This is a genomic window from Limnohabitans sp. (genome assembly GCF_044373035.1).
Lineage (GTDB): Bacteria > Pseudomonadota > Gammaproteobacteria > Burkholderiales > Burkholderiaceae_C > Limnohabitans_A.
Genome location: NZ_JBILQU010000004.1, coordinates 1 through 54911, shown reverse-complemented (window position 1 = coordinate 54911; position 54911 = coordinate 1). Strand labels below are relative to the sequence as shown.

61 protein-coding genes and 1 tRNA gene (1 of these 62 running past the window's edge) are annotated in these 54911 nt (G+C 58.5%); 25 read left to right on the top strand and 37 right to left on the bottom strand.

Annotated features, from left to right (window positions below; genetic code table 11):
• On the bottom strand, nt 1-502 hold the 5' portion of the coding sequence (locus ACIQ47_RS01445; protein WP_396436494.1) for an SCO family protein. The gene continues 212 nt to the left of window position 1, outside the view; only the first 502 of its 714 coding nucleotides appear in the window; the start codon lies at nt 500-502; the stop codon falls past the left edge of the window.
• Nucleotides 453-1196, bottom strand: coding sequence for an SURF1 family protein (locus ACIQ47_RS01440; protein WP_396436493.1), 744 nt, complete (start codon nt 1194-1196; stop codon nt 453-455). The genes ACIQ47_RS01445 and ACIQ47_RS01440 overlap by 50 nt, the downstream gene beginning before the upstream one ends.
• Nucleotides 1197-1210: 14 nt before the next feature.
• On the opposite strand from ACIQ47_RS01440, the gene ACIQ47_RS01435 reads away from it, so the two are divergent.
• Nucleotides 1211-1444, top strand: a complete 234-nt coding sequence (locus tag ACIQ47_RS01435; RefSeq protein WP_396436492.1) for a twin transmembrane helix small protein — start codon at nt 1211-1213, stop codon at nt 1442-1444.
• A 115-nt stretch (nt 1445-1559) separates the two neighbouring features.
• Here ACIQ47_RS01435 and ACIQ47_RS01430 read toward each other — a convergent pair whose 3' ends face one another.
• The 8 genes from ACIQ47_RS01430 to ACIQ47_RS01395 form a co-directional block, all read right to left on the bottom strand.
• Entirely contained in the window at nt 1560-2441 is an 882-nt protein-coding gene (locus ACIQ47_RS01430) for a cytochrome c oxidase subunit 3 (RefSeq protein ID WP_396436491.1), read from the bottom strand.
• Between the two features lie 42 nt (nt 2442-2483).
• On the bottom strand, nt 2484-2699 hold the full coding sequence (locus tag ACIQ47_RS01425) for a DUF2970 domain-containing protein (protein WP_396436490.1): 216 nt from the start codon (nt 2697-2699) through the stop codon (nt 2484-2486).
• Nucleotides 2696-3325, bottom strand: coding sequence for a cytochrome c oxidase assembly protein (locus tag ACIQ47_RS01420; RefSeq protein ID WP_396436489.1), 630 nt, complete (start codon nt 3323-3325; stop codon nt 2696-2698). Before ACIQ47_RS01420 ends, ACIQ47_RS01425 begins: the two co-directional genes overlap by 4 nt.
• A 10-nt stretch (nt 3326-3335) precedes the next feature.
• Nucleotides 3336-3446, bottom strand: a complete 111-nt coding sequence (locus ACIQ47_RS01415; protein ID WP_396436488.1) for a cytochrome oxidase small assembly protein — start codon at nt 3444-3446, stop codon at nt 3336-3338.
• Between the two features lie 11 nt (nt 3447-3457).
• Nucleotides 3458-5074 (bottom strand): cytochrome c oxidase subunit I, encoded by a 1617-nt coding sequence (gene ctaD, locus ACIQ47_RS01410; protein ID WP_396436487.1) that lies wholly within the window; start codon nt 5072-5074, stop codon nt 3458-3460.
• A gap of 32 nt (nt 5075-5106) precedes the next feature.
• Complete coding sequence (gene coxB / locus ACIQ47_RS01405; protein ID WP_396436486.1) at nt 5107-6279, bottom strand: cytochrome c oxidase subunit II; 1173 nt, start codon at nt 6277-6279, stop codon at nt 5107-5109.
• Between the two features lie 75 nt (nt 6280-6354).
• The gene (locus tag ACIQ47_RS01400; RefSeq protein ID WP_396436485.1) at nt 6355-6831 is read right to left on the bottom strand and encodes a DUF2244 domain-containing protein; all 477 of its coding nucleotides are present in this window, start codon (nt 6829-6831) and stop codon (nt 6355-6357) included.
• Between the two features lie 95 nt (nt 6832-6926).
• Entirely contained in the window at nt 6927-7844 is a 918-nt protein-coding gene (locus ACIQ47_RS01395; RefSeq protein WP_396436484.1) for a biotin synthase, read from the bottom strand.
• A gap of 89 nt (nt 7845-7933) precedes the next feature.
• Here ACIQ47_RS01395 and ACIQ47_RS01390 point away from each other — a divergent pair, with 89 nt between their 5' ends.
• Nucleotides 7934-8680 (top strand): ComF family protein, encoded by a 747-nt coding sequence (locus ACIQ47_RS01390; protein WP_396436483.1) that lies wholly within the window; start codon nt 7934-7936, stop codon nt 8678-8680.
• Nucleotides 8681-8702: 22 nt separating this feature from the next.
• On the top strand, nt 8703-9200 hold the full coding sequence (gene trmL, locus ACIQ47_RS01385; RefSeq protein WP_396436482.1) for a tRNA (uridine(34)/cytosine(34)/5-carboxymethylaminomethyluridine(34)-2'-O)-methyltransferase TrmL: 498 nt from the start codon (nt 8703-8705) through the stop codon (nt 9198-9200).
• On the opposite strand, the gene ACIQ47_RS01380 is transcribed toward trmL, so the two are convergent.
• The gene (locus tag ACIQ47_RS01380; RefSeq protein WP_396436481.1) at nt 9191-9646 is read right to left on the bottom strand and encodes a MaoC family dehydratase; all 456 of its coding nucleotides are present in this window, start codon (nt 9644-9646) and stop codon (nt 9191-9193) included. The two genes, trmL and ACIQ47_RS01380, sit on opposite strands and share 10 nt — an antisense overlap.
• Before the next feature lie 70 nt (nt 9647-9716).
• Nucleotides 9717-10328: a hypothetical protein gene (locus ACIQ47_RS01375; protein WP_396436480.1), complete on the bottom strand. Its 612-nt coding sequence runs from the start codon at nt 10326-10328 to the stop codon at nt 9717-9719.
• Between the two features lie 113 nt (nt 10329-10441).
• On the opposite strand from ACIQ47_RS01375, the gene uppS reads away from it, so the two are divergent.
• On the top strand, nt 10442-11161 hold the full coding sequence (uppS, locus tag ACIQ47_RS01370) for a polyprenyl diphosphate synthase (protein WP_396436478.1): 720 nt from the start codon (nt 10442-10444) through the stop codon (nt 11159-11161).
• A gap of 19 nt (nt 11162-11180) precedes the next feature.
• On the opposite strand, the gene ACIQ47_RS01365 is transcribed toward uppS, so the two are convergent.
• On the bottom strand, nt 11181-11729 hold the full coding sequence (locus ACIQ47_RS01365; RefSeq protein ID WP_396436477.1) for a transcription termination/antitermination protein NusG: 549 nt from the start codon (nt 11727-11729) through the stop codon (nt 11181-11183).
• A 174-nt stretch (nt 11730-11903) separates the two neighbouring features.
• Nucleotides 11904-12203 carry an H-NS histone family protein gene (locus ACIQ47_RS01360; protein ID WP_396436475.1) on the bottom strand — a complete coding sequence of 100 codons (300 nt, stop codon included), beginning with the start codon at nt 12201-12203 and terminating at the stop codon, nt 11904-11906.
• A gap of 262 nt (nt 12204-12465) precedes the next feature.
• On the opposite strand from ACIQ47_RS01360, the gene ACIQ47_RS01355 reads away from it, so the two are divergent.
• Entirely contained in the window at nt 12466-13293 is an 828-nt protein-coding gene (locus ACIQ47_RS01355) for a symmetrical bis(5'-nucleosyl)-tetraphosphatase (RefSeq protein ID WP_396436474.1), read from the top strand.
• Nucleotides 13294-13302: 9 nt separating this feature from the next.
• Here the strand turns inward: ACIQ47_RS01355 and ACIQ47_RS01350 are convergent, their stop codons facing one another.
• The 4 genes from ACIQ47_RS01350 to ACIQ47_RS01335 form a co-directional block, all read right to left on the bottom strand.
• Nucleotides 13303-13941 carry a Smr/MutS family protein gene (locus ACIQ47_RS01350; RefSeq protein WP_396436472.1) on the bottom strand — a complete coding sequence of 213 codons (639 nt, stop codon included), beginning with the start codon at nt 13939-13941 and terminating at the stop codon, nt 13303-13305.
• A gap of 59 nt (nt 13942-14000) precedes the next feature.
• On the bottom strand, nt 14001-14405 hold the full coding sequence (locus tag ACIQ47_RS01345; RefSeq protein WP_396436471.1) for a group II truncated hemoglobin: 405 nt from the start codon (nt 14403-14405) through the stop codon (nt 14001-14003).
• 43 nt (nt 14406-14448) lie between these two features.
• On the bottom strand, nt 14449-17001 hold the full coding sequence (locus ACIQ47_RS01340; protein WP_396436470.1) for an ABC transporter permease: 2553 nt from the start codon (nt 16999-17001) through the stop codon (nt 14449-14451).
• 106 nt (nt 17002-17107) lie between these two features.
• Complete coding sequence (locus ACIQ47_RS01335; protein WP_396436469.1) at nt 17108-18034, bottom strand: LysR substrate-binding domain-containing protein; 927 nt, start codon at nt 18032-18034, stop codon at nt 17108-17110.
• A 187-nt stretch (nt 18035-18221) separates the two neighbouring features.
• On the opposite strand from ACIQ47_RS01335, the gene ACIQ47_RS01330 reads away from it, so the two are divergent.
• The 4 genes from ACIQ47_RS01330 to ACIQ47_RS01315 are packed head-to-tail and all read left to right on the top strand — an operon-like array spanning nt 18222 to nt 24274.
• Nucleotides 18222-19469, top strand: a complete 1248-nt coding sequence (locus ACIQ47_RS01330; protein WP_396436468.1) for an aminotransferase class V-fold PLP-dependent enzyme — start codon at nt 18222-18224, stop codon at nt 19467-19469.
• A gap of 49 nt (nt 19470-19518) precedes the next feature.
• Nucleotides 19519-21636: a hydantoinase/oxoprolinase family protein gene (locus ACIQ47_RS01325; protein ID WP_396436467.1), complete on the top strand. Its 2118-nt coding sequence runs from the start codon at nt 19519-19521 to the stop codon at nt 21634-21636.
• Nucleotides 21633-23306, top strand: coding sequence for a hydantoinase B/oxoprolinase family protein (locus ACIQ47_RS01320; RefSeq protein WP_396436466.1), 1674 nt, complete (start codon nt 21633-21635; stop codon nt 23304-23306). The genes ACIQ47_RS01325 and ACIQ47_RS01320 overlap by 4 nt, the downstream gene beginning before the upstream one ends.
• A complete protein-coding gene (locus tag ACIQ47_RS01315; protein ID WP_396436465.1) occupies nt 23303-24274 on the top strand; it encodes a Bug family tripartite tricarboxylate transporter substrate binding protein in 972 nt (323 codons plus the stop codon). Before ACIQ47_RS01320 ends, ACIQ47_RS01315 begins: the two co-directional genes overlap by 4 nt.
• 88 nt (nt 24275-24362) lie before the next feature.
• Here the strand turns inward: ACIQ47_RS01315 and ACIQ47_RS01310 are convergent.
• Nucleotides 24363-24439 (bottom strand) — tRNA-Met (locus ACIQ47_RS01310).
• A gap of 84 nt (nt 24440-24523) precedes the next feature.
• On the opposite strand from ACIQ47_RS01310, the gene ACIQ47_RS01305 reads away from it, so the two are divergent.
• Together ACIQ47_RS01305 and ACIQ47_RS01300 are read left to right on the top strand one after the other, a co-directional pair.
• Nucleotides 24524-25351, top strand: a complete 828-nt coding sequence (locus ACIQ47_RS01305; protein ID WP_396436464.1) for a 2-keto-4-pentenoate hydratase — start codon at nt 24524-24526, stop codon at nt 25349-25351.
• 3 nt (nt 25352-25354) lie between these two features.
• Nucleotides 25355-26350, top strand: a complete 996-nt coding sequence (locus ACIQ47_RS01300; protein WP_396436463.1) for an asparaginase — start codon at nt 25355-25357, stop codon at nt 26348-26350.
• A 10-nt stretch (nt 26351-26360) separates the two neighbouring features.
• Here ACIQ47_RS01300 and ACIQ47_RS01295 read toward each other — a convergent pair whose 3' ends face one another.
• Genes ACIQ47_RS01295 through ACIQ47_RS01285 form a run of 3 tightly spaced genes read right to left on the bottom strand, consistent with a single transcriptional unit; the run spans nt 26361 to nt 29205 of the window.
• The gene (locus tag ACIQ47_RS01295) at nt 26361-27539 is read right to left on the bottom strand and encodes an MFS transporter (protein WP_396436462.1); all 1179 of its coding nucleotides are present in this window, start codon (nt 27537-27539) and stop codon (nt 26361-26363) included.
• A 59-nt stretch (nt 27540-27598) separates the two neighbouring features.
• Entirely contained in the window at nt 27599-28576 is a 978-nt protein-coding gene (locus tag ACIQ47_RS01290; RefSeq protein WP_396436461.1) for a tripartite tricarboxylate transporter substrate-binding protein, read from the bottom strand.
• Nucleotides 28577-28614: 38 nt separating this feature from the next.
• Entirely contained in the window at nt 28615-29205 is a 591-nt protein-coding gene (locus tag ACIQ47_RS01285) for a carboxymuconolactone decarboxylase family protein (RefSeq protein WP_396436460.1), read from the bottom strand.
• A 280-nt stretch (nt 29206-29485) separates the two neighbouring features.
• Between ACIQ47_RS01285 and ACIQ47_RS01280 the strand changes: the two genes are divergently transcribed.
• Nucleotides 29486-30184: a glutathione S-transferase family protein gene (locus tag ACIQ47_RS01280; RefSeq protein ID WP_396436459.1), complete on the top strand. Its 699-nt coding sequence runs from the start codon at nt 29486-29488 to the stop codon at nt 30182-30184.
• An 8-nt stretch (nt 30185-30192) separates the two neighbouring features.
• Nucleotides 30193-30897 carry a hypothetical protein gene (locus ACIQ47_RS01275; RefSeq protein WP_396436458.1) on the top strand — a complete coding sequence of 235 codons (705 nt, stop codon included), beginning with the start codon at nt 30193-30195 and terminating at the stop codon, nt 30895-30897.
• Here ACIQ47_RS01275 and ACIQ47_RS01270 read toward each other — a convergent pair.
• The 14 genes from ACIQ47_RS01270 to ACIQ47_RS01205 all read right to left on the bottom strand — a co-directional run bounded on the left by ACIQ47_RS01270 (nt 30894) and on the right by ACIQ47_RS01205 (nt 43409).
• Nucleotides 30894-31391 carry a GNAT family N-acetyltransferase gene (locus ACIQ47_RS01270; RefSeq protein ID WP_396436457.1) on the bottom strand — a complete coding sequence of 166 codons (498 nt, stop codon included), beginning with the start codon at nt 31389-31391 and terminating at the stop codon, nt 30894-30896. The two genes, ACIQ47_RS01275 and ACIQ47_RS01270, sit on opposite strands and share 4 nt — an antisense overlap.
• Nucleotides 31388-32284, bottom strand: a complete 897-nt coding sequence (locus ACIQ47_RS01265; protein ID WP_396436456.1) for an oxaloacetate decarboxylase — start codon at nt 32282-32284, stop codon at nt 31388-31390. The genes ACIQ47_RS01270 and ACIQ47_RS01265 overlap by 4 nt, the downstream gene beginning before the upstream one ends.
• Nucleotides 32281-33672 carry an FAD-dependent oxidoreductase gene (locus ACIQ47_RS01260; protein ID WP_396436455.1) on the bottom strand — a complete coding sequence of 464 codons (1392 nt, stop codon included), beginning with the start codon at nt 33670-33672 and terminating at the stop codon, nt 32281-32283. Before ACIQ47_RS01260 ends, ACIQ47_RS01265 begins: the two co-directional genes overlap by 4 nt.
• Before the next feature lie 53 nt (nt 33673-33725).
• Nucleotides 33726-34217: a 3-isopropylmalate dehydratase gene (locus tag ACIQ47_RS01255; RefSeq protein ID WP_396436454.1), complete on the bottom strand. Its 492-nt coding sequence runs from the start codon at nt 34215-34217 to the stop codon at nt 33726-33728.
• Nucleotides 34214-35497 carry a 3-isopropylmalate dehydratase large subunit gene (locus ACIQ47_RS01250; RefSeq protein WP_396436453.1) on the bottom strand — a complete coding sequence of 428 codons (1284 nt, stop codon included), beginning with the start codon at nt 35495-35497 and terminating at the stop codon, nt 34214-34216. Before ACIQ47_RS01250 ends, ACIQ47_RS01255 begins: the two co-directional genes overlap by 4 nt.
• A 35-nt stretch (nt 35498-35532) precedes the next feature.
• Nucleotides 35533-36312, bottom strand: a complete 780-nt coding sequence (locus ACIQ47_RS01245) for a GntR family transcriptional regulator (RefSeq protein ID WP_396436452.1) — start codon at nt 36310-36312, stop codon at nt 35533-35535.
• 18 nt (nt 36313-36330) lie between these two features.
• Nucleotides 36331-37578 (bottom strand): hypothetical protein, encoded by a 1248-nt coding sequence (locus tag ACIQ47_RS01240; RefSeq protein ID WP_396436451.1) that lies wholly within the window; start codon nt 37576-37578, stop codon nt 36331-36333.
• A 149-nt stretch (nt 37579-37727) separates the two neighbouring features.
• On the bottom strand, nt 37728-38039 hold the full coding sequence (locus tag ACIQ47_RS01235) for a DUF4387 domain-containing protein (RefSeq protein WP_396436450.1): 312 nt from the start codon (nt 38037-38039) through the stop codon (nt 37728-37730).
• A gap of 7 nt (nt 38040-38046) precedes the next feature.
• Nucleotides 38047-38817 (bottom strand): SDR family NAD(P)-dependent oxidoreductase, encoded by a 771-nt coding sequence (locus ACIQ47_RS01230; protein WP_396436449.1) that lies wholly within the window; start codon nt 38815-38817, stop codon nt 38047-38049.
• Nucleotides 38818-38821: 4 nt separating this feature from the next.
• On the bottom strand, nt 38822-39523 hold the full coding sequence (locus tag ACIQ47_RS01225) for an ABC transporter ATP-binding protein (RefSeq protein ID WP_396436448.1): 702 nt from the start codon (nt 39521-39523) through the stop codon (nt 38822-38824).
• The gene (locus ACIQ47_RS01220) at nt 39516-40259 is read right to left on the bottom strand and encodes an ABC transporter ATP-binding protein (protein WP_396436447.1); all 744 of its coding nucleotides are present in this window, start codon (nt 40257-40259) and stop codon (nt 39516-39518) included. The genes ACIQ47_RS01225 and ACIQ47_RS01220 overlap by 8 nt, the downstream gene beginning before the upstream one ends.
• On the bottom strand, nt 40259-41233 hold the full coding sequence (locus ACIQ47_RS01215; RefSeq protein ID WP_396436446.1) for a branched-chain amino acid ABC transporter permease: 975 nt from the start codon (nt 41231-41233) through the stop codon (nt 40259-40261). Before ACIQ47_RS01215 ends, ACIQ47_RS01220 begins: the two co-directional genes overlap by 1 nt.
• Nucleotides 41230-42099, bottom strand: a complete 870-nt coding sequence (locus tag ACIQ47_RS01210; protein WP_396436445.1) for a branched-chain amino acid ABC transporter permease — start codon at nt 42097-42099, stop codon at nt 41230-41232. The genes ACIQ47_RS01215 and ACIQ47_RS01210 overlap by 4 nt, the downstream gene beginning before the upstream one ends.
• 92 nt (nt 42100-42191) lie before the next feature.
• Nucleotides 42192-43409 carry an ABC transporter substrate-binding protein gene (locus ACIQ47_RS01205; protein WP_396436444.1) on the bottom strand — a complete coding sequence of 406 codons (1218 nt, stop codon included), beginning with the start codon at nt 43407-43409 and terminating at the stop codon, nt 42192-42194.
• A gap of 104 nt (nt 43410-43513) precedes the next feature.
• On the opposite strand from ACIQ47_RS01205, the gene ACIQ47_RS01200 reads away from it, so the two are divergent.
• The 11 genes from ACIQ47_RS01200 to ACIQ47_RS01150 all read left to right on the top strand — a co-directional run bounded on the left by ACIQ47_RS01200 (nt 43514) and on the right by ACIQ47_RS01150 (nt 52688).
• Nucleotides 43514-44398, top strand: coding sequence for a hypothetical protein (locus ACIQ47_RS01200; protein WP_396436443.1), 885 nt, complete (start codon nt 43514-43516; stop codon nt 44396-44398).
• Nucleotide 44399: 1 nt separating this feature from the next.
• Nucleotides 44400-45755 (top strand): MmgE/PrpD family protein, encoded by a 1356-nt coding sequence (locus ACIQ47_RS01195; protein ID WP_396436442.1) that lies wholly within the window; start codon nt 44400-44402, stop codon nt 45753-45755.
• A gap of 80 nt (nt 45756-45835) precedes the next feature.
• Complete coding sequence (locus ACIQ47_RS01190) at nt 45836-46579, top strand: isochorismatase family protein (protein ID WP_396436441.1); 744 nt, start codon at nt 45836-45838, stop codon at nt 46577-46579.
• Nucleotides 46576-47490: a polysaccharide deacetylase family protein gene (locus tag ACIQ47_RS01185; RefSeq protein WP_396436440.1), complete on the top strand. Its 915-nt coding sequence runs from the start codon at nt 46576-46578 to the stop codon at nt 47488-47490. Before ACIQ47_RS01190 ends, ACIQ47_RS01185 begins: the two co-directional genes overlap by 4 nt.
• On the top strand, nt 47487-48431 hold the full coding sequence (locus tag ACIQ47_RS01180) for a polysaccharide deacetylase family protein (RefSeq protein WP_396436439.1): 945 nt from the start codon (nt 47487-47489) through the stop codon (nt 48429-48431). Before ACIQ47_RS01185 ends, ACIQ47_RS01180 begins: the two co-directional genes overlap by 4 nt.
• 25 nt (nt 48432-48456) lie before the next feature.
• On the top strand, nt 48457-49020 hold the full coding sequence (locus ACIQ47_RS01175) for a hypothetical protein (protein ID WP_396436438.1): 564 nt from the start codon (nt 48457-48459) through the stop codon (nt 49018-49020).
• A gap of 10 nt (nt 49021-49030) precedes the next feature.
• Nucleotides 49031-49996 carry a polysaccharide deacetylase family protein gene (locus ACIQ47_RS01170; RefSeq protein WP_396436437.1) on the top strand — a complete coding sequence of 322 codons (966 nt, stop codon included), beginning with the start codon at nt 49031-49033 and terminating at the stop codon, nt 49994-49996.
• Nucleotides 49993-50673: a cysteine hydrolase family protein gene (locus ACIQ47_RS01165; protein ID WP_396436436.1), complete on the top strand. Its 681-nt coding sequence runs from the start codon at nt 49993-49995 to the stop codon at nt 50671-50673. The genes ACIQ47_RS01170 and ACIQ47_RS01165 overlap by 4 nt, the downstream gene beginning before the upstream one ends.
• Nucleotides 50663-51466 (top strand): aspartate/glutamate racemase family protein, encoded by an 804-nt coding sequence (locus ACIQ47_RS01160; RefSeq protein WP_396436435.1) that lies wholly within the window; start codon nt 50663-50665, stop codon nt 51464-51466. Before ACIQ47_RS01165 ends, ACIQ47_RS01160 begins: the two co-directional genes overlap by 11 nt.
• Nucleotides 51463-52302: a phytanoyl-CoA dioxygenase family protein gene (locus ACIQ47_RS01155; RefSeq protein ID WP_396436434.1), complete on the top strand. Its 840-nt coding sequence runs from the start codon at nt 51463-51465 to the stop codon at nt 52300-52302. Before ACIQ47_RS01160 ends, ACIQ47_RS01155 begins: the two co-directional genes overlap by 4 nt.
• Nucleotides 52299-52688, top strand: coding sequence for a nuclear transport factor 2 family protein (locus tag ACIQ47_RS01150; protein WP_396436433.1), 390 nt, complete (start codon nt 52299-52301; stop codon nt 52686-52688). Before ACIQ47_RS01155 ends, ACIQ47_RS01150 begins: the two co-directional genes overlap by 4 nt.
• Before the next feature lie 30 nt (nt 52689-52718).
• On the opposite strand, the gene ACIQ47_RS01145 is transcribed toward ACIQ47_RS01150, so the two are convergent.
• A complete protein-coding gene (locus ACIQ47_RS01145) occupies nt 52719-54290 on the bottom strand; it encodes an acyl-CoA synthetase (protein ID WP_396436432.1) in 1572 nt (523 codons plus the stop codon).
• Between the two features lie 21 nt (nt 54291-54311).
• On the opposite strand from ACIQ47_RS01145, the gene ACIQ47_RS01140 reads away from it, so the two are divergent.
• On the top strand, nt 54312-54911 hold a 600-nt coding region (locus tag ACIQ47_RS01140), incomplete at its 3' end, for a DUF2889 domain-containing protein (RefSeq protein ID WP_396436431.1).

Here is a 54911-nt window from a genome sequence, read left to right as displayed (position 1 = left end):
GCGCCGTGTTCAAGGCAGGCAAGAGACCGGGGGCCACTGGCGCATCGTCAGTGACCAACCAGACGCGGTCGACCCGGTCCTTTTCGCGGGCCAGAATTTCGCGCAACTGGCGCTGAAAATACAGGTTTTGTTGGCAACGTTCCTCGCAAGCGCCCGGCGCGACCGTCACCAGCAACCACTGGCCTTTGAGGCTGCTCAGCGTGATCGATTCGCCTTGCAGGTTTTTGGCGCTGAGCTGAGGCATGTCTTTTTGCGGCTGGATCAGCTCGCCATACACACGACGGCCTTCGGGGCGGATCACGTAGTAGGTGAAGTACGAGGCGATGACCGGCGAGGCGCAGACCAACATCATGAGGATCATTTTCCAGCGGCCCATGCGGGTGCGCTGGGCATCGGCCAGCACCACAGCACCGGGGCTGGGCAAGTCGTGCACCGTCATGGCCAGGGGGCTGTCAGACAGGTCGTTTTTGGCGGCGGGGTTGGACAATTTGGAACCAGACATAAAGTAAAGAGATCAGGCCACTCAGGCCAAACCATTGAAAAGCGTATCCGTGGTGCTTTGCGACACCACTGGCCACCACGGGCCATTCGCGCAGCAGGCCTTCCGAGGGCCCACCCGATTGCAGCAAAGTGACTTCGAGCACCTTCAGGCCAGACTCTTGGCGGTAAGCTGTCAGGTCAAGATTTTGCCGTATTGGCCCCGTCTCGGCCCCGCCGAAGTCATAGAGCCTTGAAGGCCATGGGGCCAAATGGCCTTCTATTTGCACCCGATCTTCAGACGTCTGCACAGGCGGCAATGCGTTACGGTCGGTGAAAGAGCGCTGCGCCCAGCCACGCTGCACCACCAAGACCTCGCCCGAGCCTTCGATCTGCAACGGGGTCAGCACAAAAAATCCAGGTTTGGCATTCATCTGCCGGTTGTCCAGATGCACCGTGTGTTTGGGCAGCCAACGTCCCGTCACCACCAAGCGGCGGTGAATCAACTCGCTGCGCTGCGCCACACCTTCAGGCCCACCACTCAGGGTGCGGCCGTCCAGCGCCTCTTTGCTCGCCTGTTGTGTTCGCGCGTCTTGCAAGGCGGTTTTCTCCTCGGCGCGGCCAAGCTGCCACAGCCCCAGGTAAAAGGTGATGGCCACGCCTGCGGCAGCCACTGCCAGCACCAGCCATCTTTTCCAGTGAAGGGATTTGTCAGTCATCGGATAATGCACCCATGAAAATTCTTGTCGCCATCGCGTTTCTTGCCATTTTGGTCAGTCTGGGCTCGGCCCTGATGTACATGATGCGGGGCAATGCCCCACCCGTTGAGGGCCAAGCACCCAAAAAAGGCAACATGGCCACCGCGCTGGCCTTCCGTGTCGGCTTTTCCATTGTCCTCTTCATCTGCGTTCTGGCGGCCTGGAAATTGGGCTGGATCCAGCCTACTGGCATCCCCCCAGGGGCTTGATCGATTTGCGATTTTTTGGCCAACGCAATGTCGATTTGATCTGGCATTTTCGCGCCATCCATCACCAACAAAAAAGCGCCCAAGGGCGCTTTTTTTGTTGGGGCCAAGGGCAGGCTCACATCCAATACACGAGGATGTACAAACCCAGCCACACCACGTCCACAAAGTGCCAGTACCAAGCCGCACCCTCAAAGCCGAAGTGACGGTCTTTGGTGAAGTGGCCTTTTTGCAAACGCAGGGTAATGAACAAGAGCATCAACATGCCCACGAACACGTGAAAGCCGTGAAAACCCGTCAGCATGTAAAAAGTGGAACCATAAATGCCGGATGACAATTTGAGGTTCAGATCACCCCAAGCGTGGGCATATTCATAACCCTGCACCAAGAGGAACGTGACGCCCAGCAACACAGTCATCCACATGAATTTGATGGTCTTGCTGCGGTCACCCACCTGCAGGGCATGGTGAGCGATGGTCAAGGTCACGCCCGATGTCAACAGCAAAGCGGTGTTGATGGTGGGCAACCAGAAAGGACCCATGGTTTGGAAGGGCTCAACAAAGCCGGCTGGCGATGTGGTTGCACCTGCCACCACGCTGGGCCATGCCGCTTTGAAGTCAGGCCAAAGCAGTGCGTTTTCCAAGCTGCCGAGCTCAGGAATCGAATGTGACCGGGCCCACCACAGCGCTGTGAAGAAGGCACCGAAAAACATGACCTCGGAGAAAATGAACCAGGTCATGCTCCAACGGTAAGACAAGTCGATTTTGCGACCGTACATGCCGGTTTCGCTCTCTTGCACGGCCTCAGAGAACCACTGGTACAAAACGATCAACCACCAAGCCATGCCGAAGAACAGGCAATACATGCCCCAGTCGGCACCGTTGACCCACTGACCAGCACCCAGAATCAGGAAAAATAGGCCGATGGCGGCCATCACCGGATGACGCGATGGGTGCGGGACGTAGTAATAAGGCGTGGTGCCGTGTGCTGCTGAACTCATGGGGACTCCTGCTCTCTCTTATTCGAAATCAAACGGTGCGGGTTAAAGGCCAGTCGGCTGTGCCACCACCCAATTGACCAGGGCGATCAGCCCCAGAACAAACAACAATGCCATCCCGATGGCCACACCGATGATGTGGAAGGGGTTGAGCTTTTCAATGTCTTGCTGCGATTCGGAATTCTTGCGAAGCCCGACAAAGGACCACAACACCACTTGAATGGTGCGCAGCCAAGAAGTTTGACGGACAGGCGAGGTCATGAGCCCCAACCTGTCTTGACCGCCACGGGCTGTACGGCAGCGGCCAATGGCGCAGTCGGTGCCGCCGGTGTCTTGCCACCCACCTCAAAGAAGGTGTAGGACAGCGTGATGGTGGTCACGTCTTTGGACAACTTGGGGTCGATCACGAAGGCCACGGGCCAGGACTTCTTTTCACCCGGCTCCAGTGAGTACTGGTTGAAACAAAAACACTCGAGTTTGTTGAAATGGCTGGCAGCATTGCGTGGTGCATAGCTGGGAATGGCTTGAGCCGCCATGCGGCGATTTTGCACATTCTGAAACTCGTACATCACGGTGCTCAGCTCACCAGGATGAACCTGCATGGAGCGTTTTTCCGGCTTGAAATCCCAAGGTCCGCGCACATTCGCATCAAACTCCACCGTGATGGTCCGGCTGGTGTCCACTTGGCTGTTGCGCAACACTTCGGCTGCTTTGCCCGCCTTGGCGTTGCCCGGGACCTGCGTCTCGGAAATCGACAGGATATTGATGCCGGTGATCTCGCAAATGGCCTTGTAAATGGGCACCAGCGCATAGCCGAACCCAAACATGCCAGCGGTGACGATCGCCAGTTTGCCCACCATCTTCAAATTTTCACCGCGCAGGTTCATCTTGGTTCTCTCAGGAAGACAAGATCAATATCTTGGCCACAAAACCAGCCAACACAACGCAGGCCACCGAAGCCAAGATCAGGCCCAGGCAAACGTTGCTTTTTCTTTTTTCAGGTGTCATAGCCGTGTCCATCAACCGATCACGCGGGTGGCTGTAGCGTCCAGCTTGGGCGGATTTTCGAAGGTATGGAAGGGTGCTGGCGAAGGCACTTCCCACTCCAAGCCTTCAGCGCCTTCCCATGGCTTTTGCGGGGCTTTTTCGCCCTTGCCGAGCATACAAGGCAAGACCACGAACAAGAAGAAATACACCTGAGCGAAACCGAAGAAGAAGGCACCCACAGAAGCGATCATGTTGAAGTCGGTGAACTGCATGGGGTAGTCGGCGTAGCGACGGGGCATACCCGCCAGACCCAGGAAGTGCATCGGGAAGAAGGTGATGTTGAAGGAAATCAGCGACCACCAAAAGTGGATCTTGCCGCGTGATTCGTTATACATCACACCGGTCCACTTGGGAATCCAGTAGTAAACACCGGCGAACAAGGCAAACAAGGAACCCGCCACCAGCACGTAATGGAAGTGGGCCACCACGTAGTAAGTGTCTTGCAGTTGGATGTCGATCGGGGCCATGGCCAAAATCAATCCGGTGAAACCACCCATGGTGAACACGAAGATGAAGCCCACCGCAAACAGCATCGGGGTTTCAAACGTCATGGAGCCGCGCCACATGGTGGCAATCCAGTTGAAGATCTTCACAGCGGTCGGCACGGCGATCAGCATCGTCGCGTACATGAAGAACAACTGTCCCGTGACGGGCATACCGGTGGTGAACATGTGGTGCGCCCACACGATGAACGACAGGATGGCGATGGACGATGTGGCGTACACCATGGAGGCGTAACCGAAAAGCTTCTTGCGTGCGAAAGCAGGCACGATGTGGCTGATGATGCCGAAAGCCGGCAAGATCATGATGTACACCTCGGGGTGACCGAAGAACCAGAAAATGTGCTGGTACATGACCGGGTCGCCGCCACCAGCAGGATTGAAAAAGCTGGTACCGAAGTGACGGTCAGTCAAAGTCATGGTGATCGCGCCGGCCAACACAGGCATCACGGCAATCAGCAGGTATGCGGTGATGAGCCATGTCCAGGCGAACATGGGCATCTTCATCAAAGTCATACCAGGGGCGCGCATGTTCAGGATGGTCACGATGATGTTGATCGAGCCCATGATGGACGAAGCGCCAAGGATGTGCATCGCGAAAATCGCTGCATCCATCGAGGGGCCCATTTGCAGGGTCAAGGGGGCGTAAAGCGTCCAGCCAGCTGCGGGTGCGCCGCCAGGCATGAAGAAAGAACCCATCAGCATCAAGGACGCAGGAATCATCAGCCAAAAGCTAAAGTTGTTCATGCGGGCAAATGCCATGTCAGCAGCGCCAATTTGCAATGGGATCATCCAGTTCGCAAAGCCCACAAAGGCCGGCATGATCGCACCAAACACCATGATGATGCCGTGCATGGTGGTGAACTGGTTGAACAACTCGGGGTTGACGATTTGCAAGCCTGGCTGGAACAACTCGGCTCGGATGCCCAGGGCCAGCACACCACCCACCATCAGCATGGCAAAGCTGAACAACAGGTACAAGGTACCAATGTCTTTGTGGTTGGTGGCATACACCCAACGACGCCAGCCCGCAGGCGCGTGACCGTGGTCGTCATGGGCGTGATCGTGATGGTCGAGAACGGCACTCATCTTGATTTCCTTTGATTTGAATACGGTACGGTTTATTTGCGAGAGGCCAGCACTTCAGCCGGCTGCACAATTTGCCCGGTCTTGTTGGACCAGTTGTTTTTGGTGTAGGTGATGACTGCAGCAATTTCGGTGTCAGACAACTGCTTCCATGCAGGCATGGCACCGTTGTTTTGGCCATTCAGCAACACAGCGATTTGCTTGGATTTGTCCGCGTCGAGGACGAGTGCGGAACCGTCAAGGGCTTTGATGGCACCCGCCGCTTTGCCGGTGGCTTGGTGGCAAGCCGCGCAGTTGGCTGCATAAACTTTTTCACCACGCTTGGACAAATCGTCCATGGCCCAGACTTTGGCCGGATCATCGGCTTTGGCGGCTTGCTTTTTCTTTTCTTCCACCACCCATGCAGCATAGTCCTGTGCAGACAACACTTTCACGTGGATGGGCATGTAAGCGTGTTCTTTGCCGCACAACTCTTGGCACTGGCCATAAAAGTCACCGGTCTTTTCGGCACGGAACCAGGTGTCGCGCACGAAGCCCGGGATCGCATCTTGTTTGATGCCGAAAGCAGGCACCGCAAATGCGTGGATCACGTCGTTGGCCGTGGTGATCACCCGCACTTTTTGGCCCACCGGAACCACCAACGGGTAGTCCACCTTGAGCAAATAGTTGTCGCCTTCGGGCTTGCCCGCATCGGACATGGCGCGATGGCCGGAATCCAAGGTGGAGATGTAGCTCAAGCCCTCGCCCTCACCCTTGATGTAGTCGTAGCCCCACTTCCACTGGTAACCGGTGGCTTTGATGGTCAGATCGGCATTGGTGGTGTCTTTTTGCGCGACCAGAACTTTGGTGGCGGGCAAAGCCATCAAAATCACAATCACGAAGGGCACTGCCGTCCAGATCACTTCCACCGTGATGGATTCCGTGAATTTGGCTGGCTTGTGGCCGACCGATTTGCGGTGCTTCCAGATGGAATAGAACATGACCGCGAACACAGCAATGAAAATCACCGTGCAAAGGATCAGCATGAACCAGTGCAGCCATTGCTGCTCTTCGGCGATTTTGGTGGCAGCAGGGTGCAAATTAAGCTGATTGACCGCAGGACCACCCGGCAAATCATTGACCGCATAAGCTGCTGTGGTTGCCCACGCGCCTGCAAAGATGCCCGCGCGTGACAGCAATGAAACCAATTGGTTGGAAATATTCTTCATGGTTCTCACTAACTTCCAAGACTCTGTTGAACTCACACCTTTGGCCAAGTCGGTCGTCCCGTTTGGCCAGTGGCATCACGCTGAGCGCAATGCCCTCCTGATTTCTCGCGCCAGCACTTGCCGGAGCTCGGGCCTGACAAATCGGCCCACTTCAATGGATTGACCCTGACCCGACAACTCGATCAGGCTTTGGTCTCCGGACTTGGGCTCAACCCGCACCCACTGGCGCTCAAATTCAGCCCGTTCCAGTCGGCCCGCCGTTTCCAGCTCGACCACCAGGTTGCTGCCTTGCAGGGAAATCATCTCTCCATCCGCGGCATGTCGGGCATAGGCCAAAAAAGCCAAACCCACCACCGCCACCTCGACGCCTGCAAAGGCCAACACCAAAGTGGCCCCTTGCATCCAGAAGAACACCCCGATGCCCAAGGACAGCGTGCACAACGACAGGTACATCCAGCCCAACTGGGCCGGCGTGACCGAGCAATTGCGTTTAAGCCGCCATTGAACGGCAGGACCTGACACTTGCGCGAATTGGTAAGCCTGATTTGACATCCGTCAACTTTCAATATCCCTACACCCTGTCAAGCCAGTTCTGTGGTCAAAAACCTGCGGATTTTACCTGAGATCAAATCATCTTTTGACAGATCTCAAACTTTGTCCTCTATACCCCCACCCGACTGCAGCATAAGCCGCATCTGATCCAGGCCGATTTCGGTTTTTGCGGCCACTTTCAGGCGCGGTTGAGGCTTCAGGGCGTGACCGTAAACAATCTCGAAGCCCAAGGACAAACGACCGCCCTCTTCGGGGCGTGCCAGCGTCAGCAAGGCCTCTGACAAACGTGCACGCCATTGGCGCGAACGCAAGCCCTGAAATCGCTGAACATGCAAATTGCGCCCCAGCCCCCGCAACTCGGCCAACAAAGTGTCAGGGCTGGCATAGGTCAAGGTGATCCGTTCCATGTCCATGACCGGCTCGGCAAAACCGGCTTCCACCAGCATGTCGCCCCAGTCGTGCATGTCGGTGAACTCGTGCGCGGGCTCGGACCAGCCCGCCTGGGCATACACCTGGCGCAGATCACGCAGCGTATCGGGGCCCAGACAAGAAAACATCAAAAAACCATCGACTGCCAAGGCCCGGTGCCATGTTTGCAGCAAAGTCTGGGGCTCGGCACTGGCATGCAGTTGCATGTTGGCCCACAGCATTTGCACCGTGTGCTCGGGAGGCAAACCTTCATGCCGCTTGGGTCCACGCCAGTGCTGCACCTGCCACCACGGCGTTTGAAGTGCATGGCGGCTGGCCTGTGCATGCGTTGGAGGCTCCCCGGCCAGCCACACCTGCGCCTTGGGGTAACGCTGCTCCAGGGCGCGTTGCGCCGCCAGGCCGCCGCGCAGTGGCCCCCAATGCACCCACTGATCCGGTTGCAGTTTGATAAAGTCCAGACGCTCCTGCATGCGCGTGGCCACCTCTTCATGCAGCCAGGGCGACTGCGCATCCTGCACGGGCAGGCCCTGCCAGCGGGCAGCGGCCACAGGGTCCAAAGAAGGGGGGTGAAGGGCTTGGGGCATGGGGCAGGGGTCTTTATTGGGCTGTACCCACTCAAGCTCCAACATCTTGTGTGCTTGTTCTGTCAGCCGGGGTTGAGTATATTGACTGCATGAGACCCGCTTGGCTTCAGGGCTTGCTTGACACATCGACTGCAACGCGCCCCGGTGGGTTTTGGCGCTGGCTGCCCAGCCGCTGCGCCATTTGCCAAAGCTGGCCCCATTCGCCGCTGTGCGAGACCTGCATCAGCCGCTTTGCTCAACCCCAGCAACGCTGCCCCAGTTGCGCCCTGCCCTTGCCCTACCCTGCCATGCGCTGCGGCGCTTGCCTGAAATCACCGCCCCCGCTGGACCTGTGCTTGACGGCCACCGCCTACGCCTGGCCCTGGGTGGACCTGATCGCCCGCTACAAGTTTGACCAGCAACCCGGTTGGGCCGGGGCTTTGGCCACCCTGATGCTGAGCACCCCTTTGGCGGAAGACGTACTGGACGAGGCCGACTGGGTGCTGCCGATTCCGCTGTCGGCCCAGCGTCTGGCCGAGCGCGGCTACAACCAGTCATGGTTGCTGGCACGCCAACTCAGCCCACACAAAGCCGACGCCCGTTTGCTGCTGCGCACCCGCGACACGCCCTCGCAGCGCACGTTGCCACGGGCCGAACGGCTGGCCAATTTGGTTGGGGCTTTTGCGGTAGAGCCTTTGCGGGCCGCGCAGTTGCGCGGCAAAAAGGTGGTGCTGATCGATGACGTGATGACCAGTGGTGCCTCCCTGCACACGGCGGCGCGGGTGTTGCGCGAGGCGGGGGCGGCGCAGGTCAGCGCCTTGGTGCTGGCACGCACCGAAGCGGGCAGCGACGCCTGAAGGCCAATGCACAATACGGGCCATGTTCCATATCGTCCTGGTTGAGCCTGAAATCCCGCCGAACACCGGCAACGTCATCCGCCTGGCGGCCAACACCGGCTGCACGCTGCACCTGATCGAGCCCTTGGGGTTTTCAATGGACGACAAACACATGCGCCGGGCAGGTCTGGACTACCACGAGTACGCCGACCTGCGGCGCCACGCCGACTGGCAGGCATTTTTGGCCCAGGAACAACCCGACCCCGAGCGCATGTTTGCCCTGACCACGCGCGGCAGCCGAGCCGCCCACGGCGTGGTTTTTGCGCCAGGCGATTGGTTGGTGTTTGGCTCAGAAACGCGGGGCATGTCGCCCGAGTTGCGCGAACAGTTCGCCCCAGCCCAGCGCATCAAGCTGCCCATGCGTGAGGGCCAACGCAGCTTGAACCTGTCGAACGCGGTGGCCGTCACCGTGTTTGAGGCCTGGCGACAAAACGGCTTTGCCGGGGCCAGTCCAGCGCCAGACCTGCCGCCTCAAGCGTAAATGCGCACCAGCGATTCGGCGGCACACACCGGTTTGTCACTGCCCTCGCGCTCGACCGTCACGTTCCACTGAAGCTGCAAGCCGTTCACCTCCATAGGCGTGGCCGAATGCAAATGCAGATGCGCACGTAAACGGCTGCCCACCGGCACCGGCGCCATGAAACGCACCTTGTTCAGGCCGTAATTGACGCCCATGCGGGCCGATGTGACCACGATGGTTTTGTCAAAGAACTGCGACAGCAAGGACAAGGTCAAAAAACCATGCGCAATCGGTGCACCAAAGGGACCTTGTTTGGCCCGCTCGACGTCGACGTGAATCCACTGGTGATCACCCGTGGCCTCGGCGAACTGGTTGACCTGTTGTTGGGTGATGGTCACCCATTCGGTCGCGGCCACATCCTGACCGACACAAGCGGCCAACTCGGCCAAGTTTGCAAATGTTTTCATAGGCTTGACTTTATTCACCTGCGCGTCTTCAGGCTGTCGGTGACGGGACACCACCCAATGGACCTTGGGCTCAGGCAGTTGGAGCGGCCTCATTGGCCCTGATCTGCCGAAGCTCTTCACGCAAACGGGCCAATTCGGCGCGGTAATTTTCAGCATCGCCGTAATCGGCAAAGCCGTGGTAGTGCGCATGCGCCTGCATCCTGCGTCGGGCGTGCTTAATGGGGCACCAGTATTTTTCGGTCAGGGCCACCACCTCGCGGCCATAAGCCATCAGGCCGTTGCCATACGAACAATAAGCGCAGTTGATTTTTTCCAGCCAATTCAAATAAGCCAGGTGCGTTCGGTCGTACGCAAAATACGACGCGCGCTTGACTCGGGGAATGCCACACAAGGGGAAACACACCCATTGGTAGAGCGTCACGAAGGCATCGAGCAGCAGCATGGGCACCAGCACCGGGTAAATGAAGGGCACGCACAGCACATGGCGCCAATCGGCCGTGAGCACATAACCGAGCAAGCCCTCCTTGAAGCGCTTTTGCTGGGCCAGCACCTCTTTTTCAAAGCGCACCTTGTGCTCTTCGAAGTCGGCCCGCCACTGTTGTCGGTGGCTTTTGGCCTCTTGCTCAATGGCCGCTTCCAGCTGCTGGATGCGGTCCAGAAATTCCTGAATTTGAGATTTCATGGGGGTCTCCTTGGAAGCGACTGATCACCATAACACCGCCCAAGGTATGACAACAGGCTAGGCCGGCCGCGGAGCTACTAAAATCACGAACTATCTTCAAGTGAGCCCCCCTGTTGCACCTGTCACCCGCCGCCCCATTACCACAGCACATTGCCATCATCATGGACGGCAACCGCCGTTGGGCCAAAAAACGCTTCATCCCTGCGGCTTTGGGACATGCAGCGGGCGCGCAGCGGGTACGCGACATCGTCAAAGCCTGCGGAGAAATCGGCATCTCCCAGCTGAGCCTGTTTGCCTTCAGCACCGAGAACTGGAAACGCCCCGAAGAGGAAATCAGCAGCCTCATGGGCTTGTTCACGACTTACCTGAAAAAGGAAATTCGAAACATGAACACCAACGGGGTTCGGCTCAAGGTGCTGGGTGACACGGGCCGGTTTTCTCCCGCCTTGCAAGCCCTGATCGCCGACGCCCAAGCCCAAACCGCGAACAATCAGGTCATCACCTTGAACATTTGCGCCAATTATGGCGGCCGATGGGACATGCTCCAGGCCACAAAAGCTTGGCAAAGGGCGCATCCGGACATGCTTTTGGACACCCTCACCGAAGAAGCACTGGCCCCGTACCTGAGCACGGCCGATGCACCAGAAGTGGATTTGCTGATCCGCACGGGCGGAGAGTCAAGGGTGAGCAACTTTCTGCTTTGGCAAGCGGCTTATGCGGAACTGTTTTTCTGCGACGAACTTTGGCCGGACTTTTCGCCCGAAACCCTGCATCAGGCACTGACCTGGTTTGCCACGCGCGACCGTCGCTTTGGCTCCTCTGCCCCACTGTGAAGCTCGGGCAGGGCCGGCCTCAGAGGCTGGCTTCGACCTGGTGGTGATCTACCTGCACCACCGTGGGCCGCCCCAAAATCTCCAGCAACACCGCCACCCTTTTGCTCGACACGTTGTGCACCAAACCTTCGATGGCACCCAATGCGGTGTGCTTCAGACGCACTTTTTGACCCACCTTGAGCTGGTTGAGCTCCTCGATCGTGGCCTGTTGGCGCAGTTGCTCCATCTGGCGAATCCGCTGCACCACATCGTCTTGCAACAAGGCGGGCTCAAAACCAAATCGAACGATGGTGGTCACGCCTTTGGTGCTGCGCACGGCTGAAATGCTTTGCCCTGGACAGCCTGGTCGAAACAGGATGTAGCGCGGAAACATGGGCTCAAAGAGCGCCACCGGACCTTGTTCGGTTTTTTTGAATAGTTTAAACAATGGCAAGTAGGCTTCAAAACCCTGCTGTACCAGATTGGCATGCGCCACGGTCTCTTGCCTGGGTTTGGTATAGGCCAAATACCAACGGCCAACGGCCTGATTCTCAGCGTCACCGTGTTGCAAATCGTTAAGTCCACTCATTAAAAATCGGGATATTTTTTATAAATATGAATTGTATCCCCGGGTTGAGGGGGTGCCTCAGACGACCGAAAAGTAAAAACCCCGCCAAGGCGGGGCTTCGTGAACATTTTCTTGGAATGAGAACCTCTGCTGTTGGGCTCTCGTTTTCTTGAGCCATTCAAATGGCCGTCCATTTCAGGCAATGACAAATGGCGTGCGGTCTTTGCCTTCGATCCACTTGGGGGCTTTGCCGCGACCGGTCCAGGTCTGACCCGTCGCCGCGTCACGGTACTTGGCAGCCACTTTGCTGGCGGCCTTGACTGCGCCCGTTTTACCGCCGCGACCCGGGAAAATATCCTGGGCCGTCAAGCCATACTCGGCCACCAATTCGCGAACTTTGGCAACGGCGCTTGAAATTTCATTTTGCCGGGCTTGGACAATGGCCAACTCCAAAGCTTCGCGCTGCTGCAATAAATCTTTATAAGTTTGTGACATGTGAGCACTCCAATTAAAAACACAAGCTGCCAAATATACAACAAGCTGGGTTTTGATTTTAAAAAACTGTGATTTTTTTATAACCCCACAAGAATGGATTATTTAGGCAGAAACTTTGACTGAGATTAACGACGCCGAAATCCGATCCCAGCCACTTACCCCATCTTTGGCACCGACCATGGTTGGCATTTTAGCGCATCGGGCTGACAATCCCAAAAGGTCTGCGCTGTGGATAGACCGTGTTTTTATATTGAAGGACAAAATGGCTGTTTACTGGGTCGGTGATATTCAAGGCTGCGATGCCCCGCTGGGCCGCTTGCTGGACACCGTGGCGTTTTCACCCAGCCGTGACCACTTGATCGTGCTGGGTGATTTGGTCAATCGGGGCCCAGATTCCGCCGACGTGTTGCGCCGCTTGATGACATTGCAAGGCAGTGTGCAGTGTGTGCTGGGCAACCACGATTTGCATGCCTTGGCTGTGGCTTTTGGCCACAGCCGTCCCAAACGGCTGGACACCCTGGATGGCCTGCTGCAAGCGACCGACCACTCCAAGTTGATCGATTGGCTGCGCCAGCAGCACTTGGCGCTTTGGTCGCACAACGTTTTGTCGGTGCACGCGGGGGTGTTGCCTGGCTGGACCCTGGACAAAACCTTGTCCTTGGCGAACGAAGTGCAAGCCGTTTTGCGCGGGCCAGATTTGCCGTATTTTTTGGCCCATCTGTATGGCAACGAGCCCGCCGCTTGGCACGACGATTTGGAAGGCCTGGACCGCTGGCGCGTCGTCGTTAACGCCTTGACGCGCCTGCGCTTTTGCGCTGCCGATGGCACGATGGAATTTGCCACCAAAGACAGCGCCGCGCAGGCGCCAGCAGGCTTCATGCCCTGGTTCGATGTGCCGGGACGGCGTACGGCCGACATCACGGTGGCCTTCGGCCACTGGTCTACCCTAGGCCAACAAGACCGCAGCGACGTCTGGGCTTTGGACACGGGTTGCGTCTGGGGCGGCTGCCTGAGCGCCATGCGCCTTGGCGAAGACGGGCAGCGTCAACGAATTCAAGTGGCATGCGCTCAGGCGCAGGTGCCGGGTTGATGGCAGGCCTTAGCCGCCCGGCTTGAGCAAGACCAACAAGGCCCCCGCTCCACCTTCGGCGGGCTTAGCCTGAACGAAAGCCAAGACCTGGTTTTTTTGCACCAGCCAGCTGTGCACTTTGGACTTGAGCACCGGCGTTTTGCCGGGCGAACCCAATCCTTTGCCGTGGACCACGCGCAAACAGCGCAAGCCCTGGCGTTGCGCCTGTCGGATGAACTCGGAAAGCGCCACGCGGGCTTCGTCGGTACGCAGGCCATGCAGATCGATCTCGCGCTGAATCGACCAATCGCCTTTGCGCAACTTGTGGATCACGTCACGGCCAATGCCCGGACGGCGAAAACTCAGGGCGTCATCGGTGTCGAGCAAGGTGCTGGCATCGAACTCGTCGCTCAAGCAATCGCGCAGCACCGCCGCGTTGTCCATGTGGTGCTGGTGCGCAATCGGGGCTGGGCTGGGGACATCCAGCTTGACTTGGCCGTGCGCAGGCAAGCGCTGGACCACCCCCACGGCTCGCACAAACAGGTTGCTTTCGGCCTCACGCTGTCGCGCAGCCAGCGCCTGAGCGGCCGCCTCGGCCTGGGCTTGCGCATGGGCTTCGGCCAGCTTCTGGCGGACTTTTTTCAGGTCTTGCAAGGCGTTGATTTTCACGGGGAATCCTGGCTGGACATTAATGGGCGGGCTTGGCGCACAAGCAGATCGGGTGCAGCTCAATCGCCCCGATTGCGCATCCAATCGCCGGTCTTGAAAAAGCTGGCATTCAGCCACTCGCGCAGCACGGGGTCAACATCCGTCTCGGTCATGGCCTGGTCGATGCAGGCCAGCCACTGGTCGCGCTCGAGCACACCAATCGAAAACGGCATGTGGCGCATGCGCAAACGCGGATGGCCAAAGCGCTCGGTGTAATGCTCGGGCCCACCCAGCCAGCCGCACAAAAACCAAAACAGTTTGTCGCGGGCATCTTGCAACGTGTTGCCGTGCGCATCACGCAACGCCTTGTAGCCTGGCTCGATGTCCATCAGGTCATAAAAGCGGTCAACCAAACTGCGCACAGCCGCTTCGCCGCCGATCCAGGCAAACGGGCTGTCCAAGGGGGGCTTTTCTTCGGTGTTCATGGGGCTCGATGGTGCAATGTGCAAAGGGGCAAGTTGGCGCAAGTCACTGCGCCGCCTGGCGCAAAGTCTGCACCACTGGCTGACGCAACACCCCGGCCAGGCTCAGGCTGCCCGCCCCCCAAGCCAACATGGCCCCGGCCAGACCACCGGCCAAGGGGGCCCACAAAGGTGGCTGCCAGGCGAACTCGAAGGCATAGCGGGCCAAGGCCCAGCCCACCACCAGCGCCATGGCGCTCGCCATGAAGCCGGCCAGCCAGCCAATGCCCAGCAGCTCGGTGCGCTGTACCTGCGCCAGCAGACTGCGGCCCGCGCCCAGCGCCCGCATGATGGCGTATTCGCGCTCACGCGCTTGGCGACTCGCGCCCACCGCGGCCAGCAAAACCATCAGGCCTGCCGCCAAGGTGAAGGCAAACAAAAACTCCACGGCCCGGATCACCTGGTCCATGACGCGCTGGACCTGCGCCAGTGTGCTGCGCATGTCCACGCTGGTGATGTTGGGGAAAGCATTGACCATGGCGTTTTCAAAACCTGGCAGTTCTTTTGGGGACTGGAAGGCGGCCATGTAGGTCATCGGCAAATCGGGCATTTGCGAGACCGGGAACAGCATGAAGAAATTGGCCCGCATCGAGGCCCAGTCCACCTTGCGCAAGGAGGTGACGCGGGCCTCGTGGGGCTGACCAGCAATGTCAAAACCCAGGCGGTCACCCAGCTTCAGGCCCAGCGCCTGGGCAATGCCCTCCTCCACACTCACGCCGTCGGCCTCTTCGGCCTGCCAGCGTCCGGCCACCAAGGGGTTGTGATCCGGCAACACCGCGCTGTGCGAGAGGTTGATTTCACGGTCGAGAAAGCGTTTGCCCCGGTCAGCTTCCAGGTCATCAGGGCCAATGACACGGCCATTGATGGCCACCAGTCGGCCCCGGATCATGGGGAACCAATCGGGCGCCTGAACACCCGCATTTTTGAGGTGCGCCAAAAAGGCATCGGCCTGGTCGGGTTGCACATTGATGACAAAACGGTCGGGCGCGTTCACCGGCGTGGCCTGACGCCAACTGGCGATCAGGTCGGTGCGCAGCAAAACCAGCAAAGCCAGCGCCAGCAAACCCACCGACAAGGCACTGACCTGCACCACCGCAAACAATGGCCGCGCCGCCACCTGACGCGTGGCCAGGCGCAGCCAGCGCGGGGCCGATTCATCAGGCACCACCCGGCGCAGTAAAAACAATGCAGCCGCCGCCAGACCAGCAAACACCAAGAGCGCCAGCGCAAAACCACCGACCGTGATCAATCCCAGTGTCAGGTTGCGGCTGACCATGAGCAAAGTCAAGGCAAAGCCGAGCAGGCCCATGCCCAGCACCAGCCCCGAGCGCACCTGCACACTGCCCAAATCACGGCGGATCACGCGCAGCGGCGGCACCTGCGCCAACTGCAAAACCGGCGGCAGGCCAAAGGCCACCAGCAGGGTCAAACCCATGGCCAGGCCCATCAGCGCCGGTTGCAATGTGGCACCGGGCAAGTTGGCATCGACCAGACCGGCCAGCAACTGCACAAAACCCAAGTGCACGCCGTACCCAGCCAGCACCCCCAGCACACTGGCCACCAGGCCCGCGCCCAGAAATTCCAGGCCATAACTCAATGTGAGTGTGCGCTGGCTTTGACCCATGACACGAAGCAAAGCACAGGCGTCCAGCTGCCGCTCGGCAAAGCTGCGTGCCGCCAAGGCCACCGCAACGGCGCACAGCAAGGCGGCCAGCAAAGCCACCAAGTTCAAAAACTGAGAGGCACGGTCCAGGGTCTGGCGCATCTCGGGTCGGCCACTGCCCAACGACTCGACTTTCACACCGCGCACCTCCAGCTTGTCGGCCTCGGCCTGTGCCCAAGGCAAAAACTGGCCCACGGCCGCATCGCTGCCGGCCACGGCCATGCGCCAGCTCACGCGGCTGGCCGGCTGCACCAGGCCCGTGGAGGCCAAGTCGGTCATGTTCATCATCACGCGTGGCGCAAAGCCCATGAAACCCGCTCCGCGGTCGGGTTCGCGGATGATGGTGGCGGCAATGCGCAAGCTGCGTTCGCCCAAGCCCAACCTCTGGCCCACCTGCACGTTCAGGGCTTCGAGCAATGCCGCATCGACCCACACCTCGCCCTCAGGCGGAATGCTGGGCGCGCTTTGGCCGGCGATCTCCAGCCGACCGCGCAAGGGGTAACCGGGCTCCACGGCTTTGAGGGCCACCAGGCGGGTAGCGGGTGGGGTGGCGGCTGGCGTGTCTGTTGGGGATGCGGTTTCCGGTGCGCTCATGGCACGCGCCATGGTCGGGAAACTCACATTGGTGTTGCTTTGCAAACCCGCCACTTGGGCCTTTTGAACAAAGGCCAGGGGAGTGCGTTGGTCGCTCACCACCACCGCGTCGCCGCCCAGCAGTTGGCGCGCATCGCGCCACAGACCCGACTGCATGCGATCGGCCAGAAAACCCACCGCCGTCAGAGCCGCCACGGCCAAGGCCACCGACACCATCAACAGGCGCAACTCGCCCGCCCGCAGGTCACGCCACAACTGGCGCGCACCCAGCTTCAAACCATGCATCCAAGATTGCTTGTTCATCCCCTGACCTTAACCCAGGGGCGAAGGTCTGGCAGGGCCGGGGGCTTGGCGGGCAGCTGACGCATGTCCGATGCGAGCATCCCATCGGGTCCCGGATCGGCTGGTTTTAAGCCCCACGGCCCCGAGCTCTTGCTTGCTCACGCGCCAACTCATACGCGGCCTGAACAAAGGATTCCTCCAGCTCTTCCCCCGCGGGGGTTGGCTGGGCATCCGACCAGCGCACGATGGCCACCCGAGCACCATCGATCGTTTCCTGGATGGGCACCCTGCACAAGCCGCTGGCTTGCATGCGCGACTCATGAACCTCCATCGGCATGGCCGCCACCAGATCGCTGTGCCGGGCCAGCGTTTCCAGGCCCGTCAAGGTCTGACAGGTCACGGAGCATTGAGGCGAGGCCAAACCGGCCTGCTGGAAAGCACGGTCCAAACCCCGGGCGACCGAACTCTCTAGGCTGGGCAATACCCATTGAGCCCCCACCAACTGCGACAAACTTTCGGCGTTTTGCAGCGCATGTCCGGGACGCACCACCACGGACACCGTGGTGGCGTAGAGCGCACGGGTGACGAACTCAGGCCCCAATTGTTCAGCTGGCAAAGACATCACGGCAAAGTCAGGCGCGCCTTCGCGCAAACCGCCCAACTGAAAGCTTGGCGGCACGATGTTCAATTGCACCCCCGGCCAACGAAGCCGAAATGCCGGAATCACCTGAGGCAACAAGGCCATGGTGGCAAAGTGGGACAGCGCCACCACCAGACGTCCTTCTTTGTGGCCCCGTCTTTGCTGCACATCTTCACCGGCTTGACGGGCTTGGCTGCGAATCGCCCGGGCGCGCGGCAGCAAGGCCAAGCCATATTCCGTAGCCTGTACCCCACGCAAGCCGCGCTCAAACAAGGTGACCCCGAGGGACTCTTCCAGACGGCGCAGTTGTTTGCTCACGGCCGGTTGCGAACTGCCCAGTTGGCGAGCTGCAGCCGTCACACTGCCCGCGTCCGCTATCTCAGCCAGCAACACCAGCGCAGCCGGGTCAGGCATGCCGGCAGAGGTCGACTTAGGGGGCCGCCCGTCATGGACCGATGTGATGGGCCCAGCTGCAGAGTTTGCGGATTCAGGCATCGGAGCATCCATAACCAAAAGACATGATTATTACCTTTTCAAGGCTTGCTGGAATACCAGCGCCTGACTACGATGGCCTTGTCTGTTCCACGATTCGGAGTCTTGTTTGCCACTGACCCTTGCCGATTGCATGCACCTGGATGCCCACAACCCCGGTCACAACCGTTTGGCCCAGGTGGGGGACCGATTTGACCCGGGCACCCCAGGAACGCTGTATTTCGATGCCAACTCGATCGGGCCCATGCCGCGCACGGCGCTCTTGAAAATGCAGACCGTGCTGCAAGTCGGTTGGGCTAAGGCACGGCGACGCAGCTGGAACGAGCTGGACTGGCTGGAGCAGCCCCGCACGCTCGGCGCCTCGATGGCCCATCTGATCGGGGCGGACAGCAACGATGTACGGGTCACAGACACCACCAGCATCAACCAATACAAGTTGTTGCGCTATGCGCTCGGCGTTGCAGCCCCTCGCCGTGTGATCGTGCTGGAACGCCACGTCTTTCCCTCCAACCGCTATGTGGCCGAAGCCATCGCCCGGGAACATCTGGCCGAGCTGCGTTTCATCGACGATGCAACTCAATTGCCCGCGGCCTTGGCGCCGCAAGACGTGGCCGTGGTGGCCTTGTCCCATGTGGATTACCGCAGCAGCACGCGGCTGGACATGGCCGATTTGAACCGCTGCATTCGCGCGGCGGGTGCCATGAGCCTGTGGGACCTGTCGCATTCTGCAGGTGCCGTGGCCGTTGCCCTGCGCGAAAGCGACAGCGACTTGGCGGTGGGATGCGGCTACAAGTACCTGTGCGGCGGACCGGGCGCCCCGGCATTTTTGTACATCCACCCGCGCTGGGCCGATGCCGCTTGGCCCGCCATTGCTGGATGGATGGGACATGCCGACACATTCGCTTTTGATGCCGACTACCGGCCGGGCGCAGGAGCAGACCGATTTTTGGTGGGTACCCCCGCCGTCCTGGCCAATGCGGCATTTTCGGCAGCAGCAGAGCTGTGGCGCGAGGTCGACCCGCTGGCCCTGGACCAGCGCCACAGGTCATTGACCGACACCTTGATTCAACTCTTCGATGAACAGTGCGCCGCTTGGCCGCTGCATTTGTCCAGCCCACGAAGTCACGCCCAACGTGGCGGCCATGTGGCCCTGCAGTTCGATGGGGCTGCTGCATTGGCGCAAGCCTTGGTTGAGCAAGGCGTCATCGTTTCTTCGCGCAAACCCGACGCTTTGCGTTGGGGCGTTCACCCGTTGACCACGACCCATCAACAGCTGTGGTCAGCGGTTCAGGTGTTGCGGCAATTGCTGGTCAGCGGCAGATGGCAGGACGCACGCTTTGAACGCCCCATGGTCTGAGCCCCGCATACCGCTGTTTACCCCCTTCGCTTTTCCAACCGATACCCTCATGACCGCCACCGACAGACCCACTGCACAAACGAACGCCCCGATACGCCTGGCCGCTGACATTGGCGGCACGTTCACCGATGTGGTTCTTGAAACACCCTCGCGCCGACACAGCTGCAAAGTCTTGACCACACCACGCCAACCCGAACTGGCCGTGATGGAGGGACTCGATCGTCTGCTCAAAACCTCGGGTCTCGACGGTTCATGCATTGAGCTGTTTGTCCACGGAACCACATTGGCCACCAACGCCCTGATCGAGCGCAAGGGGGCGCGCACAGCCTTTGTCACCACCGAGGGCTTTCGAGATGTTTTGGCCATGGGCTTTGAAAAACGCTTTGATGCCTACGACACGAACCTAGAGGGACCAACCGAGTTGGTGCCCAGGCCTTGGCGTCTGACGGTTCGCGAACGCATCGCGGCCGATGGCACGGTGCTGCTCGACCTGAATGAAGACGACGTCAGAACGGTCGGTGCCCAGATGCGAGATGCGCACGTCGAAGCCGTGGCCATCGGGTTCATGCACGCATGGGGCCACCCCGCACACGAACAACGGGCCCGCGACATCCTTGCACCCATCCTCGGGCCGGATGTGAGCATTTGCCTGTCCTCGGAAGTATGCCCTGAGATCCGTGAATACGAGCGTTTTTCCACCACCGTGGCCAACGCGTACGTGCGCCCCCTGATGGGCAGCTACCTCTTTCGACTGCAGGACAGCATCCGGCAAAAAGGTCTGCACTGCCCCATGTTGCTGATGATGTCGGGCGGCGGGCTGACCACGCTGGAGTTGGCCGCCCGTTTTCCGATCCGTCTGGTCGAATCCGGCCCAGCAGGCGGTGCCATTTTGGCGGCCCACTTGGCACGGGAATGCGGCCTGGACAAGGTGCTGGCCTTTGACATGGGCGGCACCACCGCCAAGATTTGCCTGATCAACAACGGCCAGCCTGAAAGGTCACGCCGCTTCGAAATTGGCCGGGTCTGGAAAAACCTCAAAGGCAGCGGCTTGCCCATCCGCATTCCGGTGATCGAACTGGTGGAAATTGGCGCTGGCGGCGGCTCGATCGGTCGGGTCGATGCCCTGCATCGCATCACGGTCGGACCGGATTCGTGTGGTTCCGAACCGGGCCCCGCCTGCTATGGGCGCGGCGGCGAACTGCCGGCCGTCACAGACGCCAACGTGGTGCTCGGCCGCATCGACCCCGAACGCTTTGCCGCAGGCCGCATGCCACTGGATGCAACATTGGCACAGCAAGCCCTGATGCGCCATGTCGGAAAAGCTTTGGGCATGGACGCTTTCTGGGCCGCTGCAGGCATCAGCGAAATGGTCGAGGAAAACATGGCCAATGCGGCCCGTGTGCACGCCATTGAGCGCGGCCAAGACCTGGAAAACTTCACCATGGTGGCGTTCGGCGGTGCCGCGCCCTTGCATGCTGGCCGACTGGCACAAAAACTGGGCATCACCCGAGTGATGGTCCCTGCCGGCGCCGGGGTCGGCTCGGCCATCGGCTTTTTACGTGCGCCTGTGGCCTTTGAGGTGGTGCGCAGCGATCTGTCCGTCTTGATGACGATGGACCCCCAAGCGGTAGAGGCCCGGCTAGAGGCCATGCATGCCGAAGCACTGTCTGTGGTGGCAACCGCCAGCGCAGGGGCACCCTTGCAGGTGCTGAGAGTGGCCGAATTGCGTTATACCGGTCAAGGACATGAACTTCGAGTGCGCCTGCCTCCCGCATCAAACGGCCCCATCGATCTGTCAGCCCTGCAGGCGCTTGTGGAAGCTTTTGAAACATCCTACGAACAAATTTACGGGCTGCGCATACCCGATGGCGAAGTCGAGGCGGTCACCTGGTCGGTCACCGTCTCCACCCTGCCGCAAGCCGTGCAGCCGATCGCGTTGCCGAAAGCCACTCGCCAACGAGAACCCTTGTCGACACGGCCGGTTTGGGAGCCCGCGCTGGGCGAACAACGGGAGTTCGGCCTGCACTGGCGATTTGACCTTCACACGGGCGAGAACATCGCAGGCCCCGCTTTGGTGGCCGAAGACGAAACCACCATCGTCGTTCCCGCAGGCTGGATGGCACGGCTGGATGAGCGAGGCCATTTGCTGATGGAGGCTCAATCATGAGCACGCAAATGCTGCACGCCATTCGCACACAGGTGATGTGGAACCGGCTGATTTCAGTGGTCGAAGAACAAGCCCAAGCCTTGCTGCGCACCGCATTTGGTTCGGTAGCGCGGGAAGCGGGTGACCTCTCGGCCGGTGTCTACGACACGAATGGACGCATGCTGGCCCAGGCCGTCACGGGCACGCCCGGGCACGTCAACACGATGGCTGTCGCTGTGGGTCATTTCCTGGAAAGGTTCCCACTGGAGGGCCTGGTCGCGGGGGATGTGCTGGTGACCAACGACCCCTGGATGGGCACCGGGCATCTGTTTGATTTTGTGGTCGTGACACCGGTCTTTGTCGGGAAACGACCGGTGGCCTTGTTTGCATCCACCTGCCACACCATCGATGTGGGTGGACGCGGCTTCACAGCCGATGCCGCTTCGGTATTTGAAGAGGGCACCTGCATTCCCCACCTCAAACTGGTGCGGGCCGGAGCGCTCAATGAAGATGTGCTGGCCGTCATCCAGGCCAACTCTCGCAACCCCATCGAAGCCAGAGGGGACATCCTGTCCTTGGTCAGCAGCAACGAAGTGGGCAGTCGTCGCCTGGTCGAGATGATGACCGAGTTCAAACTGGCGAGTCTGGACACTTTGGCCGAGCACATTTTCGAGCAATCGGGTCGTGCCACCCGCGAAGCCATCGCGCGACTGCCCGATGGACAATGGCGCGCCGAAATGACCATCGACGGCTATGAACAACCCGTGAGCCTGGTTGCCACCCTGCACAAGCAGGGCGAACAGATCCGAGTGGATTACGCAGGCACCAGCGTCGCATCACGCATGGGCATCAATTCGCCCAAATGCTACAGCGACGCTTATTCGGTCTTCGGCCTCAAATGCCTGATCGCGCCCGAGGTCCCGAACAACGCCGGCTCCCTCGCACCTTTCGAAGTGATTGCTCCCGAGGGCAGCATCGTTCATCCTCAACGGCCCAGCCCAGTAACCGCTCGCCATGTGATCGGACAAATGCTCCCCGACTTGATGTTTGGCTGCTTGGAGCAGGCCCTGAACGGCCAAGTACCAGCCGAATCGGCTGGCAGCATCTGGGTGCTGGCCATGAGCCGACACCCCGCGCAAGGCAAGGCCTTCAATGTCATGAGTGTCGGTTTAGGCGGCACGGGCGCACGCCCCACCAAGGATGGTTTGTCGACCACCGCTTTTCCCAGTGGCGTCGGTGGCATCCCGGTTGAAATCACGGAAGCGCAATCACCACTTGTGTTCTGGGAAAAAGTGTATTTGCCCCACTCGGCCGGTGAAGGTCAGTGGCGCGGGGGCCTCAGCCAACGCATCGTGATCGGCACCCGTGACGCAGTGGGTTTTGACTGCTCGGCCGCCACCTTTGACCGCCGTGCTTACCCCGCCCGTGGCCGCAATGGCGGCATGTCGGGCACCCCCGGACGGGTCGACGTCCAATCGGCCAGTGGTGTGCAAACCCCACATGCAGACAAAAGCACCATTCACATCCCGAACGGTGGACGTCTTTGCATTGAACTGCCCGGCGGTGGCGGCTTTGGTCCACCTGAAAAACGAGACCCGGCGCTCTGCGCACAGGATGCGGTCAACCATTCGACTGCCCCCCCAGATCTTTCTCCCCTGTCCTTCAACCCACTCCCCAGGAGTTCTTCATGAAACTGATCCAACGTCTGACGTATTCATTTTTTCTGCTGCTCATGGCGCTGCCATGGTCAGCACACTCAGCCGATTACAACGGCACGGTCCGCATTGTGGTGGGATTCCCGCCCGGGGGAGCGACCGATGTTGTCGCGCGCATCATGGGTGAAAAATTGCGCGTGATCATGAATCAGCCGGTCATTGTGGAAAACAAACCCGGTGCCGGCGGCATGATTGCCACGCAACAACTCAAGGCTGCAACGCCCGACGGTGCCATGGTGATGCTGACCATCGACCATTCCCATGTGATCATTCCCCTGACCTTCAAAGCACCAGGATACGACCCCATCAAGGACTTCACAGCCTTGGCAGGTGTCGCCAGTTATTACAACGTCATGGCCCTGTCCAGCACGATTGCCGCCAAAACTCCCTCGGAGTTTGGCACCTGGCTCAAAGCCAATCCGGGCAAGGCCAATTACGGCATCCCTGCCGTGGGCAGCGTGCCCCAATTTGCGGGTCTGCTGGTAGGCAAGTCACTGGGCACACCCATGGTGGCCATCCCTTACAGAGGTGGCGCCCCCCTGGTCCAAGATCTGCTGGGTGGGCAAGTGCCCGCAGGGTTTTTGTCGCTGACCGAGTCCATCGAGCACCACCGCAATGGAAAAATGCACGTCATGGCCGTCTCGGGCACCAGCCGTGCCAAATCAGCACCCGACATTCCCACCTTCCAGGAGTTGGGCATCAAAGGGGTCGACAAGAACCCCTGGCTGGCATTTTTTGGACCCAAAGGTTTGCCCTCCGAATTTGTCGACCGTTTTAGCCGCTCAGTAGCGACGGCCCTGACGGACCCAGAAGTCGTTGAAAAGCTCTCCAAATTGGGCAATGTGGCCACCTACGCCAACCCAGCTCAATTGCAGGAATGGGTGTCCTCTGCCACGTTGCATTGGGGTCCAGTCATCAAGGAATCAGGGTTCGAATTGCAGTGAAAACGTGACTGAAAAAGTCACACGGGCCTGAGCAGGCCCCATAAAAAAAACCGCTCACTGAATGTCAGTGGGCGGTTTTTTTGCGTTCTGGTGGTGATAGGTGGATTTGAACCACCGACATCAGCATTATGAATGCTGCGCTCTAACCAACTGAGCTATATCACCTGAGTTTGTTGGCACAAGCCACCAAGCCGAAAATTATACACAAGATTTCGGGGTACACGGGCAAGTTGGCGTAACAATTGGCGCATGAAACAGCCAAGACCAGAACCAACCGACCATGAAACCTGTCACCAAGCAGCCCAAGTGATTTGGGAGCATTGGCAATCAGGCCAAGTGCTGAGCAAGCTGCCAGAGGCATGCCGACCCTTGACGGCAGCGCAAGGCTACGCCACACAAGCGCAATTGCCCGCCGTGTCCGGCCGTCAGGTGGTCGGCTGGAAGATCGCTGCCACCAGCGCCAACGGACAATTGCACATCAACGTGGGGGGGCCGCTGGCCGGGCGGCTGTTGTCGGGTCAGGTATTTGAAAGCGGCGCTACCGTGCCGTCTGCCGGCAACCGCATGCGTGTGGCCGAGCCGGAATTTGCCTTTGCCATGGCGCAAGACCTGACACCACAATCCGCGCCCTACACCCAGCAACAAGTCATGGCCGCCGTGGCCAGCTTGCATCCGGCCCTGGAGGTGCCCGACTCGCGGCTCGAGCCCTTTACCGCAGCAGGAGAAGCACAACTGCTGGCCGACAACGCCTGCGCCCGCCACTTTGTTCTGGGCCCGGCCGCGCCCGATGTCTGGCGCGACCTGGACTTGAGCAGCTACCCAGTGCATGCCAGGGTGGCGCATGGAAACCAACTGAAGTACACCCGGGACGGCACAGGCGGCAATGTGCTGGGCGACCCGCGCATCGCCCTGACCTGGCTGGCCAACCAGTTGTCGAGCTTGGGTATCACTTTGGAAAAGGGCCATGTGGTGACCACCGGCACCTGCATGGTGCCACTCGAACTGCAGCCCGGCGACAGCACCAGCGCCGATTACGGTCCGCTGGGCCGTGTGACCCTGATTTTTTCGGAGACTTGAAACATGACGAAACCTCTTTTGGCCCTGATCGGCACCGGCGGCACCATCGCGGGCGCGGCCAGCGCTGCCTCCGTCAGCACCGATTACCAACCCGCCAGCCTGAGCCTGGCCGCCGTGGTCAACACCGTGCCGGAACTGCGCCAGCGCTACGCCATCGAAGTCACCCAACCCATGCAGTTGGCCAGCTACGACGTGCGGCCTGAGAACTGGCTCGATCTGCATGCTGCCGTGATGCAAGCCGTGAACAACCCCAACGTGGTGGGCATCGTGGTCACACACGGTACCGACACGCTGGAAGAAACAGCGACCTTTTTGCACCTGAGCGTGGACAGCGACAAACCCATCGTGGTGGTGGGGGCCATGCGCCCCGCCACGGCCTATTCGGCCGATGGCCCGGCCAATTTGCTGGATGCCTGCAGTGTGGCTGCCTGCCCCGGTGCAAGGGGGCGCGGCACCTTGGTGGTGATGAACGGCCGCATCCATTCGGGCCTGTGGGTGGGCAAACGCCATGTGAGCAGCGTGGAGGCCTTTGACAGCCCACTGGCTGGCGCCGTGGGCGAAGTGGCCGATCAAGCGGTGCAGTGGTTCCGCGCCGCCGCACGAGCCCCCACTGTGGCTTGGCAAACGCCAACCGCTTGGCCTCGGGTGGACATTGCCGTGGCTTATGCCGGGGTGGACGAGACCGCGATGCGCGCCTTTGTGGCCGCAGGAGCGCGGGGCATTGTGCACGCCGGTTTGGGCAACGCCAACACGCCGACGGCCTACCGCGCTTTCATCCAGTCTTTGCCCGCGCAAGGCGTGCTGTTGGCGCGTTGCGCCCGCTTCATCACCGGCAGCGTGACACGGGCCAGCGTGTACGCCGATGCCCAGCACGGGATCTTGACAGCAGGCCCGCTGCCGCCCCACAAGGTGCGCATCGTCATGCTGCTGGGCCTGGCGCACGGCATGGATGGCCCCGCGATTCAGGCCTGGATCGATCGGATTTTGCTGGCGGGCTGAACCCCGGTGCTCAGCGCGATCGCTGTGTCCAATAAAGCACCGTGCCGCTGATGCTGGCCATGACCATGAGGCCCAGAAAACCGGCGCGGTAGGTGCCAAACAGGCCCGACAAAGCGCCGAACATGGGCGGCCCCACAACCACGCCCAAAAACGTGAAAGCCAACGTGCCGCCTGTGGCCATGCTGGCCATGCCGGGGGGGGCGCGGCGGGCCACTTCGGCCAGGTACACGCCGTTCCAGCCGATGGCCGAGGCCCCAAAAGCCACCAAAATGGCGATCACCACAGCCTGCGGCGTGTCGGTGGTCAAAAAGGCCGAGGCCAAAGCGCCCAAGGCCATCATGCTGGCCAAAAGCAGCAACATGCGCCGCGCGCCCAACCAACGGTCGGCCACATAGCCCCAGACCACACGCCCGCCAATGCCGCCCAGCTGCGTGACCGACAAAGCCAGACCTGCTGCCACCAGACCGTAAGACAAATCGTCGTGCAAAAAGGTCACCAAATACGTGGTGAGCGACAACTGCACCATGGAAAACATGAATGAGCAAGACGCCATGGTGAGCAGTGACCGATGCGCCAGCACCAGACGAATGGGCTCGATCAAACTGCCCCAGCGGATGCGGGTGTCCGGCTGGCGGTCGCTGTCGAGTTCGGCCCGCAGGCTTTGCGACACCCAGGCGCACAGCAAGCACACCACAGCCACCGCCACCAAACTGAGTTGCCAATTGCCCAGCAGCGCCAAAGGCGGCACCACCGCGCCCGCCAACATGCTGCCCAAGGGCACACCGGTTTGCTTGATGGAAAACACCAGCGACATCTGGTGCTTGGGTGTGGTGCGGGCCAGCAGGTGCGAGCTGGCCGGTGTGATCGGGCCATAACCCAGCCCAATCAATACCGCGCCCAACACCATGGAAGGCAGCCAGGGCACAGCGCACAAAAGCAAACCCAATGCACACAAAACCAGGCCCCACTGGCTCACGCGGATCGCCCCCATGCGAGCCACCGTGGCGCCGCCCATCAAGGTGGCCACCATGGCGCCGGCATAAGTCACCGACACGTACAAGCCCACCAAGGCGGGCGAGACCTGCAAAGTCTGCGCCACCACAGGAGCGACCACGGGCAAGCTCAGCAAGGCCATGGCGACCATGGCCTGAATCACCAGCGTCAGCAGCAAGGGCCACCAGTTGCTCATCGTTTCATCTCCCGTACAGGCGAGAAGGCCCCCAGGGGGCCGCAGCGATCACACCCAGCTCAGTTGGCTTTGACGCCCGCCTTGACCAACAAACTGCCCAAGGTGTCGATCTCGTTTTTCAGGTGGCCCCGCAAAGCCTCTGGCCGCGCGAGCTCCACGCCCACGGCCGAAATGCCCATGGCCTCCAGGCGCTGACGCACCTCCGGGTCTGCCACCGACTTTTGCAAGGCAGCGGTCAACTGATCGAGCACCGGCTTGGGCGTGCCCTTGGGCGCATACAGGCCAAAGGAGATATTGATGTCAAAGCCTTCCACACCGGCATCGGAGATGGCGGGCACTTCAGGCAGTTGGGGCAAACGGGCTTTGCCCGCAGAGGCATAAGCCTTGATCTTGCCACCCTTGACCGAGGGCACCGTGCCCGAGGTTTGGTCACACAAAATGTCCACCTGACCGCCCATCAGGTCGGTCAAGGCCGGACCCGTGCCCTTGTAGGGAATTTCATTGAGCTTGACGTTCAAGGCGTTCATCATCATCAGGCCGCACAGGTGCGAGGCCGAGCCCACGCCCGCATGCGCGAGGCTGACTTTGGGACCATTGGCTTTCAAGTAGGCCACAAACTCGTTGAGGTTTTTGGCAGGGAATTCGTTGCGCGCCACGATCACCATGGGGCCGCTGGTGGCACGGCCAATCGGTTCAAAATCATCCACCGGGTGGTAGGGCAGGCTTTTGTACATCGCCACGTTGGTGGCGTGGCTGACGTGGATCATCAGCAAGGTGTAGCCATCGGCTTTGGCGCGGGCCACTTTGGCCGTGCCGATCGAGCCCGAGGCGCCTGCGGTGTTGTCCACCACGATCTGCTGACCCAGGTGCTTTTGCATGGCCCCGGCAAACAAGCGCGTGATGGTGTCACCCGGGCCACCTGCGGCATAGGGCATGACCATGGTGATGGCGCGGTTGGGAAAGTCTTGCGCCAAAGCCTGAAAGGCGGTCGCGGCCAGCAGCAGGGCCAAGCTTGTGCGAATGAAACGAGTATGCATGGGAGTCTCCTTTTTTATAAAGGCCGCAGTGTGACCGATCAGGCCAACAAGCGTTGGCGAATTTCCAGAGGGCTCAACACCTGAAGGGGTTCAGCACCGCCACCGGGAATGCCCACTTGCGTGGCGTTCAGCAGCATGGACACCATGACATAGGTGCCCGACAAGACTGTCAGGTCTACCACCGCCTGCTCGCCCATGCGTGTCACAGCTTTTTGCCACAAGGCTTCGGGTACGCGGTGGTTCAGAGAAAGCTGAATGCAAAAGTCGTACACCAGGCGTTCGTCCTCTTGCATGCTGCTGGGCCGTCGGCATTGTTGCAAGTCGCGCATCACCGCGTCCGACAAACCCGCCTTGCGCGCAATGGGTTCGTGCGCCCACCACTCGAATTGCGCGTTGGAAATGCGCGCCTGGATCAGGATGGCCAACTCGTTCAGGCGTTTGTTGACCGAGGTCTTGAACCGCAGGTAGTCCAGAAAATCAAAGGCACGGCGCGCCATGTCGGGGCTGCGCAACAGCGCGTTGTAGGGACCGCCGAGCGCCGCACTCGACACCTTGAGGATGTCATCGGCCAAGGGCCGCACCTCGGGGGGCAATTCGTCGTACCGGATCTGGGCGAATCGTTCGGTCATGAAGCGTTCCTGCAAAAATTGGGGGGTACACCAGCGCTGGATCACCAACACTTGAGGACCAGCGCCTTTTTAGTCGCGTTGTACAGGCCAGACGCTCCAAGCAACTTGCCAACGTAACAACAAAGCACAGGCTATTGAGTCACCCACATGACTGGCAAACCGCCATCATGGGCCCGGGTCTGGGCCACACTTACAGTTGCTTGCACCTGCCAGGACCCTTGGGCCCAGAACACTTGGCCCCTCGCCCCTGACCCTTAACCCCTATGGACGGAACCCTCCCATGCTGAAATTTTTCTTCAACGCCGCGCCTAACCCCATGAAAATCACCCTGCTGCTCGAAGAGCTGGCCCTGCCTTTTGAGGCCGTGCCGGTGGACACGCGCAAGGGCGAACAATTTGCGCCCGCCTTCCTGGCCGTCAACCCCAATGCCAAGGTGCCTGCCATCACCGATGGTGATGTGACCGTGTTCGACAGCAACGCCATCTTGCTGTACCTGGCCGACCGTGAACAAAAATTTGTGCCCGCCATGGCGCAGGCCAAAGAGCGCGGCGCGGCCCTGTCCTGGCTGCTGTTCATCGCCAGCGGCATCGGGCCGTTTTCAGGCCAGTCGGTGCACTTTCGCCATGCCGCACCCGAGCCCAAAGAATACGCCCTGAACCGCTACGACTTTGAAGCCCACCGCCACTGGAGCGTACTGGAAAAGCACCTGGCGCAAAACACTTACATGCTGGGCGAGCACTACAGCATCGTCGACATGGCCCTGTGGGGCTGGGCCCGCATGTTGCCTTATGTGCTGGGCACGGGGGAAGCCACCTGGACGCAGTACCCCCACATCAAACGCCTGCTGGATTTGGTCAACGCCCGCCCGGCGGCCCAGCGCGCCGAAGCCTTCAAAACGAAATACACCTTCAAGACCGAAATGGACGCGGACGCCAAGAAGTTCATGTTCCCGCAAAACGAGCGGCTGAACAAAGCCTGAGGCCCACCGTGAGCCTCACGGGTGGGTGGCAGTGGCATTGGCGTGCCTGGCGTTCGCAAAAACGTTGGGCACCTGCTGCGGCACAAATTTCACAATGGCTGCTGGCGCAAGCCATGCCGCGCCAACAACTGGTATTGATCGGACCGAGCGCGGGCTGGATGCTGCCCACCGAATGGCTGACTCAATTTAAGGAAGTGCATGCCTGGGACATCGACCCCTTGGCGGCACCATTGTTTCGGTGGCGTCATGGTCAGGCTTTGAAGCGTGAAGGCACGCGCCTGTACCTGCACACAGGCGATGGCCTGGCGCACCTCGATGAATGGACACGTACCCTGCCGACCGCCTTCTTCTGGTTTGACAACGTCCTTGGGCAATTGCGTTTCACAGACCCATCGCCGGATGCCGTAGAGCAGCGCTTGAAAAATTTGCAGCGCCAACTCGAGACCGTTGCATGGGGCAGCGTCCATGACCGAATGTCAGGATGCCACACCCCTGACACCGTCTTTCCGAAGGCCCGCCACAGTGGGGCTGGATTGGCCATGGAAACCCCTGAAGGACAGGCCTGGTTGCTCCAAATGGGGGCCATCAGTCCTTGGCTGGACCACTTGACCGAAGGCGTCTTGCCCAAAGGCACGCCCGTGCTGCACACTGCGTGGTCATTCAAACCGAGGTATGCGCATTGGCTCGAAATGGGCTGGACTGGGCCGTCTTAGTCTTCATTTTCCAAATCCAGCGCCCAGTACTGACCCACCAGATCATGTCCAAACGACTGGTGGGGCTCTTCGGACAACAACACAAAACCCGCGTTTTGGTAAATGTGCCTGGCCGCATGCAGGATGTCGTTGGTCCACAAAGTCAATTTGGGATAGCCCCGGGCTTTGGCAAAAGCAATGCACTCTTGGGTCAAGCGCCGTCCCAGGCCGGTGCCGCGCATCTCGGGCTCCACGTACAGCAAGCGCAGCTTCGCCTCGGTGTCAGAGACCTTGACCACAAACGCCGAACCCACCACTCGGCCCTCACACTCGGCGATCCAGGCGTTTTCTTTTTCCGGGTCAAATTTTTTCACAAACTGCGCGGCGATCTCGGCCACCAAGGCCTCGAAGGTGCCATCCCAGCCGTATTCCTGGGCATACAACATGCCTTGCCGATGCGCCACCCAGCCAATGTCACCCACTTGCAGGCCGCGCAAAACAATGTTTGGCGTCATGCCTTGTCACCGCTTTCATAACGCTGCCCCAGCGCCAGCAATTGCGGGGTTTGAATCACCGCGTTCAGGCCATCAAAGTCCAGCATCTGGCCCTGCCACGGGCTTGTGGTCTGGTGCATGTGCAAGCTGGCGTAATAGCCTTGCAGCGTATGCAGCACCGCCCGCGCCGTGCCGCCGGGGAAGATCACGATTTTGAAGCCCCGTTCGCCCAACTCGGCCGCGCTTTGCACCGGCGTCTTGCCGCCTTCGACCATGTTGGCCAGCAGTGGCACACGCTTGGCAAACTGTGCGCAAGCACGGTTCATCTGCTCGTCCGAGCGCAGGGCTTCGATGAACAAGGCATCGACGCCGCATTCCAAGTAGCGCTCGGCCCGCTCCAGCGCGGCGTCCAGGCCTTCCACGGCGACCGCATCGGTGCGCGCCAGGATCAAGGTGTTTTTATCGTGCCGGGCATCGAGTGCGGCGCGCAGTTTGCCTTGCATCTCGGCCACCGGCACCACGCCTTTGCCGTCCAAATGACCGCAGCGTTTGGGGAAAGTCTGGTCTTCGATCTGGATCATCGCGGCCCCGGCGCGTTCAAAATCACGCACGGTGCGCTGGGTGTTGAGCGCGTTGCCAAATCCGGTGTCAGCGTCCACGATGACGGGAATGTTCACCCGGTCGGTGATGTGCGCCAAGGTCTGCGCCACTTCCGTGGCCGTCGTCAGGCCGATGTCTGATCGGCCCAAGCGCGTGTAGGCAATCGATGCGCCGGACAAATACAGCGCTTCAAAACCCGCCTGCTGCGCCACCAGCGCGGTGAGTGCGTCGTACACACCGGGGGCCAGCAAGGCGGCGGGTTGTTGCAGGCGATTCGCCAAAGAGGCCTGCTTGTCGTGGAGGTTATGGTTCATCGAATGGTTCCTTTCGATCGATTCGGCTGATATTCGGGGTTGAGTTGATTGGCCGCCGTGCCAGCTGCGATCCAGCCACCACCAATGGCGCTGAGCAATCCATTGCCCGACAAATAGCCCCACACCTCATTTCCAGAAACACCGCGTGCCGCGCCACCGGCAGCCAACAAATTGGGGAGCGGTCGTCCGTCCTCACGCAATACACGACAGGTCGCATCAATGTCCAGCCCACCCTGTGTGTGAAACAGCGCGCCTGTGACCTTGACAGCGTAATAAGGCGCTTGCAATGTGCGTTTGAATACTCTGCCCAAACCATCGGCTTGCTGAGGTCCCACTTGGTCCAAAGTCGCTTGCAGTGTTTCAACACTGCAGCCCATTGTGGCGGCCAGTTCCAGGATGGTGTTGGCCTTGCGAACAGCCCCTGCTTTTTCTGCTTCGACAAAATCTGGAAATTTTCGGGCCATGTCCAGCAAGGGGCCATCAAAGACATTCCAGGCGATATTTCCAGGCTGATCCAGCACGTTCACGGCGGCCTCGGAATAGCCTTGTGTCTCATCATGGAAGCGGCGGCCTTCGCCATTGATCTGAACCCCACCCTCCATGATGATCGCCCAGGTCATGAGCGCGCCTTGCGGCGTGACCCAAGAGCCGTGGCCTTGGTAACCACCCAAGTCGGCCAAACGCGCACCCATGGCTTTGCCCCAGGCAATCGCGCTGCCATCGTTGCCGACGTGACCGCCGAACGCCGCATTGCGCATGGCGGGCAACATCTCGTTGACCATCGCGGCATTGCCGCCATACCCATTGCAAGCCAGCACCAAAACATCACAGGCGAGTCGCTCCATCGAACCATCAGGACGCATGCACCCCACGCCCAAGACCCTGTCGTTGTCATCCATCCAGATTTCACGAACCAAGGCCTCAGTCAATGTATCAGCGCCTGCCTGACTGGCAGTCCGCTCCATTGCCGCCATGAGGGCAAGGCCAGTGTGCTCGGGGACGGCATGCATTCTGCGCACACGATGACCTGGAAACAAAAATCCATCCAGGACTTCAAATTTGATTCCCTTTTCCTCGAGGGCATCAATGGCCTGAGACACCGCTTGGGTGTAGGCTTGCACCAAATGGGGTGCTGCCTGTCCATGGGATTTGGCCACCACATCCTGGGCAAATGCCGCATGGGAGTCCTCAATGCCCAAGGACTTTTGCAAACGGGTTTGTGCCGCCGGAACAAAACCTGATGACAAGGCGGTTGACCCGCTGGGCACGGCATCACGCTCCAGCAAGACGCATTCAACACCCGCCATCCTGAGTCGGATGGCTGTGGTCAGCCCACAAGCACCCGACCCCACGATCAACACGGGAACATGCGCGGTTTCTTCTGGCATGGTCGCAGACCGAACCACGGTTGGAGAAGAATTGGGGGCAGTGGTCTGCATGTTCATGATGGCCTTTTGATGCGCTGACGAAGTTGATTCATGAGGCCTCCGGCCTCGACCATGTTCAGAAGAAAATCAGGAATGGGGTCGCATGAGATGCGCGATCCATCAGGGGCCGTGAGAGTCAAGGTCTCCAGATCCAGCCCGAGGGACTGCAAATCCTTGAAAGCCGATGTGTCACGGCAGGTCAAAAGAAGCAACCCCAAATTGAACGCATTGCGAAAGAAAAGTCCACTGAAAGAAGGTGCAATGACGGCCCTGATGCCCAGATGAACGAGTGCGCCAGCAGCCTGCTCACGCGAAGAACCAATGCCAAAATTTGGACCAGCCACAATCACATCGCCCCTTAGGGCCTCTCTTGCAAATTCAGATCGAACCGCTTCAAGGCAATGGGGTGCAATACCCTCAATCCCCAACTTCATGTAAGCCCCAGGTGCCAGTGCATCGGTGTCGATGTCCGCACCCAAAATCCAGACTCGGTGGGATGTGATCATGCCAATGCCTCTCTTGGATCGCTGATGAAACCGCGCAAAGCGGATGCCGCTACGGTATAGGGCGAAGCAAGATAAACCTGCGCCGTGGCCGAACCCATGCGCCCCTTGAAATTCCGAGCCGTTGTGGCAATCACATTGGCACCATCCGGAATACTGCCACCATAGCCTGAGCAAGCCCCACAGGCTGTGGGCAGGACTTCGGCTCCGGCATCGCGCAACACCGACATCACCCCTTCATTTTCTGCTTGGCTTTGGTCCGCCAAACTGGCGGGTGCCACCATCAGCCGCACACCCTGAGCAACCCGCTTGCCTTTGAAAATTTGGGCTGCCGCACGCAAATCGTCGAGCTTGGCCCCCGTACACGCACCGATGTAGGCCACCTGTACTGCGACGTTTTGGAATTCGTTGACTGCATGGGTGTTGGCTGGACTGTGGGGTGCGGCCACCTGGGGCGCCAGATCGGCAGCATTGAATCGGTGGACCAGGGCATAGGCTTCGTCATCGGTGCGCCAATGCCCAAGGTGGATGTCATCTTTTGACACGCCGTTTTTCACAAGCCAATCTTGCGTCACTTCATCGGGTGCTATTAACCCCACTTGTGCACCCATTTCAGCGCTCATGTTGGACATCGTCATGCGCTCTTGCATGGACAAGGCCTGCACCGCTGGACCACAAAATTCAACCGCTTGATAGTCTCCGCCATTCATGCCAAATTGACCAATCATGTGGAGCATCATGTCTTTGGCCGTCAAACCCACGGGCAGTCGACCATCCCACCACATGCGCATCGTCTGCGGAACACGGACCCATATCTCACCTGTCACCACAACACCCAGCATTTCGGTGCTCCCAATACCGAACATGTAAGTGCCAAATGCTCCGCCGGTCGGGGAGTGTGAATCTCCGCCGACACAGAACATGCCCGGACGCAAATGTCCCTTTTGTGGCAACACGACATGGCAAATACCCTGGCTGTCATACACATGCGGCAGCTTCTGATCCAGGGCCCACTCACGGGCTATGCGTATGATGCGGCGCGAGTCCTCATCTTGCTCGGGCACGTAATGGTCCATGACAAGAACCACCCGTGATTTGTCCCAAATTTCGGCCCCCAGCTCTTCCAGCATCGGTTTCAGCCGCCTGGGTCCCGATGAGTCGTGAAACATGGCCAAGTCCACTTTACAGCTGATGATGTCTCCCACGGCCACGTGAGATCGACACGACGCTTGAGCAATCAACTTTTGCGCCAAGGTTTGGGGGATGGGCGTTTGCGTTGTCATGTCACTGTCCATGTGATTGGGGTAATAGGAGGTTTTCAGGCACGGATTTCCTTGGCCACAATGCGGGCGTCAATGCCACCCACTTGCGACAACTCCATTTGGTATTCGTAGCGATCGGGACGGTACAAGCCATGCAACAAGAGGACAGGGCGATCGGCGGCATCAAAAACCAAGCGGCGAACCGACAACAATGCCGTACCCACAGCCACCTCGAGCTCCTGCGCCACTTGAGCATCTGCCTGCCTGGCTGAAACTGTTTGCATCGCACGACCCAGTTCAATGCCTGACTCTTCCAGCAATTGCAAAATGGGCTTTTGTATCAAGTCACGCTGAACTATGCCCTTGACGATCGATTCCGGACAATAGGTGGTGATGTGCGATACAGGTCCCTCCTGCGTGCTGCGTCGACGCGCTGCCTTGCGTATCTTTGAACCCGGTGCCACCTGCAAGGTCAAGGCCAAACTGTCCGAAGCCTGAATCACTCGCCAGTCCAGCACTTTGACGGTGGTGCCCCGACTCACACTCACGATGTTTTTCAGCAGACCCGTCAATTTGGTGGAGGGATGTCCCAGTGTCAACTCATTTGACTGGCGGGCCCCCAGTTCTTTGCGGGTGGCGGGCCTCGTGCCTCGCCCAGCCTCGCGCACAATCAAACCATCTTCTGCAAGAAGTTCAAGAGCGCGGCGCACCGTCACACGACCTACGCCAAACTGTTGGGTCAACGCCAACTCACTCGGCAGACCCAGTGCGAAGCGCCCCTCGTCCAGTTGTTCACGCAACACCAGATAAATCTGATGGTATTTGGTTAAAGGCAAAGAAGTAACCATAGGAACTCATTGAATCCATGCTGGCGCAATGGACTGGGCTTCGACTTGAAAGATTTGATCCAAAGGGGCGTTGTGCATCACATGGTAGAGAACAAACCGATAGGCCTCGCGTCCAGCCAGTTCAGGGGGGGTGAAACAAAACGCCAAATTGCCTGCTGTCGTCAGCCGCTGTGGAAACGCGTGATGCAACAAATTTTGTTTAAAAACAGACGCCACAGTCATGGCCATGTCCGCATCATGTGCAAGGAACTCAATCACCAACCCGGCCTCATGGCTGCTGAACTGCTCTGGCGGCAATGTTCGAACAGCACCCTGCCCATAAATGTGCGGCACAACACGCCAATCGCCGGGCAAGAGGGTGCGCACCTTTTCCTCAACGGCAGCAAGCGCTTCGGGCAAACAAGTCAAAAGACCTGGATCGGCAACGCCAGCGATCAACACCACACGGCTGCCGACGTAAGCAGCCCCTTCAATTTTCAAGGTGGGGTTTTCACGTGGCACAAACTCGGCACCCCTGACGCGGGTTCGGTGCGCATCCACAGCTTCATACCGCGCTCCGTGCAAGCGCAAGGTTCCTCCGGGCTCTTCGACTTCGTAGGGATTGGCTTGCTCGTACAAGGCATGCGCTGCAACCGAAGCGGGCGTGGCATGACACGCTGGATTCATGCTTTCGAGCGTGAACCCATCCGCATCCAGTGTGGCCAGCATCGCATCACGTCCGCCGGGCTGGCAACACAAGGATGTGCACTCTATAACTTTGGCCATGTGCAAAGACAAGCCCACCGGATAACCCAGTAATTCCGGGAATACTGAAAAAATGGCGGTGTCGCACGCACGCCCAGCGAGCACAACATCCGGGTCAAGTGCCAGCGCCCTCGCCAGTGTTTCTGTGCCACATTGACCCACAATGTGTTGGCAGTTGATCACATCATCTGCAGATGGCTCTGGCATCGGTCCAATCGGCTCCAACTCGCCCTTGTTCAAGCTGGTCAAGACCATTTCCGCATGCAAATCACTCTTCACAGTGACGAGTCGAAATGACAAACCTTTTTCGCAAGCGATCTCGCGCAACACCGCCACGGTGGCCTCCAAGTGAGGTCGCGCACCGGCCGTTCCGGCAGAACCGATGATCAATGGCACACCCGCATTCAGGCTGGCGGTCAAAACCAGCGCCAAATCACGCTTGACCATGGTCATCGGCGCCGCCATTTCACCTGACCCCAGGTAGTAAGGGCCAGGATCGATGGAGCCCATGTCACAGCCAACCACATGCGGCTGTCGGGCCATACCGCGTTCAAATGACGCCTGCGGAATTCCAAATCCAAGCTGGCCCGAAGCGGCCAGAATTCTCAAGGGCTCATGTCCCACACGGTGACGACTCAGCAGTCTTACTGTGGCGTGCATCAAAGCATGACCCCCAACAATGGTCCATGCTGCTGAGCGCCGTAGACATCACCATCCCCAGGTGAGCCCGCACACACTTTACGTGGCAAAGTGAACTTGATGGCGCACAAATCAGCCATGTCATAACGGCTCATGCGGGCTGGGGCGCAGCCATACAAATGGGCCACCGAGGCCGTCGACAATTGTGGACTTTGGATGGCGCAATCGTAACCATGGCGATCCCGAAAAAACAAATCGAGTGTCAACAAAGTGGGCCCCGCATTTTTACTGCGAATGACATGGACCAAATCGGTCAAGGCAACAGCGGGCATGTTCAATTCAACGGGCGGTAAAACCACCATCGGCACAAACGATCTGACCTGTGACAAACGAAGCCCTGCGTGACAACAGGAAACTCACCAGTTCAGCCACCTCGTGCGCTTGCCCCAACCGGCCCATGGGAATGCTCGCTTGCATGGCCGCCAAGGCTATGGGGTCGGCCATGGTGTTGGCCACCATGGGTGTTTCGATGGGGCCAGGACCCACTGCATTGATGCGCAAACCCATGCTCGCCCATTCCAGCGCCAACGATTTGACCATGCCATTGAGACCCGCTTTGGAGGCAGCATATGCCGCTCCCTTGGCATGCCCCACCAAACCGATCTGACTGCTGATGACGACCACGCTGGCGTCTGCGGACTGTTCTTGACGCATCACAGCCAAGGCAGAACGGGTCAATACGAATGTTGCCGTCAAGTTGAGATCCAAAGTTTGACGCCATTCATCCAAACGGGTGTCGTCAGATCCTTTTTTGAAAAAAATACCGGCACAGGCCACCAAGCCGTCAAGGCCACCCAAAGTCTGAGACACCTGGCCAGGTAAAGCAGCGGTGGACTCATCATCCAACAGGTCACGTATAAAAACGGCTTCGGCTGGCAGGTGTTCCAGCAAACCTTGGCGTTGCGCCTCGGTCTGCACCACGGCCGCCACTTTGGCGCCCTGCTGCTGCAGCACCTGCACAGTGGCCAACCCAATGCCAGACCCAGCACCAGTGATCAACACACGGCGACCCAGAAGCTCCCCAGACAAAGTAGCCTTCGACAAAGTCATGTGTTCAAAGTCCCAAGTAGTTTTTTCGCAAATCGGGGTCGCGAGCCAAATCGGCCGCTTTACCCTTCATGGCCACCGCGCCGTTTTCAATGATGTAGGCCCGGTGTGCAATGGCCAGTGTTTGCACGGCGTTTTGCTCCATCAACAAAATGGACTGGCCTTCTTGATTGATCTTCTGAATAAGAGCAAACATCTCTTCAACCAACAACGGTGACAAGCCCAAAGAGGGCTCATCCATGATCAACAGATCTGGTTCAGACATCAGCCCTCGACCAATGGCGAGCATTTGTTGCTCTCCACCGGACAAAGTGCCCGCCAGTTGGCTGAAACGCTCCTTCAGACGCGGAAAAATGGCAACCACTTTTTCAAGATTTTTTTGACGGTTGGCCTTGCCCCGGACAAGACTGCCCAGTTCAAGGTTTTCCAGCACATTCAGGTTGGGAAATATGCGACGCCCTTCAGGCACGTGGATCACGCCCAGTTTGACAATGTCAGACGAGCTTTTGCCCACCAATTCCTGACCTCTGAATCGGATAGAACCTGCAAACGGCGTGTAAAGCGCAGAGATGTTGTTGTTGAGCGTGGACTTGCCGACACCATTACTGCCAAGTACCGCCACGATCTCGCCTTGGCCCACATCCAGATCGATGCCGCGCAAAATTTCAACCTTGCCATAACCAGCATGCAGCGCACGAATCTCAAGCATGATTTGCCTCCTTCGCCATCTGCTCAGCGGCGCCACGTCCCAAATACGCCTCAATCACCGCAGGGTCATTGACCACTTCGTGGGGTGCACCGTTGGCGATGATCTTGCCGTACGACAACACATAGATGTGCTCGGACAAACTCATCACAGCCTGCATCACGTGCTCGATCAACAGCACCGTGACACCACTGGCGCGGATCTTCTGGATGATGTCGATGATGTCGATGATTTCCGATGGATTCAATCCCGCCATGACCTCGTCCAGCAACAACAGCTTGGGGCCTGTGGCCAAAGTCCGAGCCAACTCCAGTCGCTTGCGTCCAGCCACGGTCAAGTCTGCGGCGGGCTGATCCAGAATCTGCCCCATGCCCACCTGATCAGCAATACGCCGGGCGTGCTCCCAAGCCTCATCGCGGTCGATGTACTCTTGGTAGGCACCCACCGCGATGTTTTCATGCACCGTGAGTTTGGCAAAAGGCTGGGTAATTTGAAATGTGCGCACCATCCCCTGTCGTGCAATTTCGTGAACAGGCCGAGCTGTGATGTCATTCCCGGAAAACTCGACGCGACCTGCATTGATGGATTGGAAGCCCGCTATGCAAGCGAAAAGCGTCGTCTTTCCCGCTCCATTGGGGCCAATCAAGGCGACGATGCGCCCTTCAGCGACTTCCAATGAGGCGTCATCAACCGCTTTGAGGCCGCCAAAAATTTTGGTTAATCCGGTCACCTTGAGCATCACTGGCCCCTTTGTTTGATGCGCTGGCCAATGCGTTTGAACAAGTCAATCAAACCGTTTGGCAAAAAGGCAATGATGATGACCAGCAAGGAGCCATACAGCACCAAGGACAAGCCTTGAACGTTGGTCAGCACACGGGTGGCATCACTGACGCCAGCCAACAAAACCGCACCAATCAGTGGTCCGTAAACCGTGCCTGCACCACCGATCATGCTCACCAGCAACATCTCGACCGATTTGTCCACACCAAAAACGATGGTGGGATCGATGTAGAGAAAATATTGCGCAAAGAAACTGCCCCCAATGCCACACAGGGCACCAGACAGGACCATGACCTTGACCTTCTCGTTGAAGACATTGATGCCCAGGGCCATGGCCGCATCTTCGTTTTCACGAATCGCTGCCAACTGCGCGCCAAAACGGGAATGCTTGAGCCAGACTGCAATGGCCACCGACAACACAGTCAGGGAAAGAATGACGAAATAAAAACCAATGCGTTCTGAAAACTGGAAGTTATCTGCGCCGATCTTGGCAGGAATCAGCAAGCCCAAACCACCACCGGTGAACTCCACTGAATTGACCAAAATTCGCAACACCTCTGCAAATGCCAGAGTGATCAGAGCGAAGTAAGAGCCTTTGAGGCCGGCACGAAAAGAAAGGAACCCGATGATGCCGCCAACAATACCTCCGGCAATTGCGCTGGCGGGCAACCCGAGCCAAGGGTTCATGCCAAAGCGCAATTGCAATATTGTTGAGGCATATGCACCGGCACCAAAGAAGACAACGTGTCCGAAAGACAGTTGCCCAGCAAAGCCCCCGGCAATGTTCCAAGACTGTCCGATGAAGGCATAGAACAAAGCAAGTACGCCAAAATTCACCATGAAGGGTGTCGAAAAAACGAATGGGAAGACCACCGCCAGAGCCAACAGACTCAGATGCAAGGGCCATCCGATGGAACGCGAACTGTCAGTCATCGCTTGGCTCCAAAAAGTCCAGAAGGTCGGAAGAGCAAAATCAGGATGAAAATCAGCGAAATGCCGATTTGCCCAAGACTTTCTCCAAGGAACAAACCGCCAAAGGACTCCGTTAAGCCGACAATCAGACCGCCCACAATCGCTCCCAAGAAGCTACCCATCCCGCCCAAGACCACCACGGTAAAGGCCACCATGACAAAGATATGACCGGTGGTGGGTGACACATAGAAAATTGGCATCAACAGGCAGGCTGCAGCACCTAGGGTGGCCAGGCCGATACCATAAGAGATGGCAAAGACACGGTCCACGTTGATGCCCACCAGACGAGCGCCCACTCGCTCCTTGGCCACAGCCCGAATGGCTCTGCCGGTGTCCGTGCGCTGTATGAAAAGCCCCAGAAGTGCGCACAAGACCATGGCCGCGCCAAAGGAAATGATCTTGGGCAGCGAAACCAGTGTGGGTCCTAACTCGACCATCACGTCTGAGTAGGGCACGGAGATGGTTCGCGTGTCGCCCTTGAAAAACATCAAGGCCAAGTTCTCGATCAGGATGGACAAGCCCAAAGTGATCAAAAGAATGTTCTCGTCTTTGCCTTGAGCCAGTCTTCCGATCAATAATTTGTACAACCAAAAACCAAAAAGGTACATCACCGGAACCATGATCAAAAGCGAAACATAGGGATCGATGCCCAGCTTGATCAACAGGTAATAAACACCAAACATGGCCAACATCAACATGCTGCCATGCGCAAAATTGATGATGTGCAAGACACCGTAGATCAAGGTCAATCCTGAAGCCACCAGGGTGTAAATACCCCCAATGAGGAGGCCGTTGATTGCAGCCGCACCTAAAATTGTCAAGTCCAAATCAGTACCCCTAAGTTAGGTCGCAGTCATCCCGAGGCCCGCCTTGACAAGCGGGCCCCAATGAAAACTGCCAGTTAAAAATGGCTAAGGGTTTACCCCATTTTGGGGCGTGGGTAGACGGGTTTGACCGATGCAAACTGGTTGGGCCATACCACCTCAATGTCGGTGGCAGTGGCTTGCAGCAATGCGGCACGGCCACCGGTGTTTTGGCCGTTGACGAATTTGGTCTCGCCGTAGGGCATGAAGTGGTTTGACCAAGTGCTGCTCTCGAGTGCTGCAATCGCTTTTTCCTTGTCAGCAGACTTGGCTCGCTCCAAAGCGTCGGCATACAACATCACCGAATTCCAGCCGCAATACACCTCAAACGTGAAGAGGTTTCCGGTCGCTTCAACTTTTTTCTTCATCTCCATGGCCTGCGCACTGCGCGGATTGAACCAATGGTTGAAGTCCATCATGTGCTGAGCCACTTGTGGCTGCTCTTTGACAAGCCTGTAGTTGAAGCCGCCACCCAACACGCTGAACATCGCAGCAACCTCAACTTTTTGTTGGTGCATGGTACGGGCCAACAACACATATTCATTTTGGTAGTTGCTCATGATCACCAAATCGGGCTTGAGACCCTTGATGCGCAGTGCCACGTTGGAGAAATCACGGGTTGGGTTGGCATGCTTGATGACTTCCGCGACCTGAATGTTGATGGATGGCAGCTTTCCTGCCAACAACTTGGCAGTGCCGGTGCCGAATTCAGACTCCTCATGAACCAGGACCGCAGTCTTGGCAACACCACCAGCCGCTTTGTTGACTTCACCCAGCGCCAAGACGGCATCGTCGGCGCATTTGCCAAAGCCAGGGGCCAAGCGAAACACGTTTTTCAATCCACGATTGACGATCAAGTCGGACACGCCAACGTCAATCAGGAAAGGTGTGTTGTATTTGGCTGCAGCCTGCGTTGCAGGTAAGGCAATGGCGCTGGAGAAGCAGCCAATGTAAGCAGAAACACCTTCTTGGTGCAGGCGCTCCACTTCGGCAACACCAACTTCAGGGCGCGACTGCGAGTCACCCAGCGCTGCCTCCAACTTGGCGCCGCCCATGGACTTGATACCGCCGGCTGCGTTGATGGCGTCAATGGCCATGACGCAACCCAAGCGTCCTTGACCACCACTGTAAGCCAAGCCTCCGCTAACAGGGTGAACCAAACCAATTTTGATGGGTTTGGGTTGCGCAAGCAGCAGGGCTGGAGCGCCCAGAACAGAAGTGGCTGCACCAGCTTGCAGCACCAGTCGACGGGAAATGCGGTTTTCGGAAGTCATGAGGTGTCCTCGAAAAATAGAATGGAGTTTAATTGTTCTTAAAATAGAACAATTGGGCTAGACTATGTATTGACTCAGTTGGGCTGTCAAGCCCCTTTGCACAAATGGACCACTCTCACTACGGCTATTCGGCTTTGCCCAAGCGCCCTCAAGAGCCAACAGGCACATCGGCCCGACTTCAAGCTTTTGTGGTGTTGTGCCTGGAGCACTGGGTAGCACTTCCCCCCGTGGACAGCCTTCGCGACCCCCGCTTCGTCGGCGAATTCGGAAGTTTTACCCCGGATTACAGGAGCTGGACACAACGCGAATACGGTTTGCGCATCGGAATTTTCAGAGTGCTGGACGCCTTGAAAGCAAGGGGCATACGTCCTGCCATCGCAGCCAATTCAGTGGCCGTTCAGAGACTCCCGCAACTGGTCGAAACCCTCAACGAATGGGGCTGCGAGTGGATCGGTCACGCTGAATCGGCCTCCGTCCTGATGCATTCGGGATTCCGACTCGAGCAACAAGCCGAAATCATCGAGCATTCGTTGAACACCATCGTGTCGTGCACGGGACACAAACCTCTGGGTTGGCTGAGTCAGGATTGGGGGACCACCGTGGAAACCTACAAGTTACTGGCGCAAGCTGGCATTCGTTACACCCTCGATTGGACCAATGACGATCAACCTTACATGCTCAACACACAACCGGGCATCACCGCCATACCGCTTGGCGCCGAATGGGATGACGTCCAGAGCCAATGGTTAAGGAACCTCGATCCTCGCAGCCACGCCCGGCTTGCTTTGAGTGCCTTTGACAGGCTTCGCTTGGAGGCCATTGAACAGCAACGCCAACTTGTATTTGGCCTCACGCTGCATCCTTGGGTCTGTGGCATGTCCAGCCGCATAGGCTCACTTCGTCAGTTGCTTGCTGACATGCACACACGGCCGGATGTGAACTGGACCCAGCCAGCCGACATCTTTCACAACTTCCAACAGAATGCCTGACATGAAAACCGAAGAACTTGACCAACTCAGTCATTTCGCCTCAAACCTGAACTACGCAGATTTACCCCTTGAAGTTCAAGCCCACACGGGCTGGGTGCTTGCCGATACTCTGGCATCCATCGTGGCAGGCTCCGCAGAACCAGAGATGCAACGGCTCAATGCAGCCATGGGCTTTGGCAGTGGTGCAACACTCATTGGAACAGGTCGGCAAGTTCATGCCGAAGCAGCCGCCCTGCTCAACGGCACAGCAGGCACATTTTTGGAAATGGACGAGGGAAACCGGTTCTCCAGAGGTCACCCGGCCATTCACGTGCTGCCCGCTGCGCTGTCTTTGAGCGAGATGCAGGGGGTGGATGCGGAGCGCTTTCTGTCGGCCCTGGTGGTGGGTTACGAAGTGGGCTCTCGCATTGGTGCAGCCTCCCAATTGCGTGGCGCCATGCATCCCCACGGCACTTGGGGCACCATTGGGGCGGCAGCCGCTTGCGCACGCGTGCTGGGTTCAGATCCCTCCAGCATGAAGGAAACCATCAACGTCAGCTCCTCCCTGACCACCGCCACCTCCAAGCGCACCATGCTCGAAGGGGGTCTGGTACGCAACGTTTACGCGGGCCTGAGCAACCGAAATGGTGTTTTGGCTTCTCAACTGGTCGCCTGCGGTTTCACTGGAGAGCGAGATGGCTTGAGCTCGTTGTTTGGTGAAATCGTCTCCGAAAAATTTGACGTGAATATCTTGCTGCGCGACTTGGGCAGCGACTGGCATTTGATGCACAACTACTTCAAATTGCATTCTTGCTGCCGTTACAACCACGGCACACTGGATGCGCTGGACGCGATGGCAGCACAAATCCCTTTGCCCGAGGCCGATCGCATCGCACGCATTCAAGTGACCACCTACCACCTGGCCGCCGAACTCAACGATCCTGCGCCACGCAATACTTTGGCTGCCAAATTTTCTGTCCCCTTTGCTGTGGCCACGCGCATTGTTCACCAAAGCAGTGCACTTTCGAGCTTTACCTGGGAAGCCGTGCGAGACCCTCGGGTCTTGGCCCTGGCCCAAAAGGTTGAAATCTCGGAAGACCCTGACATGTCACGCCGATTGCCCAACGAACGCCCCGCTCGTGTGGTGATCACCGACATCGATGGCCGTCAATGGACCGGGGAAGCTGGCGTCAACCGGGGCGATGATGCATCGCCTTACAGCGAAGAGGAGTTGACGCATAAATTCCTCGATTTGACGGGTCGCGTATGGTCCGAAGACCACGCCCAACAGGTTTTGCAGGCCTCCCACCAGCTTTGCACCGGCAAGCTCAAATTGGCGCACTGGTTAGACCTTGTCAAAGCGCCACCAAAGCATTGAACCAGCGCTTCACTGTCAAATGTTCTATTGACAGGACAAATCGATGCATGCACCATTTGTCAGAGGTCGATCCTGCATGCTTGCCGCACCTGATCACGACCGATCATCACCGACCACACACTGAAAGTTTTTTTAAAATGCAAACTTCCGACAAGACAGCTCGACAGCTTTTCGCCGACATCAAGGCCGCTCCGACCCGCAAACGTTTTGGTTTCGGTCGCATGCCCGCCTTGATCAACATCGATTTGCAAAAAGCCTACACATGCGTTGGCGAATTTGCCACCGCCTATGAAACCGATCCTCACCAACTGGACCATGTCAATGAGTTGGCTGCCGAATTCAGGTCCAAAGGGTTTCCTGTGGTATGGACTTATGTGGCCTACATGCCTTCCGGCGAAGATTGCGGCGTCTGGGGGACCCGCTCCAACACTCCGGATTCCCTGCAAAACATCAAGGTTGGCAGTCGCCGTGCAGAGTTTGACGACCGCCTGAAGATTGATCGCGAACGCGACATCATCATCAACAAACGAATGGCGTCGGTTTTTTTCGAAACCAACCTGGGCTCGATCTTCACCTTCCATGGTGTGGACACGGTTGTCGTCACAGGAGGTTCGACCTCTGGTTGTGTTCGGGCCACTGTGGTGGACAGCCTGCAACGCAGTTTTCGCACCATCGTGCCGGAAGAGTGTGTTGCCGACAAACATGAATCCCCTCACTTTTCCAACTTGTACGACATGGCCTTGAAATACGCGGACGTCATTTCGGTCAAGGAAACCCTGGAAGGCTTGCGTCAATTGGCCCCAGCTGCGGGAGCACGGGCGTGAAAAGAGATCCAGGTTTTTATGACTACTTGCCCTACGACCAGCGGCCCAAAATAAGCTGGCCCGGTGGTGCCCGAGTGGCATTTTGGGTCGCCCCCAACATCGAATACTACGAGCTCGATCCACCACGCAATCCTGCTCGTGCGCCATGGGCTCGCCCCTCACCCGACGTTCAAAATTTCTCGTACCGCGACTACGGCAATCGCGTGGGATTTTGGCGCATGCTCGACGCCATGAAACGCTGCAACATGCGTGGCAGTGTGTCGCTCAACGTGGCCGTGTGTGAACACCACCCCGAGGTGATTGCTGCTTGTGCTGAAAATGGTTGGGAGTTTTATTCTCACGGCACATACAACACCCGCTATCTCATGGGAATGACCGAAGCGCAAGAGCGCGCCGTCATCCAAGATTCCATCGACACGATCAAAAAACACACGGACCAAAAACTCGACGGTTGGCTGGCCCCCGCTCTGACCTATACCGACAGAACCATGGACTTGGTGGCTGAAATGGGTCTGACCTATGTTTGCGACCTGTTTCACGATGACCAACCCGGCCCCGTGAAAGTCAAGCAGGGGCGATTGACCAGCATCCCCTATTCGCTGGAAATGAACGACACCATCGTCTACAACGTCAATCTGGTTTCACCGCGTCGCTACGCAGACATCCTCAAACGCCAGTTTGACCGGCTCTATGCTGAGGGCGAAAAATCGGGAACGGTGATGTGCATACCACTTCACCCCTATTTGATTGGTCAACCCTATCGGATGGCGGCCTTTGAAGAGGCCCTGTCTTACATCACGGGCCATGACAAGGTTTGGCTGGCCACTGGCAGGGAAATCGCGTGCCACTTCAACACGCATTACCACGCCGAATTCACGGCGGCGGCACAGACCGTGGGAGAAGCCGCATGAGTTTGCCCGACGATTACCTCGATTACCCTTTGCGTCGTTATGGCATGGACCATGACCGGTACGCTTGGTCCATGTTGCCGCAACGCCCCCCAGTGCGTTGGCCCCAGGGTGCTCGTTTGGCACTTTGGGTGATACCGGCTCTCGAGTGGTTTCCCCTCAACATGAAAGGATTGCCCTTCAAGCCCCCAGGGGCGATGCAAACGGCCTATCCTGATTTTCGCCATTACACCTTGCGAGATTACGGCAATCGGGTTGGCATCTTTCGCATCATGCAAGCTTTGGAAAAACATGCCATACCCGCTTCGGTTGCCATCAATGCCGCCGTGGCCCAACGCTACCCGTCGCTGATCCAGTCTTGTTTACAACGCGGCTGGGAAATCATCGCCAATGGCATGGACATGGACCACATCCACCATGGTGGACTCGCCGAAGCCGATGAGCGGCAGTGGATCACCCACTCCCTGGATGTGCTCCAGCGCATCAGCGGTCAACGCATCCGTGGCTGGCTTTCCCCTGCCAAATCAGAATCACACCACACGCTTGACTTGTTAAAGGAAGCCGGTCTCGACTACGTTTGCGACTGGGTCAATGACGACATGCCCTATGCCATGCACACACGTGCAGGTGAGCTGATGGCCATGCCGCACCCGATTGACATGGACGACCACACCATTCTGGTTCAAAACCACCATACCGAAGACGACTTCAGGGACCAGTTGATCGATCAATTCGACGGGCTTTACCGTGAATCGAGCAGCGATAACGGTCGCGTCATGGCCATTTCCCTGCACCCTTGGGTGATTGGTCAACCTTACCGAATCAGGGCGCTGGAAGAGGCACTGACCCACATCATGAGTCACCCTGGGGTTTGGGCGGCCACCGGCAACGACATCCTGGATGCATGGAAGACCAGCGCAGCCCAAGCTTCGTCTGCGACCTGAACCCTCTGGCCATTGGAGCGCACCCATGCCCGTCATCTCCATCACCTTACTGCCGGGCTACAGCCCGGAAACCGAGCAGCGCCTGGTCAATCGCGTAGCGCAGGCAGCCCGATCTGTGATCGCGGCCTCTTCTGCGGGCACGACTGTTTTTGTTCACCAAGCCAGCACCTACCAACGCGATGGTCGTGTGTTCAGTGGCGGCGGCGCTGCACGTGTCGATGCTTGTGCGCTGGTGCGGGATTTTCTACAGCGCATGCAAAACCGACAGCTTGCGGATGCGGCGCTGCTGCTGACACCTGATTTCAGCATGCGATTTCCTGCAAGTCCTGTCATGCACAAACTCGAAGAGTTGGTGTCATGGGCCCACGGCAGGTACCAACAGGTCGGCAAAAACTATGAGAAATTTGACGAATCCTGGGGCGATGAATCCTGTGTGGTCTATTGCTTTGGCACTTTGCACGGCATCTGGCTGGACGGCACGCCTTTTGAGGGCATCCGTTTCGTTGACCGTTTTGAAATTGTGGACGGCTTGATCCAGCGCCAAGACGTCTGGAATGATTTGGCTGAAACCCAGGCCCAACGTCGCTGAGAATGCGCAAATGACGGGGCACCTCCCAATGCTGGACTCTGGCGAATTGGCTGCACACGCCATGGAGGTGGCCATGCAGGATCGGATTGCCTATTCAGCCATCCCCACTCGTCCAGCCCTTCAATGGCCTGAAGGCGCTCGCCTGGCCCTTTGGGTTGCGCCCAACATTGAGCACTACGAATACTTGCCGGAACAGGTGCGTGTTCGAAACCCATGGCCAAGGGTTCCACACCCCGATATTCTTGGATACGGTCTGCGCGACTATGGCAACCGGGTTGGCGTTTGGCGATTGATGGAGGTGTTCGACCGGTTCAATTTGCCCTGCACCGTGTCTCTGTCCATGGCGGTTTTGGACATGTACCCCGACATTGCCGAGGCCATGCTCAAGCGCCATTGGGAATTCATGTCGCATGGCATGTTCAACACCCGCTACCACTGGGGCATGAGCGAGCAAGAAGAACGGGACGCCATTGAAGCGTGTCAGATCATTCACCGCCGAATCACCGGAAAAAGTCTGCGTGGCTGGTTTTCTCCTGCGGCATCGAACACGCTCCTGACCCCCGACTTGGTGGCCGAGTCGGGCATGGACTACCTGTGCGACCTCTACCATGACGATCAGCCCACCCCCATCAGGGTCCGCCGTGGTTCATTGCTGTCCTTGCCTTACAGCATGGAAATCAACGACAGCATCGCTTGGCGTAGGGGCATGGAAGCCGAGGCTTTTGCACAAAAAATCTGCGATGAATTTGACACCCTGTATGCCGAGGGCGGACGTGTGATGAACATCGCCGTCCACCCGTTCATCATGGGCCAACCCCATCGCATTGAACACCTCGCCCGTGCACTGACCTACATCCTGGGACACAGCGGGGTGTGGTGCGCCACTGGCAGCCAAATCGTGGACAGTTACCGCGAACAATCCGTCCTGCTTGCAGAACCTCCACGAACGCCATTGACCGAAAGAATCAAGCCATGAACCCGTCCACCGACTACATCCGCGCCTACATGCCCGATCGCCCGATCAAGCCGGGCTCGGCGGCCTTGGTCATGATTGACTTGCAATACGCCACGGGATCACGCCATGGCGCTTTGGGGCGAAAACTTCAAGCCGAAGGCTCAACGATTGGCAACTACCGTTTTGACCGCATTGAATCCCTCGTCGTTCCCAATTCATTGCGCTTGAGAGACCATTTTCGCGCCCTGGGTCGACCCATCTTGCATGTCACCATTGGCGCAGCCCATCCCGATGCCTTGGATGCGCCACCGCACATGCGCAAATTGTTTGTCGAGTTTCGCAACTTCGTCGGCAGCCGCGAGCACGAGATCTTGGATGAATTGAAACCCTTGTCAGGTGAACATGTCCTGAGAAAAACCACCATTGGCGCTTTCGCATCGACCAACATCGACAGCTTGCTGCGCGCACTTCAGTGCGAGCAAATTTACCTCACCGGCGTCTCGACCAACATGTGTGTCGAAACGACGGCTCGGGAAGCTGCCGACCGAGGTTACCTGGTGACCCTGGTTGAAGATGCTTGCGGCACCACGCACGAAGATTTGCACCTGGTCACTTTGCGCAATTTTCAACGCCTCTTTGGTCGTGTCAGCAGCACCCAACATGTTTTGAATGAATTGGAGAACCCCCATGGTCAATGAGACTGCAGCACCCGAGCCTACGTGGCGGGTTCTGGTGATTGTTCCGTTCGCCATGTCAGCAGAGAACCTGTTGTTGCGACAGGCGCAATTGGCCAGCTTGTCCTTGGGGCCCCACATCCACTTTGAATACCGACCCGTCAAAGCCGGTCCCGTCAATTACGCCAGCCATCACGATTTTGTTTTGGCGGATGTGGCCAACTTCGAAGCCGGTTGCCGCGCACAGGCAGAAGGTTTTGACGCCGTCTGCATCGACACCATGAGCGACTCAGGGGTGGCTGCTTTGCGCTCGGTGCTGGACATCCCGGTGTTTGGCCCCGGCAAGGTATCGGTGCTGACAGCGCTCATGCTGGGTGACCGGTTTTCGTTTTTGACCATGGCCAGTCGATGGAAACCGCTCTACAAGAAAGCCCTCGACGAGCTCGGTCTCCACCACAAATGTGCCTCTGTTCGGGCCATCGAAGTATCCCCTGATAACCAAAATCTGTTGTCCGGTAAAGAGGAAGACGTTTTTCCTTTGCTGGAAGCTGCCGCGCTCAAGGCCATTGAGCATGATGGTGCCGAGGTGATCATTTTGGGCTCGACCACCATGCACCAATCGCATGCGTATCTGCAGTCCCGATTGCCTGTCCCCATCATCAACCCTGGACCACTCAGCTACAAAATGGCCGAAGCAGCCCTGGGGCTAAGGTTGACGCACAGCCGTGTGGGCTTTCCCAAGCCCATGCACGACCGCCTGAACATGCTCGGCTGCATGTTGGATGCGGCCCAAACCCATGTCAAAGGATCCACATGACACGCTTACTCAATTCCGAACAAGTCCAGCGCTACGAGCAGGATGGTTTTTTGTTTCCGATCGATGTGCTCACACCAGCCGAAGTGACCCGCTACCGTTCAGAGCTCCAAGCATGGGAGCAGGCTCGGGGTGGACCGATCGATTTTCCAGAAAAATCGAAGTCTTACCTTCTGTTTGATTGGGCCGATCAGTTGGTCCACCACCCTCGCATACTGGATGCTGTCGAAGACGTGATTGGCCCTGACATTTTGGTTTACCACTCGACCCTTTTTTTGAAAGAGGCCCACACGCCGGCTTACGTACGATGGCACCAAGACAGCACCTACTTTTATCTTGACCCTCATCTGCACATCACTGCCTGGGTGGCATTGTCAGACGCCACCGAACAAGCCGGTTGCATGAGGGCGCTGCCAGGCAGTCACCAATGGGGCTCCTTTGAACACGACGACAAACCTGAGCCCATGAACATGATTCGGCGCGGGCAGGGGATCAGTGATCGGTTCGACCATGAAACTGGGGTCCCCATGCCCGTGATGGCGGGTCAAATGTCCTTGCATCACACAGACCTTGTGCATGCTTCTGGCGCCAATGGCAGCGATGACCGCCGATTGGGATTTGCCATCAGTTATATCCCGGCTCACCTCAAACCCACCGGTCCGGTTCGACCGTCCGCCTTGTGTGTCCGAGGCCAAGACCATGGCCATTTTCTGGCTGAGCAGCGATTGAAACAGGCGCTTTCTTCGCAAGCCCTTGAAGAGCACAAACAAGCGCTGGCTCTTTTCAGATCCTTGCAAGACGCCGGATTTTCTTCCCCCTCCAAACAGGTAGCCGTATGAGTACATCACTGGATTCAGCTCAACTGGTGGCTCTGGTCGAGCATTATTTTGCATCGGTTGACCGAATGGACCTCGATGGGACGCTGGCCTGTTTCGAGCCAGATGCCACCTTCACCATCGCCACCTTCAATACGATTTATCAAGGACGAGACACTGGCATTCGAAGCATGTTCGAGCGTCTCAACAGTCGCTACAGCCGTGTCTGGCACGGGAATTTTGACCACGTCATTCAAGCCCCCGCGCGCGTCGCCAGCCAGTTCCGGGTTGAGAACACACTGCTGGATGGCAGCTTGCGTGTCAAAAACAACTGCAATTTTTTCAGCGTCAGTGGCACCCGGTTTGATGCCGTGCAGGTCTACATGAGTGGCGACAACTCATTGGCCTGATCAGGCCAAGTGCATGTGCTTTGAACCACCTCAGGCGTAGCGCACCCGCAAATCCCGCTTGAGCAGTTTGCCGCTCGGGTTCTTGGGCAGTGTGTCGGTGAAGACCACGCGCTTAGGCGCCTTGAAACCGGCCATGTGCTGGGCGCAGTGCGCGATCACGGTGGCCTCGTCCAGCGTCTGCCCGGCCTTGACCACCACCACCGCCGTCACGGCCTCCACCCACTTGGGGTCAGGCAAACCGATCACCGCCACCTCGCTGACTTGCGGCAAGCGGTAAATCATTTCTTCCACTTCTCGGCTGGCCACGTTTTCGCCACCGGACTTGATCATGTCCTTCTTGCGGTCCACCACAGAGATGTAGCCCTCCTCGTCGATGGTGCCCAAGTCACCGCTGTGGAACCAATCGCCCTCGAACGCTGATTTGGTGCGCTCATCGTCGTGAAAATAGCCCAGCATCAAATGCGGCGAGCGGTGGACGATTTCGCCCACTTCGCCCACGGCCACGTCCTGCATGTCGTCGTTCACCACACGGGTTTCGACGTTGCGCACCGCCTTGCCGCATGAACCCAGTTTGCGCAGTTGGTCGTCTGGGCCGAGCAGCGTGGCCAAGGGCGCGATTTCGGTTTGGCCGTACAAGTTCCACAAGCGCACCTTGGGCAGGCGCGAGGCCAACTCTTTGAGCACCTCGACCGGCATGATGGACGCCCCGTAGTAGCCCTTGGCCAGCTTGGACAGTTTGTCCGCGTCCATGAGGGGTGAGCGCAGCAGCGCAATCCACACCGTGGGCGGCGCAAAGAAGCTGGTGATGCCGAATTTTTCGATCATCGGCAGCAGGTTGTCGGGCGTGGGCTTGGACGTGATGACGTTGGAGCTGCCCATGTAAATGGCTGGGCCAAAAAACACATCGAGCTGGGCGCAGTGGTACAGCGGCAACGCGTGCAGGGCCACATCAGCCTCGGCGATTTCGGCGTCGATCACGCAGCTGACGTATTGCCACATCACAGCGTCGTGCGTGAGCTGCGCGCCTTTGGGCGAGGACTCGGTGCCGCTGGTGTAGACGATCTGCGCCACGTCGTAGCTGCCCAAACGCACATCGGGCAACGCATCGGGGCAGGCGGCCAATGTGTCAAAGCTGTGCATGCCCGCCACAGGCTGGCTCGGGTCTTCGGAAGGCAGCCAGATGAATTGCTGTACCTGCGTGTCCAGTTTGCTGGCCGCCTGCGCCAGCTCGGCCAAGCCACTGTCGGTGGCCAAGGTTTTGGCGACTGCATGCCGCAAGATGTAAGCGACTTCTTCGGCCTTGAGCATGAAGTTGATCGGCACCATGACCGCACCGCGGCGGGCCAGCGCAAAGCGCAGCGCCGCAAAACCGTGCGAGTTGCGCGCCAGCACGGCCACCTTGTCGCCCTCGGCCACGCCGATACTGGCCAGGCCTGCGGCCAGGCGCGAGACCAGCGCATCGAACTGGGCATAGGTCCAGGTGGTGGCACCGCACACAATGCCGGTTTTGTCGGGCAAGCGGATCGCGGTGCGGCGCAGGGCATCGGCAATGGTCTGGCGGCGAACGACAGGGTGAATAGCGGTGATGACAGCGTGCGACATGTTCAAGGCTCCTGCATCGATATGATCGGAGCATTGAACACCAGACCCGCGAGAATTCCATTGGCACTTCCACCCCCCTCCCCCCGAAAACTGTCACATACGCGAACCGTGGTGTACCAAGGCTATGACCGCGAAGACGGTCTGTGGGACATCGAAGCCGAGCTGACCGACGTCAAGACCTTCAGCTTTCAGGTGCCCAACGAACGGCTTTTCCCAGGCGATGAGCCGATCCACGGCCTGAAAATTCGCGTGACGCTCAACGACCAGATGGTCATCCAGGACATTGCCACCTCGATGGACAACATCCCGCACACCGAATGCACCGGCGCGCCACACAACATGCACAAGCTCATCGGCTGCACCATGGGCCCGGGCTGGCGCAAGGTCATCAACCAACATGTGGGCGGCACCGACGGCTGCACCCACCTGCGCGAAATGCTGTTCAACATGGCCACGGCCGCTTACCAAACCCTGCCTTCAGGCCAATGGCAGCGCCGCGAACTGACGGGCCAGCCTCACCCCGAAATGACCCAGGCGCCCTATTTTCTGGGCCAATGCCACAGCTGGGCCCATGACAGCCCGACGGTGCAAAGGGCTTATCCGATGTTTTTCAAGCCGAAG

Coding starts and splice junctions, on each gene's coding strand:
- ACIQ47_RS01425 (WP_396436490.1), bottom strand. CDS start 2,699: ATGACCTCGCCTGTCCGTCAAACTTCTTGGCTGCGCACCATTCAAGTG.
- ACIQ47_RS01320 (WP_396436466.1), top strand. CDS start 21,633: ATGAGCACGCAAATGCTGCACGCCATTCGCACACAGGTGATGTGGAAC.
- ACIQ47_RS01335 (WP_396436469.1), bottom strand. CDS start 18,034: ATGCCTGACCCGGCTGCGCTGGTGTTGCTGGCTGAGATAGCGGACGCG.
- ACIQ47_RS01165 (WP_396436436.1), top strand. CDS start 49,993: ATGAACCCGTCCACCGACTACATCCGCGCCTACATGCCCGATCGCCCG.
- ACIQ47_RS01255 (WP_396436454.1), bottom strand. CDS start 34,217: ATGATCACATCCCACCGAGTCTGGATTTTGGGTGCGGACATCGACACC.
- ctaD (WP_396436487.1), bottom strand. CDS start 5,074: ATGAGTGCCGTTCTCGACCATCACGATCACGCCCATGACGACCACGGT.
- ACIQ47_RS01435 (WP_396436492.1), top strand. CDS start 1,211: ATGAAAATTCTTGTCGCCATCGCGTTTCTTGCCATTTTGGTCAGTCTG.
- ACIQ47_RS01290 (WP_396436461.1), bottom strand. CDS start 28,576: ATGCATACTCGTTTCATTCGCACAAGCTTGGCCCTGCTGCTGGCCGCG.
- ACIQ47_RS01430 (WP_396436491.1), bottom strand. CDS start 2,441: ATGAGTTCAGCAGCACACGGCACCACGCCTTATTACTACGTCCCGCAC.
- ACIQ47_RS01200 (WP_396436443.1), top strand. CDS start 43,514: ATGGACCACTCTCACTACGGCTATTCGGCTTTGCCCAAGCGCCCTCAA.
- ACIQ47_RS01315 (WP_396436465.1), top strand. CDS start 23,303: ATGAAACTGATCCAACGTCTGACGTATTCATTTTTTCTGCTGCTCATG.
- ACIQ47_RS01265 (WP_396436456.1), bottom strand. CDS start 32,284: ATGAACCATAACCTCCACGACAAGCAGGCCTCTTTGGCGAATCGCCTG.
- coxB (WP_396436486.1), bottom strand. CDS start 6,279: ATGAAGAATATTTCCAACCAATTGGTTTCATTGCTGTCACGCGCGGGC.
- ACIQ47_RS01300 (WP_396436463.1), top strand. CDS start 25,355: ATGACGAAACCTCTTTTGGCCCTGATCGGCACCGGCGGCACCATCGCG.
- ACIQ47_RS01170 (WP_396436437.1), top strand. CDS start 49,031: ATGACGGGGCACCTCCCAATGCTGGACTCTGGCGAATTGGCTGCACAC.
- ACIQ47_RS01145 (WP_396436432.1), bottom strand. CDS start 54,290: ATGTCGCACGCTGTCATCACCGCTATTCACCCTGTCGTTCGCCGCCAG.
- ACIQ47_RS01240 (WP_396436451.1), bottom strand. CDS start 37,578: ATGGGCTCCATCGATCCTGGCCCTTACTACCTGGGGTCAGGTGAAATG.
- ACIQ47_RS01415 (WP_396436488.1), bottom strand. CDS start 3,446: ATGACACCTGAAAAAAGAAAAAGCAACGTTTGCCTGGGCCTGATCTTG.
- ACIQ47_RS01440 (WP_396436493.1), bottom strand. CDS start 1,196: ATGACTGACAAATCCCTTCACTGGAAAAGATGGCTGGTGCTGGCAGTG.
- ACIQ47_RS01375 (WP_396436480.1), bottom strand. CDS start 10,328: ATGAAATCTCAAATTCAGGAATTTCTGGACCGCATCCAGCAGCTGGAA.
- ACIQ47_RS01345 (WP_396436471.1), bottom strand. CDS start 14,405: ATGAACACCGAAGAAAAGCCCCCCTTGGACAGCCCGTTTGCCTGGATC.
- ACIQ47_RS01305 (WP_396436464.1), top strand. CDS start 24,524: ATGAAACAGCCAAGACCAGAACCAACCGACCATGAAACCTGTCACCAA.
- ACIQ47_RS01220 (WP_396436447.1), bottom strand. CDS start 40,259: ATGCTCAAGGTGACCGGATTAACCAAAATTTTTGGCGGCCTCAAAGCG.
- ACIQ47_RS01150 (WP_396436433.1), top strand. CDS start 52,299: ATGAGTACATCACTGGATTCAGCTCAACTGGTGGCTCTGGTCGAGCAT.
- ACIQ47_RS01390 (WP_396436483.1), top strand. CDS start 7,934: ATGAGACCCGCTTGGCTTCAGGGCTTGCTTGACACATCGACTGCAACG.
- ACIQ47_RS01215 (WP_396436446.1), bottom strand. CDS start 41,233: ATGACTGACAGTTCGCGTTCCATCGGATGGCCCTTGCATCTGAGTCTG.
- ACIQ47_RS01355 (WP_396436474.1), top strand. CDS start 12,466: ATGGCTGTTTACTGGGTCGGTGATATTCAAGGCTGCGATGCCCCGCTG.
- ACIQ47_RS01395 (WP_396436484.1), bottom strand. CDS start 7,844: ATGCCCCAAGCCCTTCACCCCCCTTCTTTGGACCCTGTGGCCGCTGCC.
- ACIQ47_RS01195 (WP_396436442.1), top strand. CDS start 44,400: ATGAAAACCGAAGAACTTGACCAACTCAGTCATTTCGCCTCAAACCTG.
- ACIQ47_RS01400 (WP_396436485.1), bottom strand. CDS start 6,831: ATGTCAAATCAGGCTTACCAATTCGCGCAAGTGTCAGGTCCTGCCGTT.
- ACIQ47_RS01340 (WP_396436470.1), bottom strand. CDS start 17,001: ATGAACAAGCAATCTTGGATGCATGGTTTGAAGCTGGGTGCGCGCCAG.
- ACIQ47_RS01380 (WP_396436481.1), bottom strand. CDS start 9,646: ATGAAAACATTTGCAAACTTGGCCGAGTTGGCCGCTTGTGTCGGTCAG.
- ACIQ47_RS01205 (WP_396436444.1), bottom strand. CDS start 43,409: ATGACTTCCGAAAACCGCATTTCCCGTCGACTGGTGCTGCAAGCTGGT.
- ACIQ47_RS01365 (WP_396436477.1), bottom strand. CDS start 11,729: ATGAGTGGACTTAACGATTTGCAACACGGTGACGCTGAGAATCAGGCC.
- ACIQ47_RS01180 (WP_396436439.1), top strand. CDS start 47,487: ATGAGTTTGCCCGACGATTACCTCGATTACCCTTTGCGTCGTTATGGC.
- ACIQ47_RS01285 (WP_396436460.1), bottom strand. CDS start 29,205: ATGACCGAACGATTCGCCCAGATCCGGTACGACGAATTGCCCCCCGAG.
- ACIQ47_RS01325 (WP_396436467.1), top strand. CDS start 19,519: ATGACCGCCACCGACAGACCCACTGCACAAACGAACGCCCCGATACGC.
- ACIQ47_RS01260 (WP_396436455.1), bottom strand. CDS start 33,672: ATGCCAGAAGAAACCGCGCATGTTCCCGTGTTGATCGTGGGGTCGGGT.
- ACIQ47_RS01160 (WP_396436435.1), top strand. CDS start 50,663: ATGGTCAATGAGACTGCAGCACCCGAGCCTACGTGGCGGGTTCTGGTG.
- ACIQ47_RS01175 (WP_396436438.1), top strand. CDS start 48,457: ATGCCCGTCATCTCCATCACCTTACTGCCGGGCTACAGCCCGGAAACC.
- ACIQ47_RS01270 (WP_396436457.1), bottom strand. CDS start 31,391: ATGACGCCAAACATTGTTTTGCGCGGCCTGCAAGTGGGTGACATTGGC.
- ACIQ47_RS01235 (WP_396436450.1), bottom strand. CDS start 38,039: ATGCCCGCTGTTGCCTTGACCGATTTGGTCCATGTCATTCGCAGTAAA.
- ACIQ47_RS01250 (WP_396436453.1), bottom strand. CDS start 35,497: ATGACAACGCAAACGCCCATCCCCCAAACCTTGGCGCAAAAGTTGATT.
- ACIQ47_RS01420 (WP_396436489.1), bottom strand. CDS start 3,325: ATGAACCTGCGCGGTGAAAATTTGAAGATGGTGGGCAAACTGGCGATC.
- ACIQ47_RS01280 (WP_396436459.1), top strand. CDS start 29,486: ATGCTGAAATTTTTCTTCAACGCCGCGCCTAACCCCATGAAAATCACC.
- ACIQ47_RS01225 (WP_396436448.1), bottom strand. CDS start 39,523: ATGCTTGAGATTCGTGCGCTGCATGCTGGTTATGGCAAGGTTGAAATT.
- ACIQ47_RS01155 (WP_396436434.1), top strand. CDS start 51,463: ATGACACGCTTACTCAATTCCGAACAAGTCCAGCGCTACGAGCAGGAT.
- ACIQ47_RS01360 (WP_396436475.1), bottom strand. CDS start 12,203: ATGTCACAAACTTATAAAGATTTATTGCAGCAGCGCGAAGCTTTGGAG.
- trmL (WP_396436482.1), top strand. CDS start 8,703: ATGTTCCATATCGTCCTGGTTGAGCCTGAAATCCCGCCGAACACCGGC.
- ACIQ47_RS01230 (WP_396436449.1), bottom strand. CDS start 38,817: ATGACTTTGTCGAAGGCTACTTTGTCTGGGGAGCTTCTGGGTCGCCGT.
- ACIQ47_RS01295 (WP_396436462.1), bottom strand. CDS start 27,539: ATGAGCAACTGGTGGCCCTTGCTGCTGACGCTGGTGATTCAGGCCATG.